The sequence below is a fragment of the Nocardioides marmoriginsengisoli genome, from assembly GCF_003725695.1.
GTDB lineage: Bacteria > Actinomycetota > Actinomycetes > Propionibacteriales > Nocardioidaceae > Marmoricola > Marmoricola marmoriginsengisoli.
Genome location: NZ_RJSE01000007.1, coordinates 869,149 through 922,690, shown reverse-complemented (window position 1 = coordinate 922,690; position 53,542 = coordinate 869,149). Strand labels below are relative to the sequence as shown.

67 protein-coding genes and 1 tRNA gene (2 of these 68 running past the window's edge) are annotated in these 53,542 nt (G+C 70.6%); 42 read left to right on the top strand and 26 right to left on the bottom strand.

The annotated features are described in order from the left end of the window. The 11 genes from EFK50_RS21865 to EFK50_RS13000 form a co-directional block, all read right to left on the bottom strand. Positions 1-322, bottom strand: the 5' portion of a protein-coding gene (locus EFK50_RS21865; protein ID WP_148046149.1) for a hypothetical protein. It extends 491 nt beyond the left edge of the window; the window shows 322 of its 813 coding nt (coding positions 1-322); the start codon lies at positions 320-322; the stop codon falls past the left edge of the window. Further along, complete coding sequence (locus tag EFK50_RS13045) at positions 322-888, bottom strand: SAF domain-containing protein (protein ID WP_183407803.1); 567 nt, start codon at positions 886-888, stop codon at positions 322-324. The genes EFK50_RS21865 and EFK50_RS13045 overlap by 1 nt, the downstream gene beginning before the upstream one ends. Before the next feature lie 1,063 nt (positions 889-1,951). Beyond that, complete coding sequence (locus EFK50_RS21860; protein WP_148046148.1) at positions 1,952-2,545, bottom strand: hypothetical protein; 594 nt, start codon at positions 2,543-2,545, stop codon at positions 1,952-1,954. Positions 2,546-2,808: 263 nt separating this feature from the next. After that, the gene (locus EFK50_RS13035) at positions 2,809-3,027 is read right to left on the bottom strand and encodes a helix-turn-helix domain-containing protein (protein ID WP_123227969.1); all 219 of its coding nucleotides are present in this window, start codon (positions 3,025-3,027) and stop codon (positions 2,809-2,811) included. A gap of 293 nt (positions 3,028-3,320) precedes the next feature. Continuing rightward, positions 3,321-3,394, bottom strand: a tRNA-Met gene (locus EFK50_RS13030). 52 nt (positions 3,395-3,446) lie between these two features. After that, positions 3,447-4,043 (bottom strand): TetR/AcrR family transcriptional regulator, encoded by a 597-nt coding sequence (locus EFK50_RS13025; RefSeq protein ID WP_123227968.1) that lies wholly within the window; start codon positions 4,041-4,043, stop codon positions 3,447-3,449. A gap of 106 nt (positions 4,044-4,149) precedes the next feature. Continuing rightward, a complete protein-coding gene (locus EFK50_RS13020) occupies positions 4,150-7,140 on the bottom strand; it encodes a UPF0182 family membrane protein (RefSeq protein WP_123227967.1) in 2,991 nt (996 codons plus the stop codon). Continuing rightward, the gene (locus EFK50_RS13015) at positions 7,133-7,696 is read right to left on the bottom strand and encodes a PPA1309 family protein (protein WP_123228657.1); all 564 of its coding nucleotides are present in this window, start codon (positions 7,694-7,696) and stop codon (positions 7,133-7,135) included. The genes EFK50_RS13020 and EFK50_RS13015 overlap by 8 nt, the downstream gene beginning before the upstream one ends. Then, a complete protein-coding gene (locus tag EFK50_RS13010) occupies positions 7,693-8,751 on the bottom strand; it encodes a YlbL family protein (RefSeq protein ID WP_123227966.1) in 1,059 nt (352 codons plus the stop codon). The genes EFK50_RS13015 and EFK50_RS13010 overlap by 4 nt, the downstream gene beginning before the upstream one ends. A gap of 46 nt (positions 8,752-8,797) precedes the next feature. Further along, entirely contained in the window at positions 8,798-9,046 is a 249-nt protein-coding gene (locus EFK50_RS13005) for a hypothetical protein (RefSeq protein ID WP_123227965.1), read from the bottom strand. Positions 9,047-9,127: 81 nt separating this feature from the next. Further along, positions 9,128-10,180 (bottom strand): protein-glutamate methylesterase/protein-glutamine glutaminase, encoded by a 1,053-nt coding sequence (locus EFK50_RS13000; protein WP_123227964.1) that lies wholly within the window; start codon positions 10,178-10,180, stop codon positions 9,128-9,130. A gap of 153 nt (positions 10,181-10,333) precedes the next feature. On the opposite strand from EFK50_RS13000, the gene EFK50_RS12995 reads away from it, so the two are divergent. The 32 genes from EFK50_RS12995 to EFK50_RS12840 all read left to right on the top strand — a co-directional run bounded on the left by EFK50_RS12995 (position 10,334) and on the right by EFK50_RS12840 (position 33,792). Continuing rightward, the gene (locus tag EFK50_RS12995; RefSeq protein ID WP_123227963.1) at positions 10,334-11,176 is read left to right on the top strand and encodes a CheR family methyltransferase; all 843 of its coding nucleotides are present in this window, start codon (positions 10,334-10,336) and stop codon (positions 11,174-11,176) included. A 3-nt stretch (positions 11,177-11,179) separates the two neighbouring features. Continuing rightward, a complete protein-coding gene (locus EFK50_RS12990) occupies positions 11,180-11,563 on the top strand; it encodes a response regulator (RefSeq protein WP_123227962.1) in 384 nt (127 codons plus the stop codon). Then, positions 11,560-12,015 (top strand): chemotaxis protein CheX, encoded by a 456-nt coding sequence (locus EFK50_RS12985; RefSeq protein WP_123227961.1) that lies wholly within the window; start codon positions 11,560-11,562, stop codon positions 12,013-12,015. The genes EFK50_RS12990 and EFK50_RS12985 overlap by 4 nt, the downstream gene beginning before the upstream one ends. A 16-nt stretch (positions 12,016-12,031) precedes the next feature. After that, entirely contained in the window at positions 12,032-12,394 is a 363-nt protein-coding gene (locus EFK50_RS12980) for a response regulator (protein WP_123227960.1), read from the top strand. Further along, on the top strand, positions 12,391-12,873 hold the full coding sequence (locus EFK50_RS12975; protein ID WP_123227959.1) for a hypothetical protein: 483 nt from the start codon (positions 12,391-12,393) through the stop codon (positions 12,871-12,873). The genes EFK50_RS12980 and EFK50_RS12975 overlap by 4 nt, the downstream gene beginning before the upstream one ends. A 140-nt stretch (positions 12,874-13,013) precedes the next feature. Next, positions 13,014-13,388 (top strand): flagellar basal body rod protein FlgB, encoded by a 375-nt coding sequence (gene flgB, locus EFK50_RS12970; protein ID WP_123227958.1) that lies wholly within the window; start codon positions 13,014-13,016, stop codon positions 13,386-13,388. Position 13,389: 1 nt separating this feature from the next. Then, positions 13,390-13,779, top strand: a complete 390-nt coding sequence (locus EFK50_RS12965; protein WP_123227957.1) for a flagellar basal body rod protein FlgC — start codon at positions 13,390-13,392, stop codon at positions 13,777-13,779. Beyond that, positions 13,776-14,090: a flagellar hook-basal body complex protein FliE gene (gene fliE / locus EFK50_RS12960; RefSeq protein WP_246004145.1), complete on the top strand. Its 315-nt coding sequence runs from the start codon at positions 13,776-13,778 to the stop codon at positions 14,088-14,090. The genes EFK50_RS12965 and fliE overlap by 4 nt, the downstream gene beginning before the upstream one ends. After that, positions 14,090-15,685 carry a flagellar basal-body MS-ring/collar protein FliF gene (gene fliF / locus EFK50_RS12955; RefSeq protein WP_123227955.1) on the top strand — a complete coding sequence of 532 codons (1,596 nt, stop codon included), beginning with the start codon at positions 14,090-14,092 and terminating at the stop codon, positions 15,683-15,685. The genes fliE and fliF overlap by 1 nt, the downstream gene beginning before the upstream one ends. Continuing rightward, positions 15,682-16,698 carry a flagellar motor switch protein FliG gene (fliG, locus tag EFK50_RS12950; protein ID WP_123227954.1) on the top strand — a complete coding sequence of 339 codons (1,017 nt, stop codon included), beginning with the start codon at positions 15,682-15,684 and terminating at the stop codon, positions 16,696-16,698. Before fliF ends, fliG begins: the two co-directional genes overlap by 4 nt. Further along, positions 16,679-17,317, top strand: coding sequence for a FliH/SctL family protein (locus EFK50_RS12945; protein WP_123227953.1), 639 nt, complete (start codon positions 16,679-16,681; stop codon positions 17,315-17,317). The genes fliG and EFK50_RS12945 overlap by 20 nt, the downstream gene beginning before the upstream one ends. After that, on the top strand, positions 17,314-18,624 hold the full coding sequence (locus tag EFK50_RS12940; RefSeq protein ID WP_123227952.1) for a FliI/YscN family ATPase: 1,311 nt from the start codon (positions 17,314-17,316) through the stop codon (positions 18,622-18,624). Before EFK50_RS12945 ends, EFK50_RS12940 begins: the two co-directional genes overlap by 4 nt. Then, positions 18,621-19,058 (top strand): flagellar FliJ family protein, encoded by a 438-nt coding sequence (locus EFK50_RS12935; RefSeq protein WP_123227951.1) that lies wholly within the window; start codon positions 18,621-18,623, stop codon positions 19,056-19,058. The genes EFK50_RS12940 and EFK50_RS12935 overlap by 4 nt, the downstream gene beginning before the upstream one ends. Next, complete coding sequence (locus EFK50_RS12930) at positions 19,055-19,996, top strand: transglycosylase SLT domain-containing protein (protein WP_123227950.1); 942 nt, start codon at positions 19,055-19,057, stop codon at positions 19,994-19,996. Before EFK50_RS12935 ends, EFK50_RS12930 begins: the two co-directional genes overlap by 4 nt. Continuing rightward, entirely contained in the window at positions 19,993-21,132 is a 1,140-nt protein-coding gene (locus EFK50_RS12925) for a flagellar hook-length control protein FliK (protein WP_123227949.1), read from the top strand. Before EFK50_RS12930 ends, EFK50_RS12925 begins: the two co-directional genes overlap by 4 nt. 11 nt (positions 21,133-21,143) lie before the next feature. Next, positions 21,144-21,572, top strand: a complete 429-nt coding sequence (locus tag EFK50_RS12920; RefSeq protein ID WP_123227948.1) for a flagellar hook capping FlgD N-terminal domain-containing protein — start codon at positions 21,144-21,146, stop codon at positions 21,570-21,572. Between the two features lie 52 nt (positions 21,573-21,624). Further along, positions 21,625-22,479: a flagellar hook-basal body complex protein gene (locus tag EFK50_RS12915; protein WP_123227947.1), complete on the top strand. Its 855-nt coding sequence runs from the start codon at positions 21,625-21,627 to the stop codon at positions 22,477-22,479. A gap of 130 nt (positions 22,480-22,609) precedes the next feature. Then, positions 22,610-23,023 (top strand): hypothetical protein, encoded by a 414-nt coding sequence (locus EFK50_RS12910; RefSeq protein WP_123227946.1) that lies wholly within the window; start codon positions 22,610-22,612, stop codon positions 23,021-23,023. Continuing rightward, positions 23,010-23,414, top strand: a complete 405-nt coding sequence (locus EFK50_RS12905; protein WP_123227945.1) for a hypothetical protein — start codon at positions 23,010-23,012, stop codon at positions 23,412-23,414. The genes EFK50_RS12910 and EFK50_RS12905 overlap by 14 nt, the downstream gene beginning before the upstream one ends. A 102-nt stretch (positions 23,415-23,516) precedes the next feature. Next, a complete protein-coding gene (locus EFK50_RS12900; RefSeq protein WP_123227944.1) occupies positions 23,517-23,816 on the top strand; it encodes a flagellar FlbD family protein in 300 nt (99 codons plus the stop codon). Continuing rightward, complete coding sequence (locus tag EFK50_RS12895; RefSeq protein ID WP_123227943.1) at positions 23,816-24,586, top strand: motility protein A; 771 nt, start codon at positions 23,816-23,818, stop codon at positions 24,584-24,586. The genes EFK50_RS12900 and EFK50_RS12895 overlap by 1 nt, the downstream gene beginning before the upstream one ends. Positions 24,587-24,588: 2 nt before the next feature. Further along, positions 24,589-25,497, top strand: a complete 909-nt coding sequence (locus EFK50_RS12890) for a flagellar motor protein MotB (RefSeq protein WP_123227942.1) — start codon at positions 24,589-24,591, stop codon at positions 25,495-25,497. After that, a complete protein-coding gene (locus EFK50_RS12885; protein WP_123227941.1) occupies positions 25,494-25,934 on the top strand; it encodes a flagellar basal body-associated FliL family protein in 441 nt (146 codons plus the stop codon). The genes EFK50_RS12890 and EFK50_RS12885 overlap by 4 nt, the downstream gene beginning before the upstream one ends. 50 nt (positions 25,935-25,984) lie before the next feature. Next, positions 25,985-26,950 carry a flagellar motor switch protein FliM gene (locus tag EFK50_RS12880; RefSeq protein ID WP_246004144.1) on the top strand — a complete coding sequence of 322 codons (966 nt, stop codon included), beginning with the start codon at positions 25,985-25,987 and terminating at the stop codon, positions 26,948-26,950. Continuing rightward, positions 26,950-27,795 carry a flagellar motor switch protein FliN gene (fliN, locus tag EFK50_RS12875; protein ID WP_123227939.1) on the top strand — a complete coding sequence of 282 codons (846 nt, stop codon included), beginning with the start codon at positions 26,950-26,952 and terminating at the stop codon, positions 27,793-27,795. Before EFK50_RS12880 ends, fliN begins: the two co-directional genes overlap by 1 nt. Before the next feature lie 4 nt (positions 27,796-27,799). Beyond that, positions 27,800-28,303 (top strand): FliO/MopB family protein, encoded by a 504-nt coding sequence (locus tag EFK50_RS12870; RefSeq protein WP_123227938.1) that lies wholly within the window; start codon positions 27,800-27,802, stop codon positions 28,301-28,303. Next, positions 28,300-29,136 (top strand): flagellar type III secretion system pore protein FliP, encoded by an 837-nt coding sequence (gene fliP, locus EFK50_RS12865; protein WP_246004143.1) that lies wholly within the window; start codon positions 28,300-28,302, stop codon positions 29,134-29,136. The genes EFK50_RS12870 and fliP overlap by 4 nt, the downstream gene beginning before the upstream one ends. Before the next feature lie 4 nt (positions 29,137-29,140). Next, on the top strand, positions 29,141-29,410 hold the full coding sequence (gene fliQ / locus EFK50_RS12860; protein ID WP_123227937.1) for a flagellar biosynthesis protein FliQ: 270 nt from the start codon (positions 29,141-29,143) through the stop codon (positions 29,408-29,410). A 2-nt stretch (positions 29,411-29,412) separates the two neighbouring features. Further along, on the top strand, positions 29,413-30,177 hold the full coding sequence (locus tag EFK50_RS12855; RefSeq protein ID WP_123227936.1) for a flagellar biosynthetic protein FliR: 765 nt from the start codon (positions 29,413-29,415) through the stop codon (positions 30,175-30,177). Positions 30,178-30,217: 40 nt separating this feature from the next. Beyond that, on the top strand, positions 30,218-31,390 hold the full coding sequence (locus EFK50_RS12850) for an EscU/YscU/HrcU family type III secretion system export apparatus switch protein (protein WP_123227935.1): 1,173 nt from the start codon (positions 30,218-30,220) through the stop codon (positions 31,388-31,390). Between the two features lie 69 nt (positions 31,391-31,459). After that, positions 31,460-33,547 (top strand): flagellar biosynthesis protein FlhA, encoded by a 2,088-nt coding sequence (flhA, locus tag EFK50_RS12845; RefSeq protein WP_123227934.1) that lies wholly within the window; start codon positions 31,460-31,462, stop codon positions 33,545-33,547. Continuing rightward, entirely contained in the window at positions 33,544-33,792 is a 249-nt protein-coding gene (locus tag EFK50_RS12840) for a hypothetical protein (protein WP_123227933.1), read from the top strand. The genes flhA and EFK50_RS12840 overlap by 4 nt, the downstream gene beginning before the upstream one ends. 52 nt (positions 33,793-33,844) lie before the next feature. Here EFK50_RS12840 and EFK50_RS12835 read toward each other — a convergent pair whose 3' ends face one another. The 3 genes from EFK50_RS12835 to EFK50_RS12825 form a co-directional block, all read right to left on the bottom strand. After that, complete coding sequence (locus EFK50_RS12835; protein WP_123227932.1) at positions 33,845-34,198, bottom strand: hypothetical protein; 354 nt, start codon at positions 34,196-34,198, stop codon at positions 33,845-33,847. Continuing rightward, positions 34,195-35,703 carry a leucyl aminopeptidase family protein gene (locus EFK50_RS12830; protein ID WP_246004142.1) on the bottom strand — a complete coding sequence of 503 codons (1,509 nt, stop codon included), beginning with the start codon at positions 35,701-35,703 and terminating at the stop codon, positions 34,195-34,197. Before EFK50_RS12830 ends, EFK50_RS12835 begins: the two co-directional genes overlap by 4 nt. A 93-nt stretch (positions 35,704-35,796) precedes the next feature. After that, on the bottom strand, positions 35,797-35,964 hold the full coding sequence (locus EFK50_RS12825; protein ID WP_123227931.1) for a DUF3117 domain-containing protein: 168 nt from the start codon (positions 35,962-35,964) through the stop codon (positions 35,797-35,799). A gap of 127 nt (positions 35,965-36,091) precedes the next feature. Here EFK50_RS12825 and EFK50_RS12820 point away from each other — a divergent pair, with 127 nt between their 5' ends. Together EFK50_RS12820 and EFK50_RS12815 are read left to right on the top strand one after the other, a co-directional pair. Further along, entirely contained in the window at positions 36,092-36,877 is a 786-nt protein-coding gene (locus EFK50_RS12820; RefSeq protein ID WP_123227930.1) for a PaaX family transcriptional regulator, read from the top strand. Then, entirely contained in the window at positions 36,874-37,665 is a 792-nt protein-coding gene (locus EFK50_RS12815; protein ID WP_123227929.1) for an enoyl-CoA hydratase-related protein, read from the top strand. The genes EFK50_RS12820 and EFK50_RS12815 overlap by 4 nt, the downstream gene beginning before the upstream one ends. A gap of 103 nt (positions 37,666-37,768) precedes the next feature. Here EFK50_RS12815 and EFK50_RS12810 read toward each other — a convergent pair whose 3' ends face one another. From EFK50_RS12810 to EFK50_RS22665, 5 genes are read right to left on the bottom strand one after another with little or no spacing between them, the layout of a single operon-like run. Beyond that, the gene (locus EFK50_RS12810; RefSeq protein WP_123227928.1) at positions 37,769-38,527 is read right to left on the bottom strand and encodes a M14 family zinc carboxypeptidase; all 759 of its coding nucleotides are present in this window, start codon (positions 38,525-38,527) and stop codon (positions 37,769-37,771) included. Between the two features lie 12 nt (positions 38,528-38,539). Next, a complete protein-coding gene (locus EFK50_RS12805; protein WP_123227927.1) occupies positions 38,540-38,881 on the bottom strand; it encodes a DivIVA domain-containing protein in 342 nt (113 codons plus the stop codon). Next, positions 38,881-39,627: an LOG family protein gene (locus EFK50_RS12800; RefSeq protein ID WP_123227926.1), complete on the bottom strand. Its 747-nt coding sequence runs from the start codon at positions 39,625-39,627 to the stop codon at positions 38,881-38,883. Before EFK50_RS12800 ends, EFK50_RS12805 begins: the two co-directional genes overlap by 1 nt. Then, positions 39,624-40,685: a succinyl-diaminopimelate desuccinylase gene (dapE, locus tag EFK50_RS12795; protein WP_123227925.1), complete on the bottom strand. Its 1,062-nt coding sequence runs from the start codon at positions 40,683-40,685 to the stop codon at positions 39,624-39,626. The genes EFK50_RS12800 and dapE overlap by 4 nt, the downstream gene beginning before the upstream one ends. 58 nt (positions 40,686-40,743) lie before the next feature. Then, positions 40,744-41,448, bottom strand: coding sequence for a VOC family protein (locus tag EFK50_RS22665; protein WP_246004141.1), 705 nt, complete (start codon positions 41,446-41,448; stop codon positions 40,744-40,746). A gap of 51 nt (positions 41,449-41,499) precedes the next feature. Here EFK50_RS22665 and dapD point away from each other — a divergent pair, with 51 nt between their 5' ends. Both dapD and EFK50_RS12780 read left to right on the top strand, forming a co-directional pair. Continuing rightward, positions 41,500-42,456, top strand: a complete 957-nt coding sequence (gene dapD, locus EFK50_RS12785; RefSeq protein WP_123227924.1) for a 2,3,4,5-tetrahydropyridine-2,6-dicarboxylate N-succinyltransferase — start codon at positions 41,500-41,502, stop codon at positions 42,454-42,456. 14 nt (positions 42,457-42,470) lie between these two features. Further along, positions 42,471-43,310, top strand: coding sequence for a hypothetical protein (locus EFK50_RS12780; RefSeq protein ID WP_246004140.1), 840 nt, complete (start codon positions 42,471-42,473; stop codon positions 43,308-43,310). A 126-nt stretch (positions 43,311-43,436) separates the two neighbouring features. Here the strand turns inward: EFK50_RS12780 and dapC are convergent, their stop codons facing one another. Continuing rightward, complete coding sequence (gene dapC, locus EFK50_RS12775; protein WP_123228652.1) at positions 43,437-44,543, bottom strand: succinyldiaminopimelate transaminase; 1,107 nt, start codon at positions 44,541-44,543, stop codon at positions 43,437-43,439. Beyond that, on the bottom strand, positions 44,540-44,872 hold the full coding sequence (gene fdxA, locus EFK50_RS12770) for a ferredoxin (protein WP_123228651.1): 333 nt from the start codon (positions 44,870-44,872) through the stop codon (positions 44,540-44,542). The genes dapC and fdxA overlap by 4 nt, the downstream gene beginning before the upstream one ends. Positions 44,873-44,963: 91 nt before the next feature. Between fdxA and EFK50_RS12765 the strand changes: the two genes are divergently transcribed. Then, a complete protein-coding gene (locus EFK50_RS12765; protein WP_148046147.1) occupies positions 44,964-45,968 on the top strand; it encodes a GNAT family N-acetyltransferase in 1,005 nt (334 codons plus the stop codon). Here the strand turns inward: EFK50_RS12765 and mshB are convergent. The 3 genes from mshB to EFK50_RS12750 are packed head-to-tail and all read right to left on the bottom strand — an operon-like array spanning position 45,965 to position 48,118. Beyond that, complete coding sequence (mshB, locus tag EFK50_RS12760) at positions 45,965-46,867, bottom strand: N-acetyl-1-D-myo-inositol-2-amino-2-deoxy-alpha-D-glucopyranoside deacetylase (protein ID WP_123227922.1); 903 nt, start codon at positions 46,865-46,867, stop codon at positions 45,965-45,967. The genes EFK50_RS12765 and mshB overlap by 4 nt on opposite strands. Before the next feature lie 10 nt (positions 46,868-46,877). After that, positions 46,878-47,258, bottom strand: coding sequence for an NUDIX domain-containing protein (locus EFK50_RS12755; protein ID WP_123227921.1), 381 nt, complete (start codon positions 47,256-47,258; stop codon positions 46,878-46,880). Beyond that, positions 47,258-48,118: a thioesterase family protein gene (locus tag EFK50_RS12750; protein ID WP_123227920.1), complete on the bottom strand. Its 861-nt coding sequence runs from the start codon at positions 48,116-48,118 to the stop codon at positions 47,258-47,260. The genes EFK50_RS12755 and EFK50_RS12750 overlap by 1 nt, the downstream gene beginning before the upstream one ends. Before the next feature lie 59 nt (positions 48,119-48,177). On the opposite strand from EFK50_RS12750, the gene EFK50_RS12745 reads away from it, so the two are divergent. Further along, positions 48,178-48,759, top strand: coding sequence for a hypothetical protein (locus EFK50_RS12745; protein WP_148046146.1), 582 nt, complete (start codon positions 48,178-48,180; stop codon positions 48,757-48,759). 3 nt (positions 48,760-48,762) lie between these two features. On the opposite strand, the gene EFK50_RS12740 is transcribed toward EFK50_RS12745, so the two are convergent. Continuing rightward, a complete protein-coding gene (locus tag EFK50_RS12740) occupies positions 48,763-49,956 on the bottom strand; it encodes an oxidoreductase (RefSeq protein ID WP_123227918.1) in 1,194 nt (397 codons plus the stop codon). Positions 49,957-50,066: 110 nt separating this feature from the next. On the opposite strand from EFK50_RS12740, the gene modA reads away from it, so the two are divergent. From modA to EFK50_RS12720, 4 genes are read left to right on the top strand one after another with little or no spacing between them, the layout of a single operon-like run. Beyond that, a complete protein-coding gene (modA, locus tag EFK50_RS12735) occupies positions 50,067-50,846 on the top strand; it encodes a molybdate ABC transporter substrate-binding protein (protein WP_183407802.1) in 780 nt (259 codons plus the stop codon). A 39-nt stretch (positions 50,847-50,885) separates the two neighbouring features. Beyond that, complete coding sequence (locus EFK50_RS12730) at positions 50,886-51,674, top strand: ABC transporter permease (RefSeq protein ID WP_123227916.1); 789 nt, start codon at positions 50,886-50,888, stop codon at positions 51,672-51,674. Beyond that, positions 51,671-52,717 (top strand): sulfate/molybdate ABC transporter ATP-binding protein, encoded by a 1,047-nt coding sequence (locus tag EFK50_RS12725; protein ID WP_123227915.1) that lies wholly within the window; start codon positions 51,671-51,673, stop codon positions 52,715-52,717. Before EFK50_RS12730 ends, EFK50_RS12725 begins: the two co-directional genes overlap by 4 nt. Positions 52,718-52,729: 12 nt before the next feature. After that, positions 52,730-53,134 carry a hypothetical protein gene (locus EFK50_RS12720; RefSeq protein ID WP_123227914.1) on the top strand — a complete coding sequence of 135 codons (405 nt, stop codon included), beginning with the start codon at positions 52,730-52,732 and terminating at the stop codon, positions 53,132-53,134. 3 nt (positions 53,135-53,137) lie between these two features. Here EFK50_RS12720 and EFK50_RS12715 read toward each other — a convergent pair whose 3' ends face one another. Beyond that, positions 53,138-53,542: the 3' portion of a PaaI family thioesterase gene (locus EFK50_RS12715; RefSeq protein WP_221177372.1), read on the bottom strand. 222 nt of this gene lie beyond the right edge of the window; 405 of the gene's 627 nt are visible here — the last part of the coding sequence; the start codon falls outside the window, past its right edge — the gene reads right to left on this strand; its stop codon occupies positions 53,138-53,140.

The following is a 53,542-nucleotide window of genomic DNA, read 5'->3' as shown; positions in this document are numbered from 1 at the left end:
CCAAAGGCGCCCAGTCAGCGATGCCGCCGACCTGTTCAGCCAGGAGCGCGCCGGGCACGACCGAGACCGACTTGGTGAACACCTGGGCGTAGCGGCCAACCAGATCGGGTGGGCTGCTCGTCCGGGCTGCGGTCGCCACGGTCAATACGGTCGGTGCTTCGGGGAACGGGGTGCCTCGACCGTGGCGTAGCCGGACGCCGAGGTCGCCGCCGGCTTGGTCGACCTCAACCACGATGGTCGGGCTCGACCAAGCTGATGCGAGCACCAGTGCGGTCGTTGTGGCACCGGGTGATCCCTTGTCGGAGCAGATGGCAACCAACATCAGTTGTCCCCTCCCAATGGCATCTGCACCAGTGCGACGCGACCGGCAGCGCCAAAGGAAGCGACCCGGGCGGCAACGTTTTGGGCGACGACGAGGGTCAACCGGGTGCCGGCCCCCTCGATGTGGTCAGCGGAAAGGACAGTGGTCACCTCCGCGAGAACCGTCGGCGACTCGAGTTCTGCCGGCCCGCTGGCATCACCTGCCGGAGGTACTGCGAGCACCATCACCACATCGCCTGCCTGAAGCCCAGTTGGTGCGCGGGTGGCATCGAGGTCCAGCCCGACGACCCGTTCACCCTTTCCCGGCATCGGATTCGCCGCGACCACGCCCGGCGTGAGGACCTGACCGGCCACCAGGCCCACCGCAGCGGTACTCCCCTTAACGTTCTCCAGGTCGGCCGCCGCGATGCTGTCCTTGAGGCCAGCAACCTCGATGACCTTGAGGTCATCGCTAGTGATCACCGAACCGGCAGGTACGGCGTGCACCACCGCAAGCACCTCCTGCTTGTCGCTCTTCTGCTGCCAGAGCCACCCAGCGACAAGGACCGCGACCAGTACGAAGAGCACCGCGGCCGCCCACTGCCCGTAGCGGCGGGGAACCCGCGGCAACTCGGTTGACCTAGACCGCGAGCTCGCACCAGCCAGACCGTTAGGGGTATTCCGCGGACCCGCCACCGGCACTTTTTGATCCGAATCGGTTGTCATCGGACCACCACCGTCTGGCGTTGTAGTACCCGCAACGTTCCGACGCCGGCCGGTGCATCGACAAGACCGAGCGTTCCCGATGCTCTCGTGCAGGCGCCGGTGCACGTCCACTCGACGTCGTACCGAATAGTCGCTGAGATCGCGAAGACGCCATCAGGTTTGGAAGCCGATGAGGATTCGTAGGTGAACCCACACGGGGTGTCAGCTGCATCAGTCATCCCGGAGCGCCAGGCAATGCCTGCCGAGTAGCACCTGGTCTTAGCCAGGCCCATATTCCACACAACCTGACGCGGCGTTGCCCTCACCGTCACCGACGTGCCTCCCGCCGCCACGGTCTTCGACAGTGTCTTCCACTGCGACTGCGGCACCCACAGCCAGTTCTCGACGCCGATGTATGTGTGATCCGGAGCCTGTGGTGCTGTGCGAACTTCCGCTCTCTCAAGCGGCATGACCCCTACAGCAACCGAAGCGAGCTGGCCAGGATCAGGTGGTCCTGGCGCCTGTCCAGGAGCCACCCAAATCACGTCGGCGTGGCACGTGCTGATGTTCCCGACCATGACGCAGATCGAGCAAATCCACACGCTTCCGTCGCCATGCCCCTGCCACGCCGGCGACCCCGCTGGAGCATCCGTCCTCTCTGCGTAGCACTGGTGGCCAGGCCACCAGACTCCGAGATCAGTTGCACACGGAACCTTGGTGCCATCCGTCTTGAAACAGCCCACAGGCTGATTTGCACTGCCACCAGGGCTCGCCGGTGTTCCGGGACTGTCGGGCGTACCCGGGTCAGTTACGACCACGCAGATGACGTCGTTGTGAATGTGTACAGGTGCTGATCCGGCCGGGCATCCGCTATCCGCGATTGCTGGGCGAACAGCTCCGATCAGCGGCAGCGTGGCAACAAGAATGACCGCCACGATCCGGCCCCTCAACATGCCGCACCCCGCTCTGCGATGCCGGACCTCCACCAAGCCTCACCCGTCCGTTTCTCCATCCGCACCCGCACGACATGGCGCTTGTCCAAGTGCGGCTGTGCGAGGGGATGCCCGTTCTGGGTGACAGCCACTTTCGAGGAATCCACACAACGCCGCAGAACGACGACACCCAATCCGCTCTTTGTCGCCAGATCGATCTGCGACGGCCGGACCCATACAACCGAAGCTTTTCCGGTCACCGTCACGTGGTTGTTCGCGAGCTCAGCCAGGTTCGTCCAGTCCTGCACCCAGTCGATTGAGTAGCGGTGATAGAAGTCGCTAGCCGCCTTTAGCGTCTTGCCCTTTGCGAGGAACCGAGCGTTGCTGGTGTCGAAGGCATCCTCGGCTGCCAGCGCGTCGGAGTACGCCGCCCGTTCCTCGGCTGTGTACGACGCGAGATACGGCGGTACCGCTTGCGTCGGCGATGCTGCGATGGACTCCGACGGCTTCGCAGAGTTGCTCGGCGTAGCGGCGCCAGTTCTGTCCGCGCACGAGGCGCAGGACGCCACCACAATTGCCGTCGCGAGCAGAATTCGTACAGTCGACATCCAAGGCTCCTCCGAGTAGGCCCATGGTGCGCTCGTCACGTTACGCCCGATTTGCGATATACGTACAGGTCGAATTGAGCGAATACGGCGTAGTGCCACGGCAGACCTTCCTTCGGCTTCCCCGGTCCCAAGCGCATTTGCGCCTCGCCAATGGACAGGGAATCCAGATTCAGCGCCGCAACGCTCGACCGGCTACAACCAGGGCAGCTCTGTGGAGAACCACGGTCGAAGCGATGCTCATGGATCGGCTGTATGCCTTTCGCTCAACCTCGAGACGAAACCGGACGACGCGCGTAGGCGCCGCGTGGCCAGGCGTCATCGAGCCCGGCGATGAACTGGTCGAGATCCTCAACTCGGATGCGTCTCGAGCCACCCACGCGGACCGAGCGGAGATCGCCGCTCGCCATGAACTCGTAGACCTTCGCCCGACTGACGCCCAGGCGGGCGACGACTTCGGGAATTCTCAGCAGCGGTGATTCCATCTCGGCTCCTTGGTCAGCAGTAGTGCCAAGCCCAAGTGCCTCGGTGCCGATCAAGTGGACAACGTCGGACGGATGGCGCGCGAGATAGCACCAACCAGACGCACCAAGTAAGGCCTCACCGACAGGCTCACCGCGACCGAAATCGCCCTCACCAACTGCCTCACTGCGACCTCGACCGGGTGCAACCTGTCGCAGCTCCCGGTAACCAACGGGTAACCAACGGCCCGAAACGCACCAGAGGCCGCCTTCCGAAACTCTCGGAAAACGGCCTCTGACCTGCGGTTATGCATTTGTAGCGGGGGCAGGATTTGAACCTGCGACCTCTGGGTTATGAGCCCAGCGAGCTACCGAGCTGCTCCACCCCGCGTCGGTGAACACAACATTACCGGGTGAAGGCCCCTACGCCCAAATCGGGTCGGTCAGCGGAGCAGGAGGTCGCAGGCGCGGCGTACGTCGGTCTCGGACTCCTCGATCGGGCGCTCCCCCGCGAGCGTCGTCACCAGCACGCCGAACCAGCACTGGATCACCAGCCAGCAGCGGCGGCGCTGGTCCTCGGTCGCGTCCGGTGCCCAGCCGGCGATCCCGAGGAGCAGGTCGAGGAAGAGCGACTCGATGGTGATCGAGTCCGGACTGTCCAGGCCCTCGGAGAGGATCATCGCCTGCATCATCGACATCGACAGCCGGCGGTTGCGGCACATCGTCCGGGTGAACTGCATCAGCAGGTCGCCGATCACCTCGACCGGGTCCTGGTCCTCGCGGACCTCGAACGCTGACGGGTCGATCCCGTCGACCGCGGCCTTCATCACGCCGACGAAGAGGTGCACCTTGGACGGGAAGTAGCGGTACAGGGTCGCGATCGCGACCTCGGACTCGGCGGCGACGTCCTGCATCTGCACCCGCTCGAAGTCCTGCACCGAGCCGAGCTTGACGGCGGCGTCGAGCATCCGCCGGTAGCGCAGCTTCTGGCCCTGCGAGCTGGGCTCGGCCGGCGGCCTCGTGTCGGACGTACGAGGCAACTTCCACTCCCCACGCTGGACGACCGGGCGTTCCTCGAAGTACCGAGGGACTCCAGTATGAACCAGGGTGCCGCGACCGGACGGTCGGGCACCCCGGCTCCGCTGGTTACGGCTTGGCCGTGCTGGTCGGCGACTGCGTCGGCTTGGTCTGCTTCTTGCCGACCGCCAGCGCCTGCTCGACGAGATCGCGCCCGGCAGCCACGTTGGTCGCGTAGCCGGTCAGGTCGCCCCGGCGCAGCGCCGCATCGGCCGCGGTGAACTTCCGGTCCGCGGCCGCCAGCAGCTGGAGCGCCCGGGTGGGCAGCTCGCCGCCGCCTCCGGTGCCGCCGGTGCCGCCGTCCGGGGGCTCCGGCACCTCGGGGGTGTCGGTCCCGTCCGCCGGCGTCGCCGCCGCCTGGCCGATGTTCTCCAGCGCCTCGCTCAGCGTCGTACCGATCCCGACGTCCTTGCCGTAGGTCGCCAGCACCCGGAGCAGCACCGGGTACTTGCCGGAGCTGCCCTCGCGCACCGTGTACAGCGGCTGCACGTAGAGCAGGCCGCCGCCCACCGGCAGCGTCAGCAGGTTGCCGTAGCGGACCCCCGCGTCGGTACCGGTCTTGAAGTTGCGCAGCACCTCGGCGACCTTCGGGTCGACGCTGAACTGGTTGGCGACGTTGCCGGGTCCCTGGAACTGCGTCGAGTCCGGCAACCTCAGGATCTGGAACTTGCCGTACGTCTCCGGGTCGGAGGCATCCGCCCCCACCGACATGAACGACGTCAGGTTGTCCTTGTTCGCCGGCACGTAGACCGAGGTCAACGAGTAGACCGGGGACTCACCGGGCGCGGGCTCCACGGAGAGCCGGTACGGCGGCTGCTTGGTCGTGGTCCGGTCCGGGTCGGCCGGGACCTCCCACTTGTCGTTGGCCTCGTAGAACGCCTTCGGGTCGGACACGTGGTACTCGGCCAGGATGTTGCGCTGGACCTTGAACATGTCCTCCGGGTACCGGAAGTGGTCGAGCAGGTCCTCCGGGATGCTGTCCTTGGACTTCACCACACCCGGGAACGCGCTCTCCCAGGCCTTCAGGATCGGGTCCTCCTCGTCCCACTCGTAGAGCGTGACGGTGCCGTCGTACGCGTCCACGGTCGCCTTGACCGCGTTGCGCATGTAGTTGATGTTGTCGGTCGGCAGGGTCGCGTACGTCGGCCGCGGGCTGATCGCGTCGGACGTCATGTCCTGCAGCGAGCGCTTCTCCGAGAGCGGGTACCGGTCGGTGAGCGTGTACCCGTCGAGGATCCAGACGATCTTGCCGTCGACCACGGCCGGCAGCGGGTCCTTGTCGATCGTCAGCCACGGCGCGACCTTCTGCACCCGCTTGATCGGCGACCGGTCGTAGAGGATCTTCGAGTTCGAGTTCACCCGCGACGAGAGCACCATGTTCGGGTCGCCGAGCTTGACCGCGTAGAGCAGCTTGTTGAAGATGCCGCCGACCTCGACGCCGTCCTTGCCGTCGTACGTGCTGGCCCGGGAGATGCCGCCGGACTCGCCGCCCTGGGGCAGGTCGAGCTCGACGTCCTTGCCGCCGGGCGCCTTGCCGACGATCGAGTAGTTCGGGCTGTTCTCACCGAAGTAGATCTGGCCGCGGTAGCCGTCGTCGGTGCTCGAGAGCACCCCGGTCGGCGGCAGCGACCGCTCCGCGAACACCGGCTGGCCGCCGCTGTCCTTCAACGGCACCTCGACGCCGGCGCCGTTGCGCTGGTTGCCGTACGCCGCGATCATCCCGTAGCCGTGGGTGTACACGGTGTGCACGTTCGCCCACTTCTGCTGGGCCGGCGGCAGACCGTTGATGTTGATCTCGCGGGCCCCGACCACCATGTCCCGCTTGACGCCGTCGACGGTGTAGTTGTCGACGTCCAGGATCGGCTGCACCGTGTAGTACGCCTTCTGCTGCTGGAGCTGCTCGAAGGCGTCCCGGACGATCGCCGGGTCCAGGATCCTGATGCCCGGGATCGACGGCGACTTCAGGACCTCGGCGGTGTTCAGCGCGGTCGTCGCGCTGTAGTCCGTCACCTTGGTGTCGTCCAGCCCGTACGCCGCCCGGGTCGCCTGGATGTTGTTGGCGATGTACGTCGCCTCCTTGTCCGGCTCGTCGGGCTTCACCTGGAGCCGCTGCACGAGCGCCGGCCAGATCAGGCCGAGCACGACCGCGGAGAGCGCGAACAGCGCCAGCCCGACCCCGGGCAGCGTCCAGGTCCGCCGGAAGACGTTGGCGAAGAACAGGATCGCGCAGACCAGCGCGATCGCCATCAGGATGTTCTTGCTCGGCAGCTGGGCGTGCTCGCGGGCGTAGGTCATCCCGGTGATCAGCGGACCGGACGCGCTGGTCAGGTCGAACCGGTCCAGGTAGTAGTCGGCACCCTTGAGCAGCACCAGCAGACCCAGCATCGCCGAGATCTGGGCCTGGGCCGCGCCGGAGACCTTGTCGGTCCGCGACTGCAACCGGATGCCGCCGTAGATGTAGTGCACGAAGATGCCGGCGATCAGGCCGATCACCAGGGCGGTCATCATGAAGTCGACCAGCCAGTGCAGCCACGGCAGGGTGAAGACGTAGAAGCCGACGTCCTTCTTGAAGTAGGCGTCCTTCTGCCCGAAGGATTCACCGTTCTGCCAGAGCAGGAAGGTCCGCCACTGGCCCGTCGCCGAGGCGCCCGCGAAGATCGCGAACACGGCGCTGGCGCCGAACAGCAGCACCTTGCGGATCGGGGTGATCACCTCGCGGTAGCGGTCCAGGTTCGCCTGCTCCGGCGAGTTCGGCCGGAACATCGGGCGCAGCCGGTAGGCGAACCAGAGGTTGCCGCCGACGACCAGGCCCATCAGCAGGCCGAAGACCACGAACATGCCGATCTTCGTCCAGACCAGCTTGTTGAAGACGTCGGAGTACTCGATGCTGCTGAACCACAGCTTCTCGGTCCAGATGTTCGCGAACAGCGAGAACGCGATCAGCAGCACCGCCATCACGATCAGCGTCAGCACCAGCGGGCGCGGACGGCGGGACCCGTTGCCGGGTCGCTGCGGGGGCGGGTTCGCCGGTTCGGCGTCGTCGGCGAAGAAGTCACTCATCGGCCGCTGTCTCCTCCAGATCGAGCGTGGCGTGCAGTTGCATCAACAGTCCGGGAACCAGGTCTGGCCCGGCCAGGACGAGTTCATCCGAGTCATGTGACCTTAGCCGCAAAGCGCAAGCGGACTCACCGGTGCGCAGCGCCGCGGCGACGATCCGGACCTCTTGGCGGTCCGGGTGGTTGGCGGCGTACTCGGTCGCGCCGGTCGGATCCTCCGGGATCGCGTCGTCGGCGCCCGGGGGCAGCACCAGCCGTTCGGCGATCGCGGCGACGCCGGCGACCTCGGCCGGCCAGGTGATCCGGGCCAGCACGTCCTCCAGGCTCTGGCCCGCTCCGAGCGCGTCCTGCTCGATCGGGGTGAAGGCACCGCTGCTCGCGTCGAGCCCCAGCGCCTGGGCGAGCGCCGGCTCGCGCTGGACCAGGTCCGCGGTGTCGGCGATCGCGAACAGCCGCTCGGGCTGATCCCAGCCCGACTCGCTCGCGTGCGCCTCGAGCTCACGGACCACGGCGTAGAGCGGACCGGACTTCTCGTGCAGCGTGGCCGGCGCTTCGGTCATCGGCCGCACCCCGGCAGCTCGGCCTTCGGGTTCGCCCGCCAGGCCTCGAGGTCGTCGATCGCGTCCTTCAGCTTGTGCACCTTCACGAGTCGAATCTTGTCCTTGTCGTAGTGCGCCTCGGCCGCCTCGGCGCAGTTCTCCTGGGCGACCAGGAACAACTCGGCGCCGTCGCGCTGGGCGGCGACGATCTTCTGCCCGATGCCGCCGATCGGGCCGACAACACCGTCGGGGCTGATCTCGCCGCTGCCCGCAATCACCTTGCCGCCGGTCAGCGACCCCGGGGTCAGCAGGTCGTAGATGGAGAGGGCGAACATCATGCCGGCCGACGGGCCGCCGATGTTGTCGTCCAGGTTGATGTCGACCTTGAACGGGAAGGTCAGCTTCTTGGTGATCGAGATGTTGATCCGGGACTTGGTCTTGTCGTCGGGCGCCGGCCGGGTGGTGATCGTGACCTCGCGGTCCTCTCCGCCCCGGTTGATCCCGATCCGGACCTTCGTGCCCGGCGCCAGCGGCTTGATCGCGGCGATGAACGCGGCGTCGTCCGCGGCCGCCTTGCCGTCGACCGAGCGGAGCAGGTCACCGGGCTTGAGCAGTCCGGCCGAGGCTCCCTTCTTGTCGACCAGCGCGACGGCCAGGTCGCTCCGGTACTTGATGCCCAGCGCGCCCAGGGCCGCCGCGGTGGCGCTGTCCTGGGAGGACGTCATCTCGGCGGCGGACTCCTGCCGCGAGGACTTGTTCGTCTCGTTCGCGCGGTAGACCGAGTCGTGCGGCAGCACCGCGACATCAGGGTCGGCCCAGGCGACCAGCGTCTCGGCCAGGCTCTGCTCGTCCTTGGGCCCGGTGACGTAGACCGTCACCAGCCGGAGGGCCCCGTCGTCCTCGTAGGTCTTGCGACCGGTGACGGTGATGATCTTCTTGTCACCGTTCTGACCGAGCACGTTGACCGTCGGACCGGGGCTGAACCGGACGAACGGGGACGGCTCGCGCAGGCCCAGGAACGCGCCGACGGCGATCAGGCCGAGGGCGAGCAGGCCTGCGACCGCACGGCGACTCATGGAGCCACCCTCTCAAATGACCGCAACCCGGTGAGCGCCGGGCCGCTCAGGCGGACCGGCGGGGCGATTCGCGCTCGGAGGGGCGCACCGCCACCCCGGTACTGCGCTCCCGCGAGCGGGGTTGCGGACGCGCCTTCGCCGCAGTCGGCAGCGGCCGCATGATCGCCGCCGCGAACCGCTCCTGCTCCGCCTCGGAACGCTCCCGGTCCGGGGCCTCGCGCCCGGCCCAGCCGGCCCAGAGCATGGCGATCCCGGTCACCACGGCGGCAGGCAGCAGCCAGAGCAGGATCTCCACGGATCCATGATGCGTCACCGGGCCGTGGTGGACCGAGAGCAACACGCGCACGTCACGGCGTCTCGACAAGCTCGACGTCCGCTACGCGAGAGCGGCAGCGAGCTTGCCGGCGACGTCCTCCAGCGGCAGCACCTCGTGGGCCAGGCCGGCCGAGGCCACCGCCCCGGGCATCCCCCACACCACCGAGCTGGCTTCGTCCTGCGCCGCGATCCAGGCTCCCTGCTCGGCGAGCAGCTGGCAGCCGATCAGCCCGTCCTGGCCCATCCCGGTGAGGACCAGAGCGGCAACCGCGCCGCCGTACGCCTCGGCCGCGGAGCGGAACAGCGCGTCCACGGCGGGCCGGCAGAAGTTCTCCTGGGGGCCGTCGTCCAGATGCACCCGTACGACGCCCGCGGACCGCCGTACCCGCAGGTGCAACCCGCCCGGCGCGACCAGCACCTGCCCAGGAGCCGGTACGTCGCCCTCGACGGCCTCACGCACGGAGAGCGCCGAGACCCGGTCCAGCCGCTCGGCGAGCATCGTGGTGAACAGCGGCGGCATGTGCTGAACCACCAGGACCGGCACCCGCAACGTCCCCGGCAGCTCCTCGAGCACCCGGGAGAGCGCGTCCGGTCCGCCGGTCGAGCAGCCGATCACCAGCACCTCGGGGCGGGTCGTCGAGGGTGCCGCGACCCGGACCGGCGGTGGTGTCCGCGCCGGACCCTCGCTACGTCCCGGCCCCACCACCCGGCGGGCGCCGACGAGCGCCTTGACCTTGGGGATCAGCTGCTCGCGGACGCTGGCCATCGACTCGGCCATCGAGGTGGTGTTCGACGGCTTGGTGACGAAGTCCGAGGCGCCCAGCGAGAGCGCCTCCAAGGTCTTGGTGGCGCCCTTCTCGGTCAAGGTGCTGAACATGATCACCGGCAGCCGCGGATGGCGCCGGCGGATCGCCGCTAGCGCACCGAGGCCGTCGAGCACCGGCATCTCGATGTCGAGGGTGACCGCGTCGGGACGCAGCTCCTCGACCCGGTCGACCGCCTCGCGACCGTGCACCGCGATCCCGACCACCTCGATCTCCGGGTCCAGGCTCAACGACGTGGTGACGAGGCGGCGCACCAGCGCCGAGTCGTCGACAACCAGTACCCGGATCACGGGCGTCCTATCGGCAGTCCCCGACCGGGGCTGAGGCGTCTCGACAGGCTCGACGTCCGGACTGTCCGCGACCGGGGCTGAGGCGTCTCGACAGGCTCGACGTCCGGGGCGGTTTCTGCTCAGGAATCCCGGGCGGCTACCGATGGACCCGCCGTGACGATTTCCCCGCCGAGCTTCGCCTTCGTCTCCGACCTGGCCCGTCGGGAGACCGCGATGCTCTACGACCCCGGCAAGGAGTACCTGGTCGAGGCCCGGCTGCTCCCGCTGGCCCGCGAGGCCGGCTGCGCCGACGTCGACGGCTACGTGGCCCGGCTGCGCACCGACCCGGTCGAGCAGGCCAAGGCGCTGGACGCGCTCACCATCAACGAGACCTCCTGGTTCCGCGACAACGCGCCGTACCAGGCCTTCACCGAGGTGATGCTGCCCGCGATGGTGGCCGCCCGGAGCCACGTCCGGCACCTGTCGATCTGGTCCGCGGCCTGCTCCAGCGGCCAGGAGGCGTACAGCCTGGCGATGCTGCTCGACCAGCACCTCCCGGCCGGCTGGACCGCGCAGATCCTGGCCACCGACGTCTCCACGACCATGCTGGCCCGGGTCGACGCCGGCCGGTACAGCCAGGTGGAGATGAACCGCGGCCTCCCGGCCACCTCGCTGGTCAAGTACTTCAGCCGCGCCGGCAGCGAGTGGGAGATCAGCGAGGACCTGAAGCGGATGGTACGGACCCAGCAGCTGAACCTCTCCGCCCCGTTCCCGCTGCTGCCGACCTTCGACATCGTCTTCCTGCGCAACGTCCTCATCTACTTCGACCTAGAGACCAAGCGCGACATCCTCCGCCGGATGCGCCAGGTCGTCGCCCCGGACGGCTTCCTGCTGCTCGGCTCCTCGGAGACCACCCTGGACCTCGAGGACGACTGGAACCGCGAGGCCCACGGCCGGACCCAGCTGCATCGACCCGCCACGACCACCCTTCAGCCCATCGCCCTGACAGGAGCCTGACCCATGGACGCGCTGATCATCGACGACTCCCGCGCGATGCGGAGCATCCTGCGTCGTACCGTCACCGAGCTCGGCTTCGAGACCCTTGAAGCCGGCAACGGACAGGAGGCGCTCGACCACCTCGAGGCCGGCCGGGTGCCGGACCTGTGCCTGATCGACTGGAACATGCCGGTGATGGACGGCTACACGTTCATCACCCGGGTCCGGGCCAACCCGGACTGGCGCGGGATCACCCTGATGATGGTGACCACCGAGAGCGAGCACGGCCAGATCGTCCGGGCGCTCGCCGCCGGGGCGCACGAGTACGTGATCAAGCCGTTCACCCCCGACGCCATCGCCGAGAAGCTGGAGCTCCTCGGCCTGGTCGCGAAGCCGGTGCCGGCATGACGGTCCTGTCCGCGCCGTCGCTGACCGACGTGCAGATGGTGGTCGACGAGGTCTGGGGCACGTTCCTGGGCACCGAGGAGCCGCTGGTCCCCGGACCGGCCGGGGACCTGGAGGTCGGCTGGTCCGCCGCCGTCAGCATCACCGGCGAGTGGCGCGGCCTGGTCAGCGTGGAGCTGCCCGGACCGATGGCTGCGGAGGTCACCCGCCGGATGCTCGGCCTGGTCGACGGCCTGGACCCGACCTCCGACGAGGACGTCGCGGACGCGGTCGGCGAGCTCGTCAACATGATCGGCGGCAACGTGAAGAGCCTGATGCCCGGACCCAGCACCCTGTCCCTCCCGGTGGTGGCGGCAGGGCGGGTGGCGCGGCCCTCCGACGTCGTCGAGGCCTGCCGCCTCGATGCCGGCTGGGGCGGCGCACCGCTCGTCGTCAGCGTCCACGTCCACGCCTAGAACCCAGGAGAGCACCATGAAGATCCTCGTCGCCGACGACAGCCGGGTGATGCGCCAGATCGTGATCCGCACCCTGCGCCAGGCCGGGTACGCCGGTCACGACATCGTCGAGGCCGAGAACGGTCGCGACGCCCTGGAGAAGGTGCGCAGCGAGGCGCCCGACCTGGTCCTCTCGGACTGGAACATGCCCGAGATGAACGGGATCGACCTGCTCGCCGCACTCCGCGCCGCCGGCTCCGCGGTGCCGTTCGGCTTCGTCACCTCGGAGGGGTCGCCGGACATGCGGGCCCGGGCCGAGGCGGGCGGCGCGCTGTTCCTGATCGCGAAGCCGTTCACCCCGGAGGCCTTCGACGAGGCCCTCGCGCCGGTCCTGCGATGACGTCGTACCTGCCGAGCCCGAAGGAGATCCGCGACCTCTTCGGCGAGCTGCTCGACCGGGACGTCCAGGTCGCGCCGAACGCGCCCCTCGCCCCGACCCCGAACAACCCCTGCACGGTCGCCGTGTACGTCGACGACTCGCTCCAGGTGACCGCGGTGGTCGCCCTCGACCTGCCGCTCTCCGCGCACGCCGGCGCCTCGATCGGACTGGTTCCGGTGGCCGGGGCCGAGGCGGCGATCGAGGAGCGCACCCTTCCGGAGGTGCTCCGCGAGAACGTCTACGAGGTGCTGAACATCGCCGCCTCGCTCTTCAACGTCAACGGCGCCCGCCACGTCCGGCTGTACGACGTCCACCACGCCGGCGCGCCGGTCCCGGGCGACGTCCTGGCGAGGGCGCTGACCCTGGGCCGGCGCGAGGATCTGGCGGTCGAGGTCGGCGGGTACGGCGGCGGCCGGCTGTCGGTCGTGCTGGTGGCGTAGCGGGACCAACGTCCCCACCTGCACTAAATGTCCGTTTCCACTCAGGACCTCCCCGCGGGAGCCGAACAACCCCCCGAGCACGGATCGCTCGCCCCACCCGCCACGGATTGGCACCCTCTTCAGCGCAACCGGAGGCTTCCGTGCCGTTCGCCGTGTCCGACGCAGTCAGCCAGGTCCTGGCCACTGCCCTCGACGGCGTCTCGCTGCGCCAGCGGGTGATCGCCGACAACATCGCGAACGTCGACACCCCGGGCTTCCGCGCCACCAGCGTCGACTTCGAGACCCAGCTCCGGGCCGCCATCGACGACGGGGCGTTCACCGCACGCGAGGGTGCCCCGGTCGACACCGGCGCCACCACCACGCCGACCGACACCCCGGTCGGGGCGAACGGCAACAACGTCGACCTGCGCAAGGAGACGATGGGCGCGATCCAGAGCCAGTTCCAGTACCAGATGCTGACCCGGGCGGTCTCCGACCGGTTCAACCTGGTCAAGACCGCCGCGACGGGCCAGTGACATGGGCGCCTTCGACCTGCTCCGGATCGCCAACACCAGCCTCGGGATGCACCAGACCTGGCTGGACGCGCTGGCCAACAACATCGCGAACGTGAACACCGCCACCCGCACCAGCGAGAAGGCCTTCCAGGGCCAGATGGTGATCGCCGGCGCCCGTCCCGACGGCGGCGTCGAGGTCGCCGGCGTCGCGTACTCCGACCCGATCGGGCGGGTCGTCAACGACCCGGACAGCCCGCTGGCCGACGCCGACGGCAACGTCCGCCTCCCCGAGGTCGACCTGGCCAGCCAGATGAGCCAGCTGGTGATGGCCCAGCGCGGCTTCCAGGCGTCGGTGCAGGTCACCAAGAACGCCCAGGACACCTACACCGCAGCCCTCCAGATCGGACGATGACCATGTCTGTCTCCGGGATCGAGAGCGTCGGCTTCACGCCGTACGTCGCCCCCAGCGTCAGTCCCGCCGCGGCGGCCCGCACCTCCGGCGGCCAGGAGTTCGGGGACCTGGTCCTCGACGGCCTGGACCGGCTCGAGTCGGTTCAGGACCGCAGCGACGCGCTCGCCGTCAAGGCCGCCACCGGTGACCTCACCAGCATCCACGACTACACGATCGCGGCCTCCGAGGCCCAGGTGACCACCCAGCTCACCGTCGCGATCCGCAACAAGGCCGTCGAGGCGTTCACCGAGATCATGCGGATGCAGGTCTGATGAAGGACACCATCAGCCGCACCTTCGCGCGCTACCAGCGGACCTTCACCGAGTTCACCACCGGCCAGAAGGTCGTCGCCGTGCTCGGCACCGCGGCCCTGCTGCTCGCCGGGTTCCTGGTGTTCCGCTGGGCGGCGACGCCGAGCTACGCCCCGCTCTTCAGCAACCTGTCGAGCAAGGACGCCGCCGCGGTCATCGACAAGCTCGACGCCGACGGGGTGTCGTACAAGATCACCAACGGCGGCGCCACCGTGATGGTCCCGAAGGACCAGGTCTACACCTCGCGGATCGCCCTCTCCGGCGCCGGCCTGCCGAGCGGCAGCTCCGAGGGCGGCTACTCGATCCTGGACAAGCAGAGTCTCTCCACCTCCCAGGCCCAGGAGCAGAACAACTTCAAGCGGGCGATGGAGGGCGAGCTCTCCAAGACGCTCGAGGCGCTCGACGGGGTGCAGACCGCCGTCGTCCACCTGGCGATCCCGAAGAAGCAGGTGTTCGCCGACAGCCAGGACCCGGCCACCGCGTCCGTGCTGATCGCCACCAGGCCCGGGACGACGCTGAGCGCCGAGCAGGTCACCTCGATCACCAACCTGGTCGCCTCCAGCATCGACGGCCTGGACCCCGCCAAGGTCACCGTCACCGACTCCGCCGGCCGGATGCTGTCCAGCGGCGACGGCGCGGCCGGTACGGCGGCCAGCACCCGCGACCAGCAGGTCACCGACTACCAGCAGCAGCTGAACTCCCGGATCCAGACGATGCTTGACCGGGTCGTCGGCCCCGGCAACTCCACCGTCGCCGTGACCGCGAACCTGGACTTCGACAAGTCGGTGACCGAGACCAAGAAGTACGGCTACGACAAGAACAACGCACCGCTCTCCTCGACCAAGAGCTCTGAGAAGTACAACGGCGCCGGAGCCCGCTCGGGCTTGACCGGGGTCGTCGGCCCCGACGGCCAGATGGACTCCTCCGGCACCGCGAACAGCGGCGGCAACGGCGTCTACGAGAAGTCCTCGGAGACCTCGGACAACGCCGTCGACCTGACTGTCGAGCGCCGCGAGAACGCGCCAGGCTCGGTCCGCAACCTGCACGTCGGCGTCGTCCTGGACGCGGCCACCGCGCGGACCATCGACTCGAACGTCGTCCAGGGGCTGATCACCAGCGCGGTCGGGATCAACCCGGCCCGCGGCGACACCGTCCAGGTCTCCACCCTGCCGTTCGACCGCACCGCCGAGAAGGCCGCTAAGGCCGAGCTGGCCGCCGCCGCGAAGGCGGACGCGAGCTCGCGGCAGATGAGCCTGCTGCGCAACAGCGGACTGGTCGTGCTGATCGCCCTGATCGTGCTGCTCGCCTGGCTCAAGGGCCGCAAGCGCGCCAAGGCCCGCGCCGAGGCCACGTCGTACGTCGTGGAGCAGCTGCGCCTCGACGCCCTCGAGCGCGCCAACGCCCAGCCCGTCGAGACCTCGGCCGCCCTGCTCGCCCTGGAGAGCACCGAGCAGTCCGAGACCGAGGACATGCTCGACGAGCTCGCCGCCCTGGTCGAGCGGCAGCCCGAGGACGTCGCGGCGCTGCTCCGCGGCTGGCTGGTGGAGCGCCCATGAATGCCAGCACGCTGGCCGGCCTCGGCGTCCGCAAGGCCGCGATCCTGCTGATCCAGATGGGGCGGGACCGGGCCTCGACCGTGCTCAGCCACCTCTCCGACGCCGAGGTCGAGGCGATCTCCGCCGAGATCGCCCGGCTGGAGTCGATCAGCACCGCAGAGACCCAGCAGGTGATCAGCGAGTTCCGCGACATGATGACCGCGCGCCAGCACATCGCCCAGGGCGGGATCACCTTCGCGCAGCAGCTCCTCGAGCAGTCGCTCGGTCCCGAGCGCGCGGCCGAGATCATGGAGCGGGTCAAGGCCGCGGCGATCCAACTGCCGTTCCAGTTCCTGCACCGCGCCGACCCGGCCCAGCTCCGGTCCTTCATCGTCGACGAGCACCCGCAGGTGATCGCGCTGGTGCTCGCCCACATGACGCCCGACAAGGCCTCGTTGCTGCTCTCCGGACTCACCCCCGACCAGCAGGCGAAGGTCGCGCACAGGATCGCGGTGATGGACCGGACCTCGCCGGAGATCATCCGCGCCGTCGAGAGCACCCTGGAGCGGAAGCTCTCCTCGATGCTGCAACCCGCGGAGATGTCCCGGGTCGGCGGCGTCGACCCGCTGGTCAACATCATCAACCGCTCCGACCGGTCCACCGAGCGCCAGATCGTGGAGGGCCTCGAAGCCCTCGACGCGGCCCTGGCCGACGAGGTGAAGAGCCGGATGTTCATGTTCGAGGACATCGTCAGCCTCGACGACCGGTCGGTGCAGCTGGTGCTGCGCTCGGTCGAGGGCAACGAGCTGGCCCTGGCACTCAAGGGTGTCGCCGACGAGGTCCGGGACAAGATCACCACGAACCTCTCCACCCGTGCGGCGGAGAACCTCGTCGAGGAGGTCGAGCTGCTCGGCGCGGTCCGGCTGACCCAGGTCGAGGAGGCCCAGCAGTCCATCATCCGCACGATCCGCCAGCTCGAGGAGCAGGGGCAGATCATGGTCCGACGGGGGAACGATGAAGAGTTCGTCGTCTGACCTCGCGCTCCCGGAGCTCCGGTCCGGGGTGTGGACGCGCTTCGGCTCGAACGCCGTCCTCGGCGACGCCGTCACCGAGGACACCCTGGCCTCCCTCGCCGAGAGCACCCGGACGGCGGCCCGGTCCCAGGGCTACGCGGTCGGCTGGGCCGAGGGACAGCGGGCCGCCCGCGCACTGGCCGCCGTCGAGGCCGAGGCCGCCGCGGAAGCCCGCCGCGCCGCCGCGGTGCTCCGCGACGAGGAGCACCGCGCCGCGATCGCCGCCCTGGCCGTCGCCGCCAGCCACCTCCACGACCAGGTCGCCGGGACCTGCGCCCGGGTCGAGGAGCGAGCCAGCGATCTCGCCTACGACCTGCTGGTGGAGCTGGTCGGGCACCAGGTCGCCGTCGGCGTGGACGTCGTACGGCGGGCGCTGGCGCTGCTTCCCCCCGAGCCCCTGGTGACGGTCCGGCTGCACCCGGACGAGCTCGCCGGTTCCGAGGCCCTCGCCGCGGCAGGCGCCACCGTGATCGCCGACCCGGCGCTGAACCGCGGCGACGCCCTGGTCGAGGCGGCCGAGCACGTCCTGGACCTGCGGATCTCGACCGCGCTCGAACGCGTCCGCGAGGTGCTCCGATGAGCCTGCTCACCCTCGAGTCCGGGCAACGGGCCCGGGCCGCGGCCGCCCCGCTGCTGCTCGGCAAGGTCGCCGAGCTGATCGGCCTGCACGTCCTGGTCACCGGCCTCCCGGCCGCCGTTGGCGACCTCGTCGAGATCGACGGCTCGGCCCTGGCCGAGGTCGCGGCCAGCGGTCCGCGCGGCCTGATCTGCCTGCCGCTGGCGCACACCGCCGGGCTGCAGGTCGGTGCCCTGGTCCGGCACACCGGCGGTCCGCTGCGGATCCCCGTCGGCGACGAGCTGCGCGGCCGGATCGTCGACGGCCTCGGCCGCCCGATCGACGGCGGACCTTCCCTGGCGCACCTGCCCCGGGTCTCCGTCGAGCACGCCGCGCCGGACGCCCTCAGCCGCCCGCGGATCCAGACCCAGCTCGGCCTCGGCGTACGGGCCCTGGACACGCTGGTGCCGTGCGGCCGGGGCCAGCGCCTCGGCATCATGGCGGGATCCGGCGTCGGCAAGTCCAGCCTCCTCTCCCAGATCGCCCGCGGCACCGACGCCGAGGTCTCGGTGATCGCCCTGGTGGGCGAACGCGGCCGCGAGGTGCGGGAGTTCCTCGACAACGACCTCGGTCCCGAGGGCCTGGCCCGGTCGGTGGTCGTGGTCGCGACCAGCGACGCCCCGCCGGTCGAACGGCTGCGGGCCGCCTTCGTCGCCACCCGGATCGCGGAGTCCTTCCGCGACACCGGCCGGCACGTCGTCCTGATGATGGACAGCCTCACCCGGGTGGCGATGGCGCAGCGCGAGATCGGGCTGTCGGCTGGCGAGCCGCCCGCCACCCGCGGCTACCCGCCGAGTGTCTTCACCCTCCTCCCCCGGCTGCTCGAACGCGCCGGGACCTCCCCGGACGGCAGCATCACCGGGCTCTACACCGTGCTCGTCGAGGGCGACGACCTCCAGGACCCGATCGGGGACACCGCCCGCTCGATCCTGGACGGGCACGTGGTGCTCTCCCGGTCGCTCGCGACCGCCGGCCACTTCCCCAGCATCGACGTGCTGGAGTCGATCTCCCGGGTCACCAGCTCGATCACCGTGCCCGAGCAGCGCGCCGACGCGACCGCGCTGCGTCGGATGCTGGCGGCGCACCGCAACGTCCGCGAGCTGGTCGAGATCGGGGCCTACGTCCCGGGCGCCGACGCGGACGCCGACCTCGCCCTCGCCCGGCTGCCGCAGATCACCGCGTTCCTCCAGCAGCCGCTGGAGCAGACCACGCCGACAGCCGAGAGCTGGGACCGGCTGGCCGCGCTGATCACTCCGGAGGCGGCCCGATGAGCGCCCGTCACGACGCCGGCCTGGCCGCGGTCGCCCGGGTCCGCGGGGTACGCGAGACCGACAGCCGGATCGGGTTGCAGACCGCGCTCGGCGAGCAGCGCAGCGCCCAGGCCCGGGTCGACGAGCTACGGGCGCGGGTGGACGCGGCCGACGCGTTCGAGTCCGGTCCGGCCGCCACGTTCCTCGCACTGCGCCAGTCGCTCGAAGTCCTCGGCGGCATCCTCGGCACGGCCGAGGCGGAGCGCAACCAGGCCGCCACGATCAGCGAGGCCGCGCTGGCCCGCTGGCACCAGGACAAGTCCCGGCTCGGCGCGATCGAGATGCTGCTGGAGCGACGCGCCGCCGCCCGGCGCGAGGAGGCCGGCCGCCGCGAGGCGCGCGACCTCGACGACCTCGCCGCGCAGCGCTGGCTCCGACGTGAGGCGGGCCGATGAGCGTCACCGACATCACCGCGCGGATCCAGCAGATCCAGTCCCAGCTGGCGATGCTGGCACCCCCGCGGGCCACCACCTCGACCGCGTTCGCCTCGGCGCTCACCGGTGCGCTCGACGAGACGGCCGCGACGCCGTACTCGGGCGACATCCCGGCCAGCGGCGACGCCGTCGTGACCGAGGCCCGCAAGTACCTCGGCCTGCCCTACGTCTGGGGCGGTACCGACCCGCGGAAGGGCCTGGACTGCTCCGGACTGGTGCAGCTGGTCTACAAGAACCTCGGCTACGACCTGCCCCGGGTCTCCAGCGACCAGGCCCGCGCCGGCACCCCGGTCGCCAGCCTGGCCGAGGCCCAACCCGGCGACCTGCTCGCCTGGGACAACTCCAGCCGCAACAACGGCGCCGACCACATCGCCATCTACGTCGGCGACGGCAAGATGATCGAGGCACCCCGCACCGGGCTGAACGTGCGGATCGTGGACGTGCCCTCCACGCCGGACATGATCCGCCGGATCGTGCCCGCCGACAGCGAGCTCGGCGTCGCCTCCCGGGTCAGCGCGCGGACGCCGTACGCCGACCTGTTCACCGCGGCCTCGGAGAAGTACGGCGTCCCGGCCGCGCTGCTCTCCGCGGTGGCCAAGCAGGAGTCCGGCTACGACCCGAAGGCGGTCAGCCCAGCGGGAGCCCAGGGGCTGATGCAGCTGATGCCGGGGACCGCGCGCGGCCTCGGCGTCACCGACTCCTTCGACCCGGCCCAGGCCGTCGACGGCGCCGCCCGGATGCTCCGCGACCTCACGAACCGGTTCGGGCGCACCGACCTGGCGCTGGCGGCGTACAACGCCGGGCCCGGCGCGGTGCTCAAGTACGACGGCATCCCGCCGTACCCGGAGACCCGGAACTACGTCCGCAACGTGCTCTCGATGATGAAGGCGGCTTCATGACCATCGCTCCCCTGGCAACGACTCCGGCACCCGTGGCAGCTGCGGGCGGCGAGGTCGCCGACGCCGCGCCCGGCGACTTCCTGGCGGCGCTGCTGAACGCGCTGGGGTCGCCCGGCCCGGACGCGCAGGAGCCGGACGGCGAGCCTGCCGAGATGCCGGTGGCCGACGGGCAGGCCCTGGCCGGCGACCCGCCACTGATCGCGCAGGTCGTCGCGCCGGTCGTGGCACCCGCGCCGGCCTCGGACACCGTGTGCGCCGAACATGCAAATGTCACGGGCGGGACGCCTGGGATTCCCACGGACCCCACCAGCGACATTCGCAGGTCGGTGTACGACGGCAACCAGGGCGAGCCTGCCGGTCCCCCGGTCCCGGCGGTCTCCCCGGCCCGGCCCCCCGCGGGCGCCGAACATGCAAATGTCACGGGTGAGACGGTTGGGGTTCCCACGGACCCCATCAGCGACATTCGCAGGTCGGTGTACGACGGGGCCGGGGACGAGCCCGCCGGCACCCCGGCCAGCGCGCCGGCCACCCCCGCCAACGGAGCAGCCATCCAGCCGGCCCAGCCGTCGGGCACCGCTGCTCCCGTGCCCAGCGTCCTCGCGCCGGTCGCGCCCACCACCGCGTCCGCCGCTCCAACGGCCCCGAGCGCGCAGCTGGACCGGGTCAGCGCGCAGGTCTTCCCCGAGGTCACCGGGCTGGTCAGCCGCGGAAACGGCACCCACCGGATCACGCTCACCCTCAACCCCGAGCACCTCGGCGAGGTCCGGGTGGTGATGACGATGCGCGCCGGGGCCGTGCACGTCCGCCTCGCCGCCGGCCAGGAGGCCCAGGCCTCGCTGGTCGAGGGCAGCCCCGAGCTCGGTCGCCTGCTCGAGCGGGCCGGCGCCACCGACGCGCGGGTCGTCGTACGGGACCTGCCGAACGCGGCACCGGCTCCCACCACCGGTTCGACCGGGGCGTCCTTCGGCGCCGGCTCGGACCGCCCCACCGACCAGCACGCAGGGACGCGTGCGGATCACCCCGCCAGGGACGGCGACCGCAGCCCTCGGCAGCACCGCGAACCGGTGCTTCCGGAGGTCCGATCAACCCAACCGGTCAGCGGCCCCCGCCTCGCGGGTGTCGACCTGACCATGTGAGGAGGGCACCGATGTCGATCCCGGCCACAGAAGCCGTCACCTCGGGCATGTTCAGCTCCACCGGCGCACCGACCAGTACGGCGGGCTCCGCGGACAAGGACATGTTCCTGCAGCTGCTGGTCGCGCAGATGCGCTACCAGGATCCGATGAACCCGACGGACTCCAGCCAGTTCCTGGCGCAGTCGGCCCAGTTCACCGCGCTGGAGAAGATGCAGGCCGTCGCCGACCAGACCGCCGCGCTGTTCTCGGCGCAGATGGCGTTCGGCGCCAGCGGGTTGATCGGCAAGCAGGTCACCTGGACCGACAAGGACGGGGTCGCGCAGAGCGGCACCGTCAGCGGCGTCACCTTCGGGTCCGCCGGTCCGATCCTCGACGTCGGCGACACCAAGCTCGCCATCGCGGACGTCGTCTCCGTCACCGACAAGCCCGCCACCGCCTAGCCCGACTACTCAGTCCCGACCCGCACAGACCCGACCAGAGAAGGAATCCACCATGCTCCGTTCGCTCTTCGCCGGCATCTCCGGCCTCCGCGTCAACCAGACCATGCTCGACGTCACCGGCAACAACATCGCCAACGCCAACACGACCGGATTCAAGTCGTCCTCGACGGTCTTCCAGGACACCCTCAGCCAGATGCTCACCGGCTCGTCGGCCGCCAACGCCAACCGCGGTGGCACCAACCCGATCCAGATCGGGCTCGGCGTGCAGCTCGCCGCCACGAACGCCAACTTCACCCAGGGCTCGACCCAGAGCACCGGCCGGCCGACCGACCTGATGATCCAGGGCGACGGCATGTTCGTAGTCAGGAAGGGCAACGAGCAGCTGTACACCCGCGCCGGCGCGTTCACGTTCGACAACACCGGCGGTCTCGTCAGTCCGACCGGCAACCGGGTGCAGGGCTATGCGCTCGACGCCGCGGGTCTGCCCACCGGCGGCCTGATCGACGTCACCCTCGACTTCTCGGCGCTCACCCCGCCGGTGCCCGCGGGTGTCGGCCTGACGTCGTACAGCATCGGCAGCGACGGCAAGCTGCTCGGCATCTTCGACGACGGCATCCAGCGCGGGATGGCGCAGATCGCGATCGCCGACTTCAACAACCCGATGGGCCTGGAGAAGGTCGGCGAGACGTCGTACCGGCAGTCCGCGAACTCGGGCACCGCCACCCTCGGCGTCGCCGGGCAGGGCCGCAACGGCACCATCATCGGCGGCGCGCTGGAGATGTCCAACGTCGACCTGGCCGCGGAGTTCACCAACCTGATCCTCGCCCAGCGCGGCTTCCAGGCCAGCTCCCGCGTGATCACCACTTCCGACCAGGTGCTCGAGGACCTCGTCAACATCAAGCGCTGACGTCGAGCGGGCCCGACCTGACCGTCGAGTAGGCCGTTCTGGTCCGTCGAGTTGCGGGTTCTGGTCAGATTGCCTGAGCAGAACCCACGACTCGGCGGACCAGGACGCCGAGCTCAACGGAGGAGACCAGGTGAACGCGTCCAGCTGGCCGCGCCCGACGCTGACCCTCTCGCTCGTCCTGGTCGTCCTCGTCGGCGTCTCGTACGGCGTGCTGTTCCCGGATCGCACCGACTACCTGGGGCACTTCCTCGCCGGTGCCGGCGGCACCTTCTGGCTGCTCGCGATCGTGGTGGAGCTGGACCGGAACAGCCGCTGGCCGGTCGTGTACGGCGTCCTCGCCGCCGTCCTGCTCGGAGTCTTCACCGAGGCGACCGTGTTCCGGCTGGCGGAGTTCGACCCGGTCGACCTGGCCAACCAGAGCCTGGGGGCGGTCTTCGCCGGGTTCGGGATGGTCGACGGCAGACCGTACGACCGGTCGGCCGGCATCGCCGGGGTCGCCGGCCTGGCGCTGCTCGTCGCGGGGTTCGCGTATGCGTTCTCCTAGGAGCTTCTGGGCGGCCCTGACCCTCCTCCTCGTCGGTGTCGCGTTCGCCGCGCTCGCGGCCTGGTCGATGGTCGCCCGTTCGACGATCCCGCTCGCGCTGGACGGGACCGTGACCAGCATCGAGCTGCGTCACGAGAAGCACCCCGGCGTCGACGACGTCTGGATGGTGGGCTTCGACGACGACGGCCCGCGCCACCTGGACCGGGCCGTCGCCGCGCTGCTCACCGAGGGTGATCGGGTACGGAAGGACGCCTGGTCGAGGACGCTGGTCGTCGACGGCGAGACCCACGACGTCGCGCTCAGTGACGACGCCCGGCGGATGCTCGTGCTGGCACCGGTGGTGGGCGGGGCGTTCGCCGTCCTGCTGGTCGCCGGCTCCCGTCGCCCCTGAATCCCTCAGGTACGGCGACCGGCCGCCGATCAACCTCCTCGAAGGGCCACGGACGGCCCGGTACTGGCTCCACCAAGTACGCCGCACAAGGAAGGTGCGCCCATGATCACGCTCACGCGACTCTCGGGATCGGTGTTCGTCCTGAACTCCGACCTGATCGAGCGCATCGACGCCACGCCGGACTCGGTGATCACCCTGGTCGACGGCAAGAAGTACGTCGTCTCGGAGTCCCTGGACGAGATCATCGCAGCGGTCCGCACCTACCGCGGCCAGATCGTCGCCGTCAGCTCCCGGCTGGCGGATGCTCCCGAAGAGCCCGTCCAGCCGACACCGGACCGGCCCCTCGCCGCGGTGGCCACGCTGCCCTCGGCGGGGACGTCCTCGGCGCACGGGGACCACTGATGGATCCGGCACCCGCGATCGGCATCGGCGGCGGCTTCGCGGTCGTCATCACCGTCAACATGCTCGAGGGCGGCAACCCGATGAGCCTGCTCCTCGGGCCGCCGCTGCTGCTGGTCTTCGGCGTCACCATCCTGATCTGCATCGCCGGCGGAACCATGATGGACGCCAAGAACGTCCCGAACTCGCTCAAGCGCGCGTTCAACGGGAAGGTCGACCCGGCCGCCGCGATGATCCCCGACGTCGTCAGCCTGGCCGAGCGCGCCCGCCGCGAGGGACTGCTCGCCCTGGAGGAGTCGCTCACCGAGATCGACGACCCGTTCCTGGTCAAGGGCGTCACGATGGCGATCGACGGCACCGATCCCGAGGAGGTGCGCGACATCCTCGAGGCCGAGGTCCACGCCAAGCGCGCCGAGGACCGGCAGGCCGCGAAGTTCTTCGCCGACGCCGGTGCGTACGCGCCGACGATCGGCATCATCGGCACCGTCATGGGGCTGGTGCACGTGCTGGAGAACCTCGCCGCGCCGGCCGAGCTCGGTCACCTGATCGCCGGCGCGTTCGTGGCGACGCTGTGGGGGGTCGCGTCCGCGAACGTGATCTGGCTGCCGCTCGCCAGCCGGCTCCGCAGGCTCGGCGACCTCGAGTGCGCCCGGATGGAGATCGCCATCGAGGGCGTCGCCGCGATCCAGGCCGGCTCCAACCCCCGGATCATCGCCCAGAAGCTGCGCTCGCTCCTGCCTGCCGGCCAGCAGCCCGAGTCGGAGGCTGCCTAGCCATGCCCCGCCGGAAGCGTGCCGAGCACGAGGACGAGCACGTCAACCACGAGCGCTGGCTGGTGACGTACGCCGACATGGTCACCCTGCTGATGGTCCTGTTCATCGTGATGTTCGCGATGAGCCAGGTCGACCAGAAGAAGTTCGACGCGCTGCGCGAGGGCCTCGCCGCCGGGTTCGGCCAGTCGACCTCGATCCAGAGCGGTGCGAGCTCGATCCTCGACCAGCCGGGTGCCGCCGCCGTCGCCCCGATCGCTCCGCAGCGGTTCACCGTGGACGTGAAGGGTGCCAAGACCTCGGAGACCTCGAAGGCGATCGCCGAGCACGAGGACAAGGTCGCCCAGCGTCAGTACACCGCCGCCGAGGCCGAGGTCGACCGGCTCGCCGACCTGCTCAAGCGGCTGCACGCGGCGCTGGTCAAGAACAACCTGGAGGACGACGTCCAGGCGACCATCGACAACCGCGGCCTGGTGCTGAGCCTGGTCTCCCGGCACGTCGTCTTCGACGCGAACCTGGCGTCGCTGTCGGCGCGCGGGCAGCTCCTGGTCGACACCCTGGCACCGGTCCTCCGCGACATCCCGGACCCGCTGCAGATCGACGGCCACACCAACCAGGTGAAGGTGAAGCCGAAGTTCTACCCGACCGACTGGGAGCTCTCCTCGGCCCGCGCCGTGACCGTGCTGCGCCGGCTCAACGAGGCCAACCGGGTGCCGGCGGCGCGGCTGACTGCCTCGGCGTTCGGGCACACCAAGCCGCTGATCGACCCGCGCAAGCCCGGGTCGCAGGCGATCAACAAGCGGGTGGACATCGTGGTGCTCTCCACGCTGCCGAGCGAGACCCGTGCACGGATCAAGGACGTGGTGAAGGACCACGCCGCCGAGTACGACTGGGCTCGAGGAGGGCTCCTATGACCGTGACCGCGATGCCCCAGACACCCGCCGACGAAGCCGTCGACGCACCTGTTCGCAAGAGCAGGAAGAAGCTGGTGACCCTCCTCGTCGGAGCACTGCTCCTCGGCGGTGGCGGGTACTACCTGTTCCTGATGCCGGCGAAGTCCGGCCCGCCGGTCCCGGGCGAGGTCGTCACCCTCGAACCGATCCAGGTCAACCTCGCCGCCGAGCACTACCTGCGGATCGGGATCGCGCTGCAGCTGGTCAAGGGCGTGAAGGAGGCCGACGGCAGCAAGGCACTGGACGCCACCATCGAGATCTTCTCCGGACTGCCGATGGCCGAGGTCAACGACCCGAAGCACCGCGCCGCACTGAAGAAGGAGCTGGTCAAGGAGCTCGAGGAGCGCTACGAGAAGGAAGTGATGGGGGTGTACTTCACCGAGCTCGTCACCCAGTAGCCGACCCGTAACACCTCAGGTCGCCTCGCGCGGGGCCGATACGACCCCACGTGAGTCTCCTTGCGTCCGCTCCCGGACCGAACACCGCCGCCCGTTCCGGGTCGTCGGGCGCCCGGGCGCGCCGTCGCGGCACCGCAGAACCGGTCCCGTACGACTTCCGGCGACCGATCCAGCTCTCCCGCGAGCACTCCCGGACCCTGCAGCTCGGTTTCGACGGCTTCGCCCGGCAGGCGACCACCGTCTTCACCTCGTCGCTGCGCACTGTTTGCGGCGTCGCCCTCACCGCGATCGACCAGCGCAGCTACGCCGAGTACGTCGACTCGCTGGACGCCTCGACGTACCTGACCATGTTCGCCGCCGACCCGATGCCGGGGCTCGGCGTCCTGGAGATCCCGCTGCTGGCGACCATGTCCTGCGTCGACCACATGCTCGGCGGGCCCGGCAACCCGGATCAGCCGCAACGCCCGCTCACCGAGATCGAGAGCGGCGTGATCGGCGGACTGATCGAACGGCTCCTCGGTGAGATGCGCTACTCGCTGGCCGGGATCGTGCCGTTGGAGCCGACCGTCACCGGGATCGAGTACAGCCCCCAGTTCGCCCAGGTCGCCGGCGCCGCCGACGTGATGGTGGTGGCGACCTTCGACCTGCGGATCGACGAGCGGGCGCACCGGATGACGGTCTGCCTGCCGTTCAGCGGCCTGCTCCCCCACCTGGCGACGGCAGCGGCCCCGGCACCGGCGTCCGACCGGGAGCGCGCCAAGCGTGCCCAGGCGGCCGAGCTGCTCCAGGCCCAGTTCGCCACCGTCCCGCTGGAGGTCGCCGTCCGGTTCCGGCCGACGCGGCTGGGACCGGACGCCCTCAGCGTGCTGCAGGCCGGCGACGTCGTCCGGCTGGCCCATCCGTCGTCGGCACCGCTGGACGTAACGGTCGACGACAAGATCTTTGCCCACGCCACGCCTGGCGCCCAGGGACAGCGGCTCGCTGCCCTCATCGTCGGCACCCAGAAGGAGTCCTGATGACCACCTCCCCCTTCGCCGAACAGAACCCCGGGCTCACCGGTGCGGACCTCGCGCTGGCCGCGGCCAGCGCCGCCGCGGCGGTGCTCCCGTCGGTGGACCCGCTGGTCGCCGCCGGCGCCCAACCCGGCAACGAGCACGTGGTCGCGTCGTTCTCCGGCGCTGCGATCACCGAGCTGGACGGGGCCCGGACCGGCAGGATCGCGGTCCTGGTCGGCGACGAGCTCACCGGCGCCCTGGCCTCCAGCCCGATCGACGGGCTCGACCTGGCCGCCGCGACCCAGCCGGCGCTGGACGCGATCGCCGCGACCCTCGGCGCCTCGGCGCGCGCGGCGCAGACCGTCAGCCTCGACCTGGTCCTCTCCGACCTCGGGCCGGACTTCACCGTCGTACCGCTGATCGGTGCCGGGATCGCGGCCTCAGTGCTGATCCAGGACCGGCTGCTGGTCGCCGCCGCGACGAACGCGGCCCCGGAGGCACCGTTCGCGGAGACGCTGCCGCCGGCCCCGAGCGCGCCGGCCCCGAACACCCCGACCCCGAGCACCCCTGCCGTCGCGCCGGTCGAGACTCCCGCCGCGAACGTCACCCCGCTCCCGACGCGCGGGATCGAGATGCTGCACGGGGTCGACATGGAGGTGACCGTGGAGCTCGGCCGCACCCGGATGACGGTGCGCGACCTGCTTGCTCTCACCCCGGGCGCGGTGCTCGAGCTCGATCGTGCCGCCGGCAGCCCGGCCGACCTGCTCGTGAACGGCCGGTTGATCGCCCGCGGCGAGGTGGTCGTGGTCGACGAGGACTTCGGCCTCCGGCTCACTGAGATCATCGACGACAGCGCGGCTGGCTGAGGCCGTGCTCGAGCTGACCCTCCGACTCGTCGTCTCGCTGGCGATCGTCGTCGGACTCCTCCTGCTGCTGGCGCGGTTCGGCGCCCGGAAGTTCCGCGGGAACGCCGGGGCGATGGTCCAGGTCGTCCACCGGCAGCCGCTGAGCCGGACCTCGGCGGTCGCCGTGGTGACGGTCGGCAGCCGGGTCCTGGTGCTGGGCACCACCGAGCAGCAGATCAGCGTGCTCGCCGAGCTCGACCCGGAGGAGATCGAGCTCGAGGACGCCGCGGTGCTCTCGTTCGCGGAGGTCCCGGACGCCGACCTGGTCGAGACGCTCCGCGCCGACCTCCCGGCCGGCTCGCTGTCCGCGTCCGCGCTGCCTCGCACGGCCCGCGGATCGCACCGCGCCGCCCCCGCCGCCTCTCTCCCGTCGACCGGTCCGCTCGCCGGCTCGGTGCTCTCGGCCCAGACCTGGCGGCAGGCGTTCCAGGTCGCCACCGGGCGCGGCTCGACTCGGCGGGTCTCGTGACCCGGATCGGCCGGCTGCTGCTCCTGCTGCTCGCGACGGCCGCCTTCGTCGTCGTACCGGCAGTCGCGGCGACGGCCGCGCCGTCCCCGACCACCGCCGCCACCGGCCTGGCACCGATGCCGGCAACCCCGGGGCCGGAGGGGCCGAACGGCCCGAGCACCGGCGACACGTCGGTGACCGTCGACCTCGGCGGACTGACGGAGAAGCCGAGTACGTCGGTCACCGTGATCATCGCGATGACGCTGCTGTCGCTGCTGCCGGCGATCCTGCTCACCTGCACCAGCTTCACCAAGATCCTGGTCGTCCTCGGTCTGACCAGGAACGCCCTCGGCCTCCAGCAGACCCCTCCGAACCAGGTGCTCGCCGGGCTCGCCCTCTTCCTCAGCCTGTTCATCATGGCGCCGGTGCTGGGCAGCATCAACGACGCCGGCGTCCAGCCCTACCTCAAGGGCGACAAGACCACCGCGCAGGCGTACGCCGATGGGGTGAAGCCGCTGAAGGAGTTCATGCTCGACCACACCGATGACGCCGAGCTGACCCTGCTGACCAACGTCGCCAACCGCGACCTGCCCAAGAACCGCGACGACGTCTCGATGGCGACCCTGGTGCCCGCGTTCGTGCTCAGCGAGCTGAAGCAGGCCTTCATCATCGGCTTCATCGTCTTCATCCCGTTCCTGGTGATCGACATCGTCGTCAGCGGGGCGTTGATGGCGCTCGGCATGATGATGATGCCGCCGGTGATGGTGTCGCTGCCGTTCAAGCTGCTGCTCTTCGTCCTCGTCGACGGCTGGGGACTGGTCATCAAGTCCCTGGTCGCGAGTTATCAGGCGTAGCGCCGTGACCGATACGACGATCATGCAGATCGCGCTCCAGACGATGCTGGTGGCGCTGAAGCTCTCCGCCCCGATCCTGGCGACCTCGCTGGTGATCGGCTTCGTCATCTCCCTGTTCCAGTCGATGACCCAGATCCAGGAGTTCACCCTCTCCTTCGTGCCGAAGGTGATCGGCGTCGGGATCGCCCTGCTGATCTGCGGCAACTGGATGCTGCACACCCTGATGGACTTCACGGTCGACCTGTTCGAGAGTCTTCCCGGACTGCTGAGCTGACGATGACGATCTCCATCGCCGGCGAGCCGCTGATCGGCTACCTGCTGGCCTCGGTGCGGATCATCGCCTGGCTGGCGATCGTGCCGCCGTTCTCGTCGCGCGCGGTGCCGGCGATGGCGAAGGTAGTGCTCTCGCTGGGATTGGCGCTGGCGGTCTCCCCCGGGCTCGGCGGCGACATCCCGGTGACGTTCTGGGCGCTGGCCGTCAACATCGTCACCCAGGTGCTGATCGGTGCCGGGATGGGCTTCGTGACCTACCTGCTCTTCCAGGCGATCGCGACCGCGGGCAGCCTGGTCGACCTCTTCGGCGGGTTCGCGCTCGCCCAAGGATTCGACCCGCTCGGGCTGACCATGAACACCGTGTTCGGCAAGTTCCACCAGATGCTGGCGACGATGCTGCTCTTCGCCACCGGCGGCCACCTGCTGGTCGTCGGCGGGCTGCTCCGCACGTTCCACTTCCTCCCGGTCGGGACCAGTCCGGACGTCGGCAGACCGACCGACATCCTGGTCACCGCGATGGGGATGTTCTTCACCACCGCCGTCCAGATCGCGCTGCCGCTGATCGCGGTGCTCTTCATCGCCGACCTCGGCCTGGCCCTGCTCACCAAGGTCGCCCCGCAGCTGAACGCGCTCAACGTGATGTTCCCGGCCAAGATCGGCCTCACCCTGCTGCTGCTCGGCCTCTCCTTCCCGGTGCTGCCAGGAGCGATGGAGCGACTGGTCGACCTGGCGAACGAGGCGATGGCTGCGATAGCGGGAGCGCCGTGAGTCCGGACATCGAGCCTGTCGAGACGACCCGGAGCGGCTCGTGAGCGCCGGGGACGGTGGCGAGAAGACCGAGAAGCCCACCCCGAAGCGACTCAAGGAGTCCCGCAAGGAGGGCCAGGTCGCGCGCACCCAGGAGCTCGGCGGCTGGGGCTCGCTGCTGGTCGTCGCGATGGCGATGCCGATGCTGCTCTCCCACGAGCTCGGCGCGGTCCGCCGGATCATGGTGACCAGCCTGTCGGTCGAGAACCCCAGTACGGCGCAGGCGCTGACCCTTCTCGGCGACGCCGCCCGGCACGTCTTCCTCAGCATCGTGGTGCTGGGCAGCGCGGTGATGCTGATCGGCGTCGCGTCCGCGCTGGCCCAGGGCGGCTTCTTCCTGGCCACGAAAACGGTGAAGCCGACCTGGTCGAAGCTCGACCCGATCAAGGGCGCCAAGCGGGTCTTCGGTCCGCACGCGCTCTGGGAGGGCGCGAAGATGCTGCTGAAGAGCACGTTCGTGGCCCTGGTCGCCTACGTCGCGATCAAGTCGGTGATGCCGCTGATCGGCGGTCTGGTCCCGATCCCGGTGATGATCGAGATCGTCTCGGACAAGGCCCTCGGCCTGATCCGCAACATCGGCCTGGTCGGGCTCGCGATGGCCGCGGCCGACTACCTGGTCCAGCGCCGCCGGATCGGCAAGCAGACCCGGATGAGCAAGGACGAGGTCAAGCAGGAGCACAAGCAGACCGAGGGCGACCCGATGGTCAAGAGCGCGATGCGCTCCCGCCAGCTCGCCGCCGCCCGCAACCGGATGATGGCCGACGTCGCGACCGCCGATGTCGTCCTGGTGAACCCCACCCACGTCGCCGTCGCGCTCCGGTACGACGCCCAGCGCGGAGCACCGCGGGTGGTGGCCCGTGGAGCCGGCGCGATCGCGGCGAGGATCCGTGAGCTCGCGGCGGAGGACACCGTCCCGCTGGTGCGCGACGTCCCGCTGGCCCGCGCGCTCTACCGCTCCACGAAGGTCGGCGACGAGATCCCGGCCGAGCTGTTCGGCGCCGTCGCCCAGGTGCTCGCCTTCGTGATCAGCCGGCGCAGCCGCGGCCAGCACGGCGGGGAGCACCGTTCGCCACGGCCCGAGGGTGCGCTGCCTCCGGTGCCGGTGGCCGGACGCCGGCGACGTCCGCAACCCGGGGCCGGAATCTCCTCAACTCCGGGGCGCACCGCCCGATAGGGACTCCGACGCCAGGACGACGTCGACCGCTGTGCCATGGACGGCGCGCCCTGCCAGAGAGCGAACCCCATGAAGCGCATGACGCAGCTCGGCGTGCCGATCGGCATCGTCTTCATCGTGGTGATGCTGGTCGTCCCGCTCCCCGCGATGGTGCTCGACCTGCTGATCGCCCTGAACATCACCGGCGCGCTGCTGATCCTGCTGACCGCGATCTTCATCAACAAGCCTCTCGACTTCGCCGCCTTCCCGGCGGTCATCCTGGTGATGACGCTGTTCCGGCTGGCCCTCAACGTCAGCGCCACCCGGCTGGTCCTGCTCGACGGGTACGCCGGCAAGGTGATCGACACCTTCGGGCACTTCGTGGTCGGCGGATCGTTGATCGTCGGGATGATCGTCTTCGCGATCCTGCTGGTGATCCAGTTCGTGGTGATCACCAACGGCGCCGGCCGGGTCGCCGAGGTGGGGGCCCGGTTCACCCTGGACGCCATGCCCGGCAAGCAGATGGCGATCGACGCCGACCTGAACTCCGGCCTGATCACCGAGGAGCAGGCCCGGACCCGGAGGCTCGAGGTGCACGCCGAGGCGGACTTCTACGGCGCGATGGACGGAGCCTCGAAGTTCGTCAAGGGCGACGCGATCGCCGCGATCGTGATCACCCTGGTCAACCTGATCGGCGGCTTCGGCATCGGCGTCGGTCAGAAGGGGATGCCGTTCGGGGACGCCATCTCGACGTACAGCCTGCTCTCGATCGGTGACGGCCTGGTCTCCCAGATCCCGGCGCTGCTGCTCTCGGTGGCGACCGGCCTGATCGTGACCCGCGCGGTCGGCGACCAGGACATGGGTTCCGACATCGTCCGCCAGCTCACCGCCCGCCGTACGCCGCTGCGGGTGGCCGGCTTCGCGGCGCTCGCGCTCTGCCTGATCCCGGGCCTGCCGAAGCTGCCGTTCATCATCGCCGGCGGCCTGATGCTGCTGGCGAGCACCCGGATCGACGAGACCAGCGAGCCTGTCGCGGCGGACGCCGACGCGCTGGCCGCGCTCCCCTCGCCGGATTCGCCGGAGGTGCTCGCCGCAGAGATCCAGGTCGACCCGCTCGGCCTCGAGCTCTCCCCCGACATCATCGACCTGGTCGACCCGAACGCCGGCGGCGACCTGCTGGAGCGGGTCAAGGCGCTGCGCCGCAAGGTCGCCTCGGACATCGGCATCGTGGTGCCGCCGGTGCGCACCCGCGACAACCTCGATCTGCCGCTGCGCACCTACGCGATCAAGCTCTTCGGGGTCGAGGTCGCCCGCGGCGAGTCCCCGGCGGGCACCGTCCTGGCGATCGGCGCCCCCGAGCTCGGGCAGAGCGGTCTGGGGTCGATCCCGGGCGAGCCGACCACCGAACCGGTCTTCGGGCTCGAGGCCAAGTGGATCCCGGCGGAGCTGCGCAACCAGGCCGAGCTCTCCGGTGCGACCGTCGTCGACCGGGCCTCGGTGATCACCACCCACCTGGCCGAGGTGGTCACCACGCACGCGTCCCGGCTGCTCGGCCGCGAGGACGTCCGGCTGCTCACCGACGTGGTCAAGCGCAGCCACCCGGTGGTCGTCGACGAGCTGACCCCGGCCCAGCTCAGCCTCGGCGAGGTGCAACGGGTGCTGCAGACGCTGCTCGACGAGAGCGTCTCGGTCCGCGACCTGGTCCGGATCTACGAGGCGCTCTCCCTGAAGGCCACCTCCACCAAGGACCTGGACGCCCTGGTCGAGGCGGCCCGGCAGGCACTCGGGCCGGCGATCGTCGCGCCGTACCTCGGCGGAGCGGGCGAGGAACGCACCGTGCACGTGATCAGCCTGGAACCGCAGCTCGAGCAGCAGCTGCTCGAGGACCTCCGGCCGAGCGACCAGGGCGCCGTGGTGGCGATGGATCCCGAGCTCGGCCAGTCAATGCTGAACCAGCTGACCACGTTCCTGAGCGAGTCCGAGAACCGCAACCAGCGGCCGGTGCTGGTCTGCTCGCCGCAGCTCCGCCCCGCCGTACGACGCCTGGTGCGGCCTTCCCTGCACCAGCTCCCGGTCCTCGCCTACACCGAGCTCGTCGGTGCCGACCAGGTCCGGTCGGTCGGTGTGGTGACCCGCTACTCGGTCCTGGAGCCCGGCGCGATTCAGGTGGCCGGATGAGCCCGCTCTCACCGACCGTCCTCACCGGCGCCACCCTGGTCGCCTCTCCCGCCCTGTGGGCGAGCCTGGTCGACCGGACGATGCCGCTGGACGTCGCCCTGACCCGCTACCTGATCGCGCTCGCGGTCTGCTGGGTGCTGCTCAGCCTCGTCGCCGAGCTCGCCCTCCCGACCCCCTCGAACGGGCCCAAGACACCGGTCGAACAGGCCCGTTCTACCGACGAGTCGTCCCCTCCGGTCGAGTGACTCCGCCTTCGTCCGACAGATCGGGCCTACTCAGCAGACAGATCGGGCCTACTCAACCGCGGGTGGTGAAGGCCCGGGCGCCGGAACCGCCCTCGGCGAGCGCGACGACCATGCACTCCTCGATCAGGATCGGCGGCGAGCCGATGATCTGCGACCCCGGCGACTCCGCGGCGATCGCGGCGAACGACGCCTGGAACTCGGCTCGGACGGCGTCGTCGACGAAGACGTAGCACCCCTCGAACCACTCGCCGCGCCGCATCCGCCAGGTCTTGAGCCGGAGGCCCTCCATCTCGGTGAACCGGGCGTGGGAGACGGTGGCGACGTAGTCCACGAGCGCCTCCTCGACCCCGTCGGCCGCCTCGGCCAGCGACCAGCGGACCGTCAGGCCGGCGTACTCCTCGATCATCGTCCCACTCCTTCCAGGGGTGCTGCCGACCCGAGCCAGTGCAGCAGCAGCCGGACCCCGAAGCCGGTCGGCCCGGGCGTCCACTCGCCGGCGTCACGGGGCGCGTCGCCGACCGACGCGATGTCCAGGTGCACCCACGGCAGCGAGCTCGTGAAGTGCTGCAGGAAGAGCGCGGCGGTGATCGCCGGCGCCCGGCCGGGGGCGTTGTCGGCGTCGGCGACCTTCGAGGCCAGGAAGCTCTCGTACTCCTCGGCCAGCGGCATCCGCCACAGCCGCTCGCCGGAGACCATGCTGGCCTGCTCGAGCGCCGCTGCCGCCGCGTCGTCGGTCGCGAAGTAGCCGCCGGTGCTCAGGCCGAGCGCGACCTTGATGCCACCGGTCAGCGTGGCCACGTCGACGAGCAGGTCCGGCTTCAGCCTGGCCGCCGCGTAGGCGAGCCCGTCGGCGAGCACCAGCCGGCCCTCGGCGTCGGTGTTGGTGACCTCGGTCGTGCGGCCGCCCCAGTGCGTGATCACGTCCCCGGGCCGCAGCGCGCTGCCGCTGATCGCGTTCTCGGCGATCGGCATCAGCCCGGTCACCCGCACCGGGCAGTCGACGGCGGCCAGCGCGCTCATCGTCGCGGCGACCACCGCGGCGCCGGTCATGTCGCGCTTCATGGTGACCATCGACTCGCCGGGCTTGATCGAGAGCCCGCCCGTGTCGAAGGTGATCCCCTTGCCGACCAGGACGACGTGCGGAGCCCGCCGCGCACCCTTGGCCGGCGAGTACTCCGCCTGCACCAGGTACGGCGGCGTGGACGACGCCTGCCCGACCGCGAGGATCCCGCCGAAGCCGTCCTTCTCCAGGGCGGCCCGGTCCCAGACCTTCGTCCGCACCCTGTCGCCGGTCATCAGCCGGCCGGCCTCGTCGGCCAGCCACTTCGGGGACTTGATGTTCGACGGCGTGGTCGCCAGCCGACGTGCCTCGGCGCTGGCCCGGGCGATCGCCGTCGCCCGGTCGAGCACGTCCTGCCGCTCCGGCGCCGTGCCGGCCAGCACGATCCGGCCGACCGGGGCGTCCGTCGTACCGTCCGCGGGGGCCGTGCGCAGCGTGAACCGGAACGAGGCGAGCACGGCACCGGCCACGAAGGCCGTCAGGCCGTCGTCGTCGGCGGTGGCCTGGACCGTGGAGACGACCTCGTCGGCGCCGACGGCCGCCCGGGCGAGCGCGGCACCGGCGGCGCGGTGGGCGTCGGAGCCGCCGTCCCCGAGCCCGATGCCGAGCACGGTGCGGCCGGGCAGCGGCAGCCTGGCCACCTGGCCGGCCGCGGTGCCGGCCCCGGCCTGCTCGAACATCGCCAGCAGGTCCAGGTCGCCCAGCTGGTCCTGGAGGTCCGCGGCGCCCGGCCCGAGGGTCAGGGCCCCGTCGTCGTCCAGGAGCGGTAGCGCCACCAGGCCGGCAGCAGCGCCGACCTGGCCCGAGGAGAGCACGAAAGCCGGAGGAATCACGGCGGAAGGCGACGGCACCAGGTGAGAATACCGAAGGCCCCGCCCCGGCAAACCGGGGTCGGGGCCTTCGGTCGCGTCAGTCGACGCGGTCGTGATGGTGGGTGCCCGGCGTCAGCCGACCACGTCCTTCAGAGCGTCTCCGAGTGCGCGAGCCTCTTCCGCGTTGAGCTCGACCACGAGCCGTCCACCGCCTTCGAGGGGAACCCTCATGACGATGCCACGACCTTCCTTGGTGACCTCCAGCGGCCCGTCGCCGGTCCGCGGCTTCATCGCCGCCATGCGCACACCTCTTCCTCAGACTGAATCAAAGCGCCGAGCAGATGTGACGCTGTTCGCACCCATTATTCCCTATCAGGCATGGCCTCGGACAATCCGTGCGAGATCCGGGTACGGCAGACTCGGCTCCGTGCATGCCAGATCAGCCTTGTTCGACCTGTACGGCGACCACCTGCGCACCCGCGGCGGGAGTGCTCCGGTCGCTGCCCTGATCCGGATGCTGGAGCCTCTCGGGGTGCGCGCGCCGGCGGCCCGGACCGCCGTCTCGCGGATGGTCGCGCAGGGCTGGCTGGTCGCTGATCCCACCCCGGAAGGCCCCGGATACGCCCTCACCGAACGCGCCCGGACCCGCCTCGACGAGGCCGCCGCTCGGATCTACCGCACCGATCCGGCCGGGTGGGACGGCCGCTGGCAGGTCCGGGTGCTGAGCCCGATCGCCGACCGGGTCCGGCGCGAACGGGTCCGCAACCAGCTGCGCTTCCTCGGAATGGCGCCGATCAGCGACAGCACCTGGATCAGCCCGCACCACTCCGGCGAGGTCGACCAGCTCCTCCTCGACGAGGCCGTCCCGGTGGTCTCGTTCAGCGCCACCGATGCCGCGCCGAGCAGCCTGCTGCTCAAGGCGTTCGACGTCGACACGCTCGCCGCGGCCTACCGCACCTGGCTGGCCGAGGCCGGTGAGCTGGTCGCGACCGGCCCGGTGAGCGACGAGCAGGCCTTCGTCGTACGCTCGGAGCTGCTGCACAGCTGGCGCAAGTTCCTCTTCACCGATCCGGGGCTTCCGGCCGTCCTGCTTCCCGCGGACTGGCCGGGTGCCCGTGCGGCCGCGTTCTTCGACGAGCACGCGGACCGCTTGCGTCCCGCCGCCACCCGATTCATCGACCAGTGCCTGACCCGAGAAGGAGCCACCCCATGACCGAGCCCGTCATCTACGAGGTCGACGGCGGCGTCGCCACCATCACGCTGAACCGCCCCGAGGGCATGAACGGGCTCAACATCGCCGCCAAGGAGGCGCTCCTCGCGGCGGTCACCCGAGCCGCCGAGGACACCGAGGTCCGTGCGGTCGTGCTGACCGGCAGCGGCCGGGCGTTCTGCGTCGGCCAGGACCTGAAGGAGCACGTCGAGCTGCTGAACTCCGGCAGCTCGGACGAGCTGTTCACCACCGTCGAGAAGCACTACAACCCGATCGTGAGCACGCTGGCCGGGATGCCGAAGCCGGTGATCGCGGCGGTCAACGGCGTCGCCGCCGGTGCAGGCGCCAGCCTCGCCTTCGCCTGCGACCTGCGGATCGTCGCGGAGTCGGCCGGGTTCAACCTGGCCTTCCCGGGCGTCGCGCTCTCCTGCGACACCGGTGCCTCGTGGACGCTGCCGCGCCTGGTCGGCCAGGCCAAGGCGATCGAGCTGCTCTACTTCCCGAGCACGATCCCGGCCGCCGACGCGCTCGGCCTCGGCCTGGCGACCCGGGTCGTCCCGGACGCGGACCTGGCCGCCGAGGCCGCCGCCCTGGCCGCGAAGCTGGCCTCCGGGCCGACGCTGTCCTACGCCTCGATCCGGCAGTCGGTGAACTTCTCGGCCACGCACGACTTCGACGAGTCGCTGGCGTACGAGGGATCGAAGATGAACCTCACCGGTGCGAGCGCCGACCACCGCCGCGCCGTCGACGCCTTCCTCGCCAAGGAGAAGCCGGTCTTCGAAGGTCGTTGAGTAGGCCCTTCTTGCCCGTTGAACGGGCCGTTCTTGTCCCTTGAGTCGGCCCTTCTGATCGGGCCGCACTCGACTGGAGCGACCAGAACACCGGCCCCAACGATCAGCGGGATGCGAACACGGATCCGAGCAAACCGGTCGGACCGGTGCGGTAGACCTGAGTGGTCGTCATCCGAGCGCCGTACTCCACGGTCAGCGCCGCGCCGGCGTACGTCCGATTGAACCACTGCGTCATGGTGCCGTGGCACCCGCTGTTGCAGTGGAACACCTTCGCCGGCAGTCGCAGGCCCTCGACCAGGCGCAGCGCCAGCGGACGAGCCTTCCCGTACGACGTGTCCACCCCGTTGAGCGGCTGGTGCATGCTGATCACGTACGTCGGCCGGACGTTGCCGAGGAACCGGATCAGCGACCGGGTCTCCGGCTCTGAGGCGGGCCGCGGACCTGAGTTGTAGTGCCCCGGACGGCGGACCCAGCTGACCGGGAAGTTGCGGTTCAGGTCGACCCCGCGGGCGTTCTTGCGGGTGTGCCGGGCGAGCCCGTCCCGGTTGAGGTACGGCACCAGCCAGATGTCGGCGCCGGCGATCGGGCCGCCGCGGATCAGGCGCTCCAGGATCCGCGCCGGGCCGGGCTCGTTGCCGTGCATGCCGGAGATCATCACGACCTTGGTCTTCGAGGCGGGGTCGCCGACCCGGTACGCCCGCAGCGCCCGCCCCTTGACCGAACGCCCGAAGATCCGGATCTCGTTCACCGTCGGCGCGGCGGCCCGCTCCGTCGTACCGGTCTCGGCGCGCACGGGCGCGGCCAGCAGGCCGAGGATCAGGGCGACGAGTACGACGCCGAGCGCCGATCCCGAGAAACGCATGCGAGAAGCTCCTTAGGCCGGCGGCTCGTCGGTCCGGGCGGGGTCCTGGGCTGGGTCCTGGGCGGGGTCGTGGACGGGGCCCTGGGCGGGCGCCGCGTTCCCGGCCGCGCGCTGGCCGTACAGCTGCTGCGCCAGCCGGGCGATCAGCGCGTCCACCTCGCTGGCCCGGTACCCGCGCACGACCGAGGTGAAACGCACCTCCATCAGGTCCTCGGCGGTCAGCGGCCGGTCGGTCGGCAGCGGCACGTCCGGCCGGTCGTCGTACGCCGGCGCCAGCGGGTCACCGGCGCCGGTCGCGACCACCGCGACCCCGCCGATGACCAGCAGGATCAGCACCACGAGCAGCCAGGTCATCACGAGCTCGTCGCCTTCCCGGCCGCCATGATCGCGACCGCCTCGTCGACGTCGTCGGTCAGCACCAGCGCGCCCAGGTCGGCCTCGGAGATCTTGCCGTCGGCGAGCACCGTCCCGCGCAGCCAGTCCAGTAGACCGGACCAGTAGTCGATGCCGACCAGGACCACCGGGAACGAGGTGATCTTCTGGGTCTGGGCCAGGGTGAGCGCCTCGAACAGCTCGTCGAAGGTGCCCATCCCGCCGGGCAGCACGATGAACCCGCGGGCGTACTTGACGAACATGGTCTTGCGGGCGAAGAAGTAGCGGAAGTTCACGCCGATGTTCACGTAGTCGTTGACGCCGTCCTCGAACGGCAGCTCGATGCCGAGTCCGACGCTGACCCCGCCCGCCTCGGACGCCCCCTTGTTGGCGGCCTCCATGGCACCGGGGCCGCCGCCGGTGATCACCGCGAACCCGGCCTCGACGAGCTTGGCGCCGATCTGCTCGCCCTTCGCGTAGAAGGGGTCCTCGCGCTTGGTCCGCGCCGACCCGAAGACGGCGATCGCCGGGCCCAGCTCGGCCAGGGCGCCGAAGCCCTCGACGAACTCGGCCTGGATCCGGAGCACCCGCCAGGGGTCGGTGTGCAGCCAGTCCGCCCGGCCGTGGTCGTCGAGCAGCCGCTGGTCGGTGGTGGAGAGGTCGACCTGCGTGTCGCGCAGGAACGTCGGCCCCTTGCGCTTGACCGGCCGGCCCTCGCCGGTGCTCACTGCTCCCCCAGCCAGCGGCGCAGGGTGGACTCGCAAACGCGGAGCTGCTCGATCGGCACGTATTCCTCCTGCTTGTGGGCGAGCATCGGGTCGCCCGGTCCGAAGTTGACCGCGGGAATGCCGAGGCCGGTGAAGCGGGCGACGTCGGTCCAGCCGAACTTGGGGTTCACCTCACCGCCGACCGCCGCCACGAAGGCCGCCGCGGCGGGGACGCCCAGACCGGGCAGCGCGCCGGGAGCGGAGTCGGTGACGACCACGTCGAACCCGGCGAAGAAGTCGCGGACGAAGGCCAGCGCCTCGTCCTCGCTCCGGTCGGGGGCGAACCGGTAGTTGACGGTGACGGTGCAGCGGTCCGGGATCACGTTGGTCGCGACCCCGCCGTTGATCAGCACCGCGTTGAGGCCCTCGTGGTACTCCAGCCCGTCGATCACCGGCAGCCGGGCCTGGTACGACGCCAGCCGGTTCAGGATCTCGCCGGCGCCGTGGATCGCGTTGACCCCGCGCCACGACCGCGCCGAGTGCGCCCGCTCCCCCGTCGCGGTGACCTCGACCCGCAGGGTGCCCTGGCACCCGGCCTCGACGACCGCGTCCGAGGGCTCCATCAGGATCGCGAAGTCGGCCTCGAGCAGGGTCGGCTCCTGCTCGGCGACCAGACGCAACCCGTTGTGCACCGAGGCGATCTCCTCGCCCTCGTAGAAGACGTAGGTGACGTCCCGGACCGGATCGGGCAAGGTTGCCGCCAGCCGCAGCGCGACCGCGACCCCGCCCTTCATGTCGCAGGTGCCGAGGCCGTGCAGCAGGGTCCCGTCGTTGCGCGCCGGCAGGTTGTCGTTGAGCGGAACCGTGTCGAGGTGACCGGCGATCACGACCCGCTCCGCGCGGCCGAGCTCGGTGCGGGCGACCAGGGTGTTCCCGATCCGGACGGTCTTGAGGTGGGTCAGCGGCGCCAGCGCGGCCTCGACCGCGTCGCAGATCGCGCGCTCGTCCAGGCTGACCGACTCGATGTTCACCAGCGTCTCGGTCAGTGCGACCACGTCCGCGGTCAGATCCAGGGCCATGTCTTCATCTTGTCAGCCCTCCGGGTAGCAGCCGTGCCACCCTGGCCGAATCCGGCGCTCAGGTCCGGGGAAAGACGCAGAACTCGTTGCCCTCGGGGTCGGCGAGGACGGTCCAGCGGGGCTGCTCCCAGAGCAGGGTGGCGCCACGGGCGAGGAAGTCCGGCACCTCGCCGTACAGGTCCCAGTGCCAGCGGTTCTTCACCGTCTTCGGTTCGGGGACGTCACCGAAGACCCAGGCGTCGAAGGGCATCCCGGGGACGTCCTCGATCCAGTGCCACGACGTCCCGGACTTGCGGTGCAGCTCGGCCCCGAACACGTCCGCCCACCACGCGCCGATCGCCGCGGCGTCGACCGCGTCCACGGCTAGCTCCAGGGTCCGGTACGACGACAGCTTCTCCGCGGGCCGCACGAACGCGCAGAACTCACCGCCCTCGGGGTCGGCCAGCACGGTCCACTCGTCCTCGGCCGTCGGCTCCCGCAGCACGGTGGCGCCGAGCGCGACCAGAGCGTCGACGCGGTCGGTCGCGACGTCGACGTGCACCCGGTGCTTGACCGTCCGGGGCTCAGGGACCGGGCAGATCGCGATGCCCATGCCCTCCTCGGCGCCGACCACGTCACCGGGGTACCGCACGTCGCCGCGCTCGTACGCGCAGCCGGTCGCCGCGGCCCAGAACCGGCCCAGGGCGGTCAGGTCCTGACCCCGCGCGGGGTGGCTGTCGAGGCAGAGTTCCTTGAAGGTCGCGATGGCTGTCCGCTGTCCCATCACCGCAGCCTGCCACGAACGGGGTAGGTCCCGCCCGGTAGCCTGAACGACATGTCTGCGCCGTCCAGCACCCCTGCCACCCACGCGTGGGGCTTCGGTCTCGCGACCATCGCCGACGACGGCTCGACCCTCGACACCTGGTACCCGGCCCCCGCGCTCGGACCGGCTCCCGCGGACGCTGCCGCCCCTGCCTCGCTGACCGCGCTCGAGGGCAAGGACGACGCCCGGAAGGTCCGCACCGAGGTGGTCCGCACCGAGATCGTGCTGGCCGACGAGCCCGTCGACGCCGCCGACGTGTACCTCCGCCTGCACCTGCTGAGCCACCGCCTGGTCGCCCCGCACGGGCAGAACCTGACGGGCGTGTTCGGCCTGCTCAGCAACGTCGTCTGGACCAGCCACGGCCCCTGCGCGGTGGCCGGCTTCGAAGACGTCCGTACGGCGCTCCGCGCACGCGGCCCGGTCCAGGTGTTCGGGGTCGACAAGTTCCCGCGGATGACCGACTACGTCGTGCCGGCCGGCGTCCGGATCGCCGACGCCGACCGGGTCCGCCTCGGCGCGCACCTCGCGGACGGCACCACCGTCATGCACGAGGGCTTCGTGAACTTCAACGCCGGCACCCTGGGCGCCTCGATGGTCGAGGGCCGGATCTCGGCCGGCGTGGTCGTCGGTGACGGCTCCGACGTCGGTGGCGGCGCCTCGATCATGGGCACGCTCTCGGGCGGCGGCGCCCAGGTCATCTCGATCGGCAGCCGCTGCCTGCTCGGCGCCAACTCCGGGATCGGCATCTCGCTCGGCGACGACTGCGTGGTCGAGGCCGGCTGCTACGTCACCGCCGGCACCAAGGTGACGATCAGGAACATCGAGAACAAGCCCCAGGTGATCAAGGCGGTGACCCTGTCGGGTCAGTCGAACATCCTGTTCCGCCGCAACTCGGTCAGCGGGACCGTCGAGGCCGTGCCGTGGCGGGCCGAGGGCATCACCCTCAACGCCGACCTGCACGCGAACTGAGACCGCGGTCCCACTTGCGCACCCGTTCGCTGGTCTTCCTCGCGGTCCTCGCCCTCATCGCCGGGGTCGGCGTGGCCATCTGGCGCGGCACCGGCCCGTTGCCCGACCCCGAGCAGTGCTCGGCCGTGGTCGGCGGGCGCAAGGTGCCGCTCTCCTCCGAGCAGGGCCGCAACGCCGCCCTGATCGCGGCGATCGGACTCCAGCGCCGGCTGCCGGCGCGGGCGGTCTCGATCGCCCTGGCCACGGCGTACCAGGAGAGCAAGATCCAGAACCTGGCGCACGGCGACCGGGACTCGATCGGGATCTTCCAGCAGCGGCCCTCGCAGGGCTGGGGCACGGTGGCGCAGATCCGCGACGAGCACTACTCGATCAACAAGTTCTACGCCGCGCTGGAGCACATCGACGGCTACGAGACGATGCGGATCACCGAGGCCGCCCAGAAGGTGCAGCGCTCCGGGTTCCCGGAGGCCTACGAGGACCACGCCCCGGACGCCCGCGCGCTCTCCTCGGCACTGACCGGCTACAGCCCGGGCGGAGCGTTCACCTGCGTCGTCGATGAGCCCGAAGGCAGTGGCCGCGCCCAGGCCGTCAGCAAGTCCCTGGACGAGGCGTTCGGCACCACCGCGGTCGACCGGACCGGCGCCCGCGAGGACCTGCTGATCCCGGTCGCGAACGGCAAGGTCGGCAACCGGCTCGGCTGGGCGATCGCGCAGTACCTGGTCGCGTTCGCCGGACCGCTGAAGATCCAGGAGGTCTCCTTCGACGGCCGTACCTGGCGCACCGGCCGCAACTCCGAGAAGGGCTGGACCGGCTCGAACGCGATCGACAGCCGGGTCGAGGTCAACCTCGGCTGACCGCGAGTGGGCCCGAGTTGCACCTCGAGTAGGCCGAGGGTCTGGCGATGGAACGGTCGAACGACAGATCCGGCCCACTCGACAATCAGATCGGGCCCACTCGACGACACTTCGGGCCCGTTCGAACTAGGTCAATCGGGTGATGGCGGCGTCGATGCGCTCGTCGGTGGCGGTGAGCGCGACCCGGACGTGCTGGCTGCCGGCGGGGCCGTAGAACGACCCGGGAGCGACCAGGATGCCGCGCTCGGCGAGCCAGGCGACGGTGTCCCAGCAGGGCTCTTCCCTGGTCGACCAGAGGTACAGCGACCCCTCGGAGTGGTCGATCCGGAAGCCGGCGGCTTCGAGCGCCGCCTTGAGCCGGGTACGACGGGCGGCGTACCGGGCGTGCTGCTCGTCGACGTGCGCGTCGTCGTTCAGCGCGGCGACCATCGCGACCTGCTGCGGGCCGGGCAGCTGCAGACCGAGGTTCTTGCGCACGGCGAGCAGCTCGCCGATGACCGCAGGGTCACCCGCGACGAACGCACAGCGGTAGCCGGCCAGGTTGGAGCGCTTGGAGAGCGAGTGCACCGCAAGGATGCCCTCGGTCGAGCCGCCGCAGACGTCCGGGTGCAGCACCGACACGGCAGGCTCGTCGTTCCAGACCAGCTCGAGATAGCACTCGTCGGAGATCAGCAGCACGCCGCGCTCGCGGCACCAGTCGACGACCTTGCGCAGGTGCTCGACGGGCAGCACCTTGCCGGTCGGGTTCGAGGGCGAGTTGATCCAGAGGATCTTCGGCACCTCGGGTCCCAGCGCGGTCAGTGAGTCGGTCGCGATCACTCGCGCGCCGACCAGCGCCGCACTGACCTCGTACGTCGGGTACGCCAGCTCGGGCTGGACGATCAAGTCGCCCGGTCCGATGCCGAGGTGGGTCGGCAGCGAGGCGATCAGCTCCTTCGAGCCGATCACCGGGAGCACGCCGTCCAGGCCCAGCCCGGTGACGCCGAAGCGCCGGGCGAGCCAGTCGATGCAGGCCTGCCGCGTCTCGGGCAGCCCGATGGTGGTCGGGTAGCCGGGTGAGTCCGCCGAGGCGATCAGGGCGCGCTGCACCACCTCGGGGGTGGGATCGACGGGGGTGCCGACCGAGAGGTCGACGATCCCGTCAGGATGCGCGCGCGCCTGATCGCCGTACGGCGTCAGGTGGTCCCAGGGAAAGTCCGGGAGCCGGCCGGAAACGCGACCGAGAACGGTCAGTGTTCCTTGTCCTGGTTCTGCGGCGGCAGCGCGGCGATCATCGGGTGGTCCTGCTCGGTGAAGTCCGTCTTCGCCGCGCCACCCGGGGAGCCCAGGTCGTCGAAGAAGTGCACGTTCGCGTCGTAGTACTCCTTCCACTCACCCGGGGTGTCGTCTTCGTAGTAGATGGCCTCGACCGGGCAGACCGGCTCGCAGGCACCGCAGTCGACGCACTCGTCGGGGTGGATGTAGAGCATCCGCTTGCCTTCGTAGATGCAGTCGACGGGACATTCGTCGACGCAGGCGCGGTCCTTCAGATCTACACAAGGCTGGGCGATGACGTAGGTCACCTGGGTCCTCCTGAGGTACGTGTCCGGAGTGGACTGGGGCAAGCCTAGTATCCCGAACGTGAGTCCTGAAGGCAGTCCCGCGTTTCGACACGTGATCAAATTCGAGGAGCCCTCCGGCGGGGCCCACGGATTGGGTCCGCACGTGGTCGGGAAGCGGGTCGTCGTCCGGCGGCTGCTGCGTGGGCAGACCGGCCCGAGCGGCGGTCCGGCGATGACCGACCTGCTCGGGATCTGCGAGTCCTGGGGGCCGACGGAGACCGGGATCCGCGGCGAGGACGGCGTGCTGACCACGATTGCGCTCGCCGACATTGTCTCCGGCAAGCCGGTCCCGCCCCGGCCGTCGCGGTTCGCCCGGCTGTCCGCCGACGAGGTCGAGGACCGCGCCACCGCGTTCTTCGTGCCACGGGAGACCGAGCAGATCGGCGACTGGGTGCTCCGCTACACCGGCGGCGTGAACGCCCGGCCGAACTCGCTGCTGCCGGTTGGCGATCCCCGAGTCCCGCTCGACGAGGCGATCGCGCACACCGTGCAGTTCTACGCCGACCGGGGCCGGGCCGCCTGCGCCCAGGTGATCGTCGGGTCCGAGGTCCAGATCGCCCTGGAGGAGCGCGGCTGGACCGTGCTCCGGCCCGGCGAGGCGGACACCGAGGTGCTGCTCGCCGGGGTGGCCGCGGTCCAGCGCGCCTTGGGACCGGTCGACACCGGCATCGTCACCCACGCCGACCGGATCAGCCGGGAGTGGCTGACCGGCAACGAGCACGCGCTCGCCAACTACGACGCCGTGGCGGCCTCACTGGCCCTGTCGGACGCCACCTTCGCGACCATCGACGCGGACGGCGAGCAGCTCGCGCACGGCAGGATCGGCCTGCGCGACGACTGGGCGTTCGTGGCGGACCTGCTGGTCGCGAAGGAGCACCGCCGCCGGGGGCTCGCCCGCACGATGATGGCGGGGCTGGTCGAGTGGGCGGCCGAGCGCGGCGCGAGCGTGCTCCTGCTCCAGGTGGTCGCCGACAACGTTGCCGCCCAGGCGTTGTACGCCGGGCTCGGCTTCGAGCGGCACCACGCGTACCGCCACCTGACTGCGCCGGCGGGCTAGACCCCGTTGAAGAGGTCCGTCTCCAGCCCGAACTCGTTGAACGGACCGGCCTTGCTCCCCTTGGCGATCCGGAAGAACTCGTTCCCCCAGACCTCGCTGCCCTGGTTGTTGCTCAGCGCGAAGAACGGGCCGTCGGTGGTGATCTGGGTGGCGTGCGCCTTGAGCGCGGCCATCTTCTGCTCGTAGTACTTGTTGCCGTCGACCATCGCGGCCAGGTTCTCGTCCTCGGTGACGAACGGCGGCAGGTTGTCCGGGTCCATGCCCTCGAAGGTGGTGGTGTCGCCGGCGTCGCGGAGCCGGCGCAGCCCGTCGCGCATCCGGCTGGCCGACATCGCGCCCCAGTAGACCTTGGCGACGTCGTGCGCCTCCCCCAGGTCCGGCCGGTACGACGGCACCGCCGCCAGCGCAACGGCGTAGGTGGCGACCCGGTGCGCCTGGATGTGGTCGGGGTGGCCGTAGCCGCCGAACTCGTCGTAGGTGACCAGCACCTGCGGCCGGACCTCCCGGATCACCGAGACCAGGTGGCTGGCCGCCTCGGTCAGGTCGGCGTGCCAGAAGGCGTTCTCGTGGACGTCGTCGGCGGCGACCGCGTGCCCGTCGTCGTGCCACTTCATCCCGGAGTCGCGGTAGGTCCCGAAGCCGCCGAGGTAGCGGAAGTCGGTGACGCCGAGCTCGGCCATCGCGTTCGCCAGCTCGATCTTGCGCTGCTCGCCGAGGGTGTCGTCCTGGTCGGCCGCCATGTGCGCCAGCTCCGGGACCAGGATCTCGCCCATCTCGCCGCCGGTGCAGGTCACCAGCGTGACGCCGACTCCCTCGTCGACGTACTTGGCCATGGTGGCGCCCTGGCCGATGCTCTCGTCGTCGGGGTGGGCGTGCACGAGCAGGATGTGCTTGGTCATGCCCGAAACCCTAGTCGGGCCCCTCGACAATCAGCGCGGTGATTTCGACCACGAACGGCCGGTCCGCCGCCAGCCACTCCACCGCGCCGATCTCCGGACCCGCCAACCAGCGCAGCTCGTCGTGGTCGCCGGCGTTCGGGACGGGCTCGCCGTCGACCAGCTGCGCGGTGGCAACCCGGAGCTCCAGACCCTCACGGATCGGGACGACGCCGTCGAGCCAGCCGGTGACCTCGACGACGCAGCCGAGCTCCTCGGCGATCTCGCGCACCGCGGTCGCAGCCGGATCCTCACCGGGCTCGACCTTGCCGCCGGGGAACTCCCAGCCCCCGGAGGTACGACGCGCGGCGAGCACCCGCCCGGCGCGCACGATCGCGACCCCGACGACGAGCATCAGGACCGCGGCTGCAGGGCCAGCTGGCGGGACTGGGCGACAAGCGTGCCGGTCGAGTCCCAGACCTCGCAGTCCTCCTCGAAGAGTCCGCCGGCCACCGTCCGGGTCCGGTGCCGCACGATGGCCCACCCGGGGGCCGGCTTGGCCCGCACGTGCGCGGTCAGCTCCAGGGTCGGAGCCCAGCCGGGCATGCCGAGGTCGAAGGTCGTCGGCGGCAGCGCGTCGACCACCATCAGCAGCGAGATCGGGTCGAGCGGCCGGTCGTCGGCGAGCTTGAACCAGCCCTGGATCACCCCGCGGCGACTCGGTTCACCGACCGCCCACCCGGCGGTCTCCGGGTCGAACCGGGTCCCGAACCGGTCCAGCAGCGGGGCGATCTTCTTGACCTCGGGCGGCGCGTCCCGGGACTCGAGGCACTCCTCCGGCGGCGGCAGCACCGGCGCCTCCAGGGCCAGGCCCAAGGCGCTCGCCTCCAGGTCGCTCTTCGCGTCGTGGGCGCTGTCGAGGTTCCCGAAGGTGGCGTGCGCGGCGATCCGCGGCACCGGCGTACCGTCCACGTCCTGGAGCAGGGTGGCGGCGACCGTGGAGAACCGGCCGCCCGAGCGGACCACCTCGGTGCGCACGTACGCCGGCCCGGCGGTCGAGGCGCTCAGGTAGTGCGCGCTGACCGAGAACGGGTCGACGTGCTGCTTCGCCGGCTGCGCCGTACCGAGCTCGGCGGCGACGGCGTTGCCGATGATCGCGAGCAGGTAGCCGCCGTTGACGCCGCCACCGACCAGCCACCCCGGGGCGAGGTCCGCGTCATAGGCGCCGTCGCCGCGGGGCCGCAGCGCGGTGTCCCGGTCGTACTCGAATGTCATCAAGGCTCACCTGTCCGGTACGGTCGAATCGATCCAGATCGACTGTAGGGGGAACCGCGGTGTCCGTTCGAGGCAGGCTGCCCGTAGCGGCTGTCGCGCTGCTCACATGCCTCCTCCTCCCCGGTTGCGGCGCCGACGAGCACGCGCCTGCCGCGGTCGGCGACACCCCCGCGCCGAGCCCGACTCCCTCGGCGACGGCGACCGAGGAGAGCGACCTCCCGGGCAACGTGAAGCTCGAGAAGCCCAAGGCCCGCGCGACGATCAAGCCGACCGCGACGCTGACCGCCGTCCCCGGCGCCTCCGAGCTCACCGCCGGCGGCGAGGCGCCCCGGACGATCCAGGGCTTCCCGATCCCGAAGGGCGCGAAGGTCAAGGACCCGGGCGCGATCGAGGAGACCTGGCAGTTCGACATCCACACCACCGACCCGGCGGAGGTGCTCGCGTTCTACAAGCGGGTGCTGCCGCAGATGGGCTACACGGTCCGGACCGACGTCACCTACACGCTGGCCTACGAGAAGGTGCACTGGGACGTCGTCTTCGACGGCCCGGTCTCCGGATCGATGGCGACCGACCCGTCCGACGAGACGGTCTTCGTCGTGGTCAACCCGCCCGGGCAGCCGGCGTTCGCCGGCGACGAGTAGGGCTCAGACGGGGACGATGTTCAGCGGCTCCGGCGTCACGATCGTGCACCGGGTGCCGTTGTAGATCGTCGGCATGCACTGGTTGCAGTGGATGCACTTGCCGCGGCTCGCCTCGCCGGCCTGCATCCGGTTGACCAGGTCGGGTTCGCGCAGCAGCGCCCTGCCCATCGCCACGAACTCGAACCCCTCGGCCATCGCGCGGTCCATGGTCTCCTTGTCGTTGATGCCGCCGAGCATGATCAGCGGCATCGAGACGGCCTCCCGGAACGCGAGCGCCTTCTCCCGCAGGTAGGCCTCCTCGAACGGGTACGCCTTGAAGAAACGCTTGCCGACCGGGGTCCGCAACCCGAGTCGTACGGCCATCGGCATCGACGCGGCGAACTCCTTGAGCGGGACGTCGCCGCGGAACAGGTACATCGGGTTGAGCAGCGAGGAGCCGGCGCTGAGCTCCAGCCCGTCCAGGTGGCCGTCGGCCTCGAGCATCTTGGCGAACTCCAGGCTCTCGGGCATCGAGAAGCCCACCGGCGACCCCTCGGTCATCCCGATCTTCGCGGTGACCGCGACGCTGTCGCCGACCTCCTCGCGGACCGCCTTCGCCACCTGCCGGGCGAAGGCGGCGCGGTTCTCCAGCGAGCCGCCCCACTGGTCCTTGCGGCGGTTCTGTCCCGGCGCCAGGAACGAGCTGAGCAGGTAGCCGTGCGCCATGTGGATCTCCAGCACGTCGAACCCGCTGGCCTTCATGATCCGGGCCGTCCGGACGTAGTCCTCGGTGATCCGGTCGATGTCCGCGGCCGTGCAGGACTTGATCATCTGCATGCTCAGCGGCGACGGCATCTTGGAGGCGGCCAGGGCCCGGACTCCGTTGGAGCGCCCGTTGGCGACCGGGCCGGCGTGGCCGAGCTGGCCGGCGACCTTGGCACCGGTCTCGTGGATCGCGTCGGTGAGCCGGGCCAGGCCGGGGGCCGACTCGTCGTTGACGACGATGACCTCCTTCTGGGTGCGGCCCTCGGGCGCGACCGCCAGGTATGCGACGGTGGTCAGGCCGACACCGCCGCGGGCCGGCGCCAGGTGGTAGTCGATGAGCTCGTCGGTGACCAGCCCGTACGGCGTCCGCCCCTCGAAGGTGGCTGCTTTGACGGTCCGGTTGCGCAGCCGGACGGGGCCCAGGTCAGCGGGCTCGAAGACGTTGTTCACCATGGCGAAACTGTAACTCGTTTCAGTTTTGACGGCGGTCAATCTCTATCCGCATTCGCGGTTCATCATGGTCCTGATGTCCGCATCTGCGGACGACGTGGTGGAATGGCTCCGTGACTACCTCCCGACGCGCCCCCTTCCTTGCCGCCGTACTCGCCGCGCTCGTCGCCACGACCTCGTTGGCCGCCTGCGGCTCCGACGACTCCGGATCGACGAAGGAGAAGACCCTCACCGTCTTCGCCGCCGCGTCGCTGACCGGCACCTTCACCGAGCTCGGCAAGAAGTTCGAGGCCGACCACCCCGGCGTCAAGGTCACCTTCAACTTCGCCGGCTCCTCCGACCTGGTCAGCCAGATCACCGAGGGCGCTCCCGCCGACGTCTTCGCCTCGGCCGACACCAAGAACATGGACAAGCTGGCGGCCGCGGACCTGGACGGTCAGGAGCCGGAGAACTTCGCCTCCAACACCCTGGAGATCGTCACCCCGCCGGGCAACCCCGAGAAGATCGCCACCTTTGCCGACCTCGCCCGCAAGGGCGTGGACCTGGTGATCTGCGCTCCCGAGGTGCCGTGCGGGAGCGCGGCCCGGACCGTCGCGAGCTCCGCCGGCGTGACCCTGAAGCCGGTGAGCGAGGAGCAGTCGGTCAAGGACGTCCTGGCCAAGGTCGCGGCGGGTGAGGCCGAGGCCGGCCTGGTCTACGTCACCGACGTGAAGGCCGCCGGCGACACCGTCGACGGGATCGTCTTCCCGGAGTCCTCCTCCGCGGTGAACCTGTACCCGATCACCACCGTCAAGGACAGCAAGAACGCCGACCTCGCGGCCGCGTTCGTCCAGCTCGTCCTGGGCAGCGTCGGCCAGGGCGTGCTCTCCGCCGCCGGGTTCGCCCGGCCCTAGACTCACCAGGCGTGAGAGCCGCCCGATGAGCCGCACCCGATGAGCCGCACCCGGACCGCCGGTCTGCCCGGATGGCTCTACGCCCCCGCGGCGCTCGGGGCCGCCTTCGTCCTGCTCCCCCTGGTCGCCATCGTCGCCAAGGTCGACTGGGCGAACTTCCTCGACCTGATCACCTCGGAGTCCTCCCGCGCGGCGCTCGCGCTCAGCCTGCGCACCTCCGCCGCCAGTACGGCGCTCTGCGTGCTGATCGGCGTACCGATGGCGCTGGTGCTGGCGCGCACCACCTTCCCCGGGCAGCGAATCCTGCGCTCGCTGGTGCTGCTGCCGCTGGTGCTGCCGCCGGTGGTCGGCGGGCTGGCGCTGCTGTACACCTTCGGGCGCCGGGGGCTGCTCGGCCACACCTTGGAGGTCCTGGACATCAGGATCGCGTTCTCGACGATCGCGGTCGTGCTCGCCCAGACCTTCGTCTCGCTCCCGTTCCTGGTAGTCAGCCTGGAGGGATCGCTGCGGACCGCCGGCGACCGGTACGAGACAGTCGCCGCCTCGCTCGGCGCCCGCCCGACGACCGTGCTGCGCCGGATCACCCTGCCGCTGGTCCTCCCCGGACTGCTCGCCGGAGCGGTGCTGTCGTTCGCCCGGGCGATGGGCGAGTTCGGGGCGACCATCACCTTCGCCGGCAGCCTGCAGGGCGTCACCCGGACGCTCCCCCTGGAGATCTACCTGCAGCGCGAGTCCGACCCGGACGCCGCTGTCGCCCTCGCTCTGGTCCTGGTGGTCGTCGCCGTCCTGGTGATCGCCTGGCTGCGACCGGAACGAGCAGCCCGATGAGCCTGGAGTTCACCGCGACCGTCGCGGACCGCGGGCTGGAGGTCGCGTTCGAGGTCGCCACCGGCGAGACGCTGGCGTTGCTCGGCCCGAACGGAGCCGGCAAGTCGACGGTGCTCTCGGTGATCGCCGGCCTGCTCCGTCCCGACACCGGCCGGGTGGTGCTGGACGATCGCACCCTGGTCGCGACCGACGAGCGGGTCGACCTCGCGCCGCACCTGCGCGAGGTGGCGCTGCTCGCGCAGGAGCCGTTGCTCTTCCCGCACCTCAGCGTCCGGGAGAACGTTGCCTTCGGGCCGCGCAGCCGTGGCCGGTCGCGCACCGAGGCCCGCGCTGCCGCGGATGCCTGGCTGGACCGCGTCGGGGCGGCCGAGCTGGGTGACCGCAAGCCGGGCGAGGTCTCCGGCGGACAGGCCCAGCGGATCGCCGTGGCCCGGGCGCTCGCGGCCGAACCGCACCTGCTGCTCCTCGACGAGCCGATGGCCGCGCTCGACGTCGCGGTCACCCCCGCTCTGCGGCAGACCCTGCGCCAGGTGCTCGCCGACCGGACGACGGTCCTGGTCACCCACGACGTGCTCGACGCCCTGCTGCTCGCGGACCGGGTGCTGGTGATCGACGAGGGCCGCGTGGTGGAGGAGGGACGCAGTGGCGAGGTGCTGGCCCAGCCGCGCAGCGCGTTCGCCGCCAGGCTCGCCGGGCTCAACCTGCTGCACGGCACCTGGCGCGGCGATCATGCGGTGCTCCCCGACGGCAGCCAGGTGCACGGAATCGTCGCCGGCCCCGAGCCGGCCGTCGGCGACCTGGTGGTGGCGACGTTCCGGCCGCACGCGGTGGCGGTCTACCTGGAGCGCCCGGTCGGCAGCCCCCGCAACGTCTTCGCCACCACGATCGACGACCTGGAGCCGCTCGGAGACCTGATCCGGGTCCGCGCCGGCCAGCTCAGCGCCGACGTCACCGCGCACTCGGTCGCCGCGCTCGACCTGGTCCTGGGGACGGCGGCCCAGCTGACGGTGAAGGCGACCGAGGTCGCGATCTACCGGTTGTAGCATGCTTCTCCCGTGAAACCTGCCCTGCTCCTCGCCGTCCTCGCCCTCGCCCTCACCGGATGCGGCGGTGACGAGAAGCCCGCGTCGACACCGTCTGGGCAGACGAGCGCCCCGGTCGGCGGACCGGCGGTCGGCACCATCGAGGGCCGGCTGCTCGCGGTCGGCGGACCGGCCGGCACCGAGGACGAGCTGATCTCCGGCAAGCTGCGGATCGCTGGCCCGGGCGGCGAGGTGCTCCGCGCCGACATCGGCGCCGACGGCCGGTACGCGATCCAGCTGTCGCCGGGCGCGTACGTCGTCACCGCGACCTCGCCGGCGTACCAGGGCGGCAAGGCGCGCTGCGCCACCGATCCGGCCCGGACGACGATCACGAAGGACGAGACCGTGACCGCCGACGTGCTCTGCCAGCGGAGGTAGGCGCTACTCCGACCAGACCGGGACGATGAAGATCCCGTCGGCCTCCACCGCGATGCCCTGGTCGCCCTCGATCCGCGCCGCCACGAAGACCTTGCGGCCCTCCTCCCCCGACACCTCGCCGGAGAGCACCACCCGGCCGAGCGGCAGCGGGTTGCGGTACTTCAAGGTGAGCGTGCCGGTGAACGTCACCTTCGTCATCCGGCTCGCCGTCACCCCCATCAGGTGGTCGAGCAGCAGCGCGCTCACGCCCCCGTGCACCATCCCCGGCGGGCCTTCGTAGGCCGCACCCAGGTGCACCTCGGCGTAGGTGTCGCCGTTCTCGGACTGCTGGACGTCCATCGGCGGCGCCACCGCGTTGCGGAGCCCGATCGCGGCGTTGCCCCAGCTCCAGCTGCGCCCGGCCTCGTT

What these genes read in the sequence shown, in the direction of transcription:
- EFK50_RS12915 (WP_123227947.1), top strand. Translation starts at nt 21,625, where the DNA reads ATGCTCCGTTCGCTCTTCGCCGGCATCTCCGGCCTCCGCGTCAACCAG.
- EFK50_RS12835 (WP_123227932.1), bottom strand. Translation starts at nt 34,198, where the DNA reads ATGATCGAGGAGTACGCCGGCCTGACGGTCCGCTGGTCGCTGGCCGAG.
- EFK50_RS12810 (WP_123227928.1), bottom strand. Translation starts at nt 38,527, where the DNA reads ATGCGTTTCTCGGGATCGGCGCTCGGCGTCGTACTCGTCGCCCTGATC.
- EFK50_RS12805 (WP_123227927.1), bottom strand. Translation starts at nt 38,881, where the DNA reads ATGACCTGGCTGCTCGTGGTGCTGATCCTGCTGGTCATCGGCGGGGTC.
- EFK50_RS13015 (WP_123228657.1), bottom strand. Translation starts at nt 7,696, where the DNA reads ATGACCGAAGCGCCGGCCACGCTGCACGAGAAGTCCGGTCCGCTCTAC.
- fliF (WP_123227955.1), top strand. Translation starts at nt 14,090, where the DNA reads ATGAAGGACACCATCAGCCGCACCTTCGCGCGCTACCAGCGGACCTTC.
- dapD (WP_123227924.1), top strand. Translation starts at nt 41,500, where the DNA reads ATGTCTGCGCCGTCCAGCACCCCTGCCACCCACGCGTGGGGCTTCGGT.
- EFK50_RS12740 (WP_123227918.1), bottom strand. Translation starts at nt 49,956, where the DNA reads ATGGTGAACAACGTCTTCGAGCCCGCTGACCTGGGCCCCGTCCGGCTG.
- EFK50_RS12920 (WP_123227948.1), top strand. Translation starts at nt 21,144, where the DNA reads ATGTCGATCCCGGCCACAGAAGCCGTCACCTCGGGCATGTTCAGCTCC.
- EFK50_RS12755 (WP_123227921.1), bottom strand. Translation starts at nt 47,258, where the DNA reads ATGCTCGTCGTCGGGGTCGCGATCGTGCGCGCCGGGCGGGTGCTCGCC.
- dapE (WP_123227925.1), bottom strand. Translation starts at nt 40,685, where the DNA reads ATGGCCCTGGATCTGACCGCGGACGTGGTCGCACTGACCGAGACGCTG.
- EFK50_RS12840 (WP_123227933.1), top strand. Translation starts at nt 33,544, where the DNA reads ATGAGCCCGCTCTCACCGACCGTCCTCACCGGCGCCACCCTGGTCGCC.
- flhA (WP_123227934.1), top strand. Translation starts at nt 31,460, where the DNA reads ATGAAGCGCATGACGCAGCTCGGCGTGCCGATCGGCATCGTCTTCATC.
- EFK50_RS12935 (WP_123227951.1), top strand. Translation starts at nt 18,621, where the DNA reads ATGAGCGCCCGTCACGACGCCGGCCTGGCCGCGGTCGCCCGGGTCCGC.
- EFK50_RS12945 (WP_123227953.1), top strand. Translation starts at nt 16,679, where the DNA reads ATGAAGAGTTCGTCGTCTGACCTCGCGCTCCCGGAGCTCCGGTCCGGG.
- EFK50_RS12975 (WP_123227959.1), top strand. Translation starts at nt 12,391, where the DNA reads ATGACGTCGTACCTGCCGAGCCCGAAGGAGATCCGCGACCTCTTCGGC.
- EFK50_RS12890 (WP_123227942.1), top strand. Translation starts at nt 24,589, where the DNA reads ATGCCCCGCCGGAAGCGTGCCGAGCACGAGGACGAGCACGTCAACCAC.
- EFK50_RS12965 (WP_123227957.1), top strand. Translation starts at nt 13,390, where the DNA reads ATGGGCGCCTTCGACCTGCTCCGGATCGCCAACACCAGCCTCGGGATG.
- EFK50_RS12730 (WP_123227916.1), top strand. Translation starts at nt 50,886, where the DNA reads ATGAGCCGCACCCGGACCGCCGGTCTGCCCGGATGGCTCTACGCCCCC.
- EFK50_RS12895 (WP_123227943.1), top strand. Translation starts at nt 23,816, where the DNA reads ATGGATCCGGCACCCGCGATCGGCATCGGCGGCGGCTTCGCGGTCGTC.
- mshB (WP_123227922.1), bottom strand. Translation starts at nt 46,867, where the DNA reads ATGACCAAGCACATCCTGCTCGTGCACGCCCACCCCGACGACGAGAGC.
- EFK50_RS12815 (WP_123227929.1), top strand. Translation starts at nt 36,874, where the DNA reads ATGACCGAGCCCGTCATCTACGAGGTCGACGGCGGCGTCGCCACCATC.
- EFK50_RS13010 (WP_123227966.1), bottom strand. Translation starts at nt 8,751, where the DNA reads ATGAGTCGCCGTGCGGTCGCAGGCCTGCTCGCCCTCGGCCTGATCGCC.
- EFK50_RS12750 (WP_123227920.1), bottom strand. Translation starts at nt 48,118, where the DNA reads ATGACATTCGAGTACGACCGGGACACCGCGCTGCGGCCCCGCGGCGAC.
- EFK50_RS12990 (WP_123227962.1), top strand. Translation starts at nt 11,180, where the DNA reads ATGGACGCGCTGATCATCGACGACTCCCGCGCGATGCGGAGCATCCTG.
- EFK50_RS12980 (WP_123227960.1), top strand. Translation starts at nt 12,032, where the DNA reads ATGAAGATCCTCGTCGCCGACGACAGCCGGGTGATGCGCCAGATCGTG.
- EFK50_RS12930 (WP_123227950.1), top strand. Translation starts at nt 19,055, where the DNA reads ATGAGCGTCACCGACATCACCGCGCGGATCCAGCAGATCCAGTCCCAG.
- fliE (WP_246004145.1), top strand. Translation starts at nt 13,776, where the DNA reads ATGACCATGTCTGTCTCCGGGATCGAGAGCGTCGGCTTCACGCCGTAC.
- EFK50_RS21860 (WP_148046148.1), bottom strand. Translation starts at nt 2,545, where the DNA reads ATGTCGACTGTACGAATTCTGCTCGCGACGGCAATTGTGGTGGCGTCC.
- EFK50_RS12985 (WP_123227961.1), top strand. Translation starts at nt 11,560, where the DNA reads ATGACGGTCCTGTCCGCGCCGTCGCTGACCGACGTGCAGATGGTGGTC.
- EFK50_RS12940 (WP_123227952.1), top strand. Translation starts at nt 17,314, where the DNA reads ATGAGCCTGCTCACCCTCGAGTCCGGGCAACGGGCCCGGGCCGCGGCC.
- EFK50_RS12825 (WP_123227931.1), bottom strand. Translation starts at nt 35,964, where the DNA reads ATGGCGGCGATGAAGCCGCGGACCGGCGACGGGCCGCTGGAGGTCACC.
- EFK50_RS12925 (WP_123227949.1), top strand. Translation starts at nt 19,993, where the DNA reads ATGACCATCGCTCCCCTGGCAACGACTCCGGCACCCGTGGCAGCTGCG.
- EFK50_RS13020 (WP_123227967.1), bottom strand. Translation starts at nt 7,140, where the DNA reads ATGAGTGACTTCTTCGCCGACGACGCCGAACCGGCGAACCCGCCCCCG.
- EFK50_RS12885 (WP_123227941.1), top strand. Translation starts at nt 25,494, where the DNA reads ATGACCGTGACCGCGATGCCCCAGACACCCGCCGACGAAGCCGTCGAC.
- EFK50_RS13035 (WP_123227969.1), bottom strand. Translation starts at nt 3,027, where the DNA reads ATGGAATCACCGCTGCTGAGAATTCCCGAAGTCGTCGCCCGCCTGGGC.
- EFK50_RS12855 (WP_123227936.1), top strand. Translation starts at nt 29,413, where the DNA reads ATGACGATCTCCATCGCCGGCGAGCCGCTGATCGGCTACCTGCTGGCC.
- EFK50_RS12725 (WP_123227915.1), top strand. Translation starts at nt 51,671, where the DNA reads ATGAGCCTGGAGTTCACCGCGACCGTCGCGGACCGCGGGCTGGAGGTC.
- EFK50_RS22665 (WP_246004141.1), bottom strand. Translation starts at nt 41,448, where the DNA reads ATGGGACAGCGGACAGCCATCGCGACCTTCAAGGAACTCTGCCTCGAC.
- fliG (WP_123227954.1), top strand. Translation starts at nt 15,682, where the DNA reads ATGAATGCCAGCACGCTGGCCGGCCTCGGCGTCCGCAAGGCCGCGATC.
- fliN (WP_123227939.1), top strand. Translation starts at nt 26,950, where the DNA reads ATGACCACCTCCCCCTTCGCCGAACAGAACCCCGGGCTCACCGGTGCG.
- EFK50_RS12905 (WP_123227945.1), top strand. Translation starts at nt 23,010, where the DNA reads ATGCGTTCTCCTAGGAGCTTCTGGGCGGCCCTGACCCTCCTCCTCGTC.
- EFK50_RS12900 (WP_123227944.1), top strand. Translation starts at nt 23,517, where the DNA reads ATGATCACGCTCACGCGACTCTCGGGATCGGTGTTCGTCCTGAACTCC.